The 57,671-nt window shown below is 30.8% G+C and carries 53 protein-coding genes and 1 riboswitch (2 of these 54 only partly in view); of the genes, 36 read left to right on the top strand and 17 right to left on the bottom strand.

The genetic code is table 11. The annotated features are described in order from the left end of the window. From CUEA01_RS22470 to CUEA01_RS22420, 11 genes are all read left to right on the top strand, one after another. Window positions 1-3,234: the 3' portion of a tubulin-like doman-containing protein gene (locus CUEA01_RS22470; RefSeq protein WP_234124434.1), read on the top strand. 183 nt of this gene lie to the left of the window's left edge; the window shows 3,234 of its 3,417 coding nt (coding positions 184-3,417); its start codon lies off the left edge, out of view; its stop codon occupies window positions 3,232-3,234. Window positions 3,235-3,452: 218 nt separating this feature from the next. Then, window positions 3,453-5,774 carry a hypothetical protein gene (locus CUEA01_RS22465; RefSeq protein ID WP_234124432.1) on the top strand — a complete coding sequence of 774 codons (2,322 nt, stop codon included), beginning with the start codon at window positions 3,453-3,455 and terminating at the stop codon, window positions 5,772-5,774. Then, window positions 5,771-7,051, top strand: coding sequence for a vWA domain-containing protein (locus tag CUEA01_RS22460; protein ID WP_234124431.1), 1,281 nt, complete (start codon window positions 5,771-5,773; stop codon window positions 7,049-7,051). Before CUEA01_RS22465 ends, CUEA01_RS22460 begins: the two co-directional genes overlap by 4 nt. Before the next feature lie 232 nt (window positions 7,052-7,283). Further along, entirely contained in the window at window positions 7,284-7,922 is a 639-nt protein-coding gene (locus CUEA01_RS22455; RefSeq protein WP_234124430.1) for a hypothetical protein, read from the top strand. An 11-nt stretch (window positions 7,923-7,933) separates the two neighbouring features. Continuing rightward, window positions 7,934-9,211, top strand: a complete 1,278-nt coding sequence (locus CUEA01_RS22450; protein WP_234124429.1) for a TRAFAC clade GTPase domain-containing protein — start codon at window positions 7,934-7,936, stop codon at window positions 9,209-9,211. Then, window positions 9,208-11,151, top strand: coding sequence for a GAP1-N2 domain-containing protein (locus CUEA01_RS22445; RefSeq protein ID WP_234124428.1), 1,944 nt, complete (start codon window positions 9,208-9,210; stop codon window positions 11,149-11,151). Before CUEA01_RS22450 ends, CUEA01_RS22445 begins: the two co-directional genes overlap by 4 nt. Window positions 11,152-11,232: 81 nt before the next feature. After that, the gene (locus CUEA01_RS25225) at window positions 11,233-11,724 is read left to right on the top strand and encodes a YARHG domain-containing protein (RefSeq protein ID WP_234124427.1); all 492 of its coding nucleotides are present in this window, start codon (window positions 11,233-11,235) and stop codon (window positions 11,722-11,724) included. A gap of 60 nt (window positions 11,725-11,784) precedes the next feature. After that, window positions 11,785-11,890, top strand: a riboswitch (TPP riboswitch). Window positions 11,891-11,975: 85 nt separating this feature from the next. Then, window positions 11,976-12,608 carry an energy-coupled thiamine transporter ThiT gene (gene thiT / locus CUEA01_RS22435; protein WP_234124426.1) on the top strand — a complete coding sequence of 211 codons (633 nt, stop codon included), beginning with the start codon at window positions 11,976-11,978 and terminating at the stop codon, window positions 12,606-12,608. Window positions 12,609-12,909: 301 nt separating this feature from the next. Then, on the top strand, window positions 12,910-13,317 hold the full coding sequence (locus CUEA01_RS22430) for a GNAT family N-acetyltransferase (protein WP_234124425.1): 408 nt from the start codon (window positions 12,910-12,912) through the stop codon (window positions 13,315-13,317). Window positions 13,318-13,724: 407 nt separating this feature from the next. Then, window positions 13,725-14,111, top strand: a complete 387-nt coding sequence (locus CUEA01_RS22425) for a PH domain-containing protein (protein WP_234124424.1) — start codon at window positions 13,725-13,727, stop codon at window positions 14,109-14,111. Window positions 14,112-14,140: 29 nt separating this feature from the next. Continuing rightward, on the top strand, window positions 14,141-14,527 hold the full coding sequence (locus CUEA01_RS22420; RefSeq protein WP_234124423.1) for a DUF1284 domain-containing protein: 387 nt from the start codon (window positions 14,141-14,143) through the stop codon (window positions 14,525-14,527). A 149-nt stretch (window positions 14,528-14,676) separates the two neighbouring features. On the opposite strand, the gene CUEA01_RS22415 is transcribed toward CUEA01_RS22420, so the two are convergent. Next, complete coding sequence (locus CUEA01_RS22415) at window positions 14,677-14,832, bottom strand: endoglucanase (protein WP_234124421.1); 156 nt, start codon at window positions 14,830-14,832, stop codon at window positions 14,677-14,679. A gap of 367 nt (window positions 14,833-15,199) precedes the next feature. Here CUEA01_RS22415 and CUEA01_RS22410 point away from each other — a divergent pair, with 367 nt between their 5' ends. The 10 genes from CUEA01_RS22410 (at window position 15,200) to CUEA01_RS22365 (ending at window position 23,295) form a co-directional block, all read left to right on the top strand. Continuing rightward, window positions 15,200-16,399, top strand: coding sequence for a M20 metallopeptidase family protein (locus tag CUEA01_RS22410; protein ID WP_234124420.1), 1,200 nt, complete (start codon window positions 15,200-15,202; stop codon window positions 16,397-16,399). An 81-nt stretch (window positions 16,400-16,480) separates the two neighbouring features. Continuing rightward, complete coding sequence (locus tag CUEA01_RS22405; RefSeq protein WP_234124418.1) at window positions 16,481-16,978, top strand: MarR family winged helix-turn-helix transcriptional regulator; 498 nt, start codon at window positions 16,481-16,483, stop codon at window positions 16,976-16,978. Between the two features lie 80 nt (window positions 16,979-17,058). Beyond that, entirely contained in the window at window positions 17,059-18,231 is a 1,173-nt protein-coding gene (locus CUEA01_RS22400; RefSeq protein WP_234124417.1) for an ArsA family ATPase, read from the top strand. A 3-nt stretch (window positions 18,232-18,234) separates the two neighbouring features. Then, window positions 18,235-18,435 carry a hypothetical protein gene (locus CUEA01_RS22395; protein WP_234124416.1) on the top strand — a complete coding sequence of 67 codons (201 nt, stop codon included), beginning with the start codon at window positions 18,235-18,237 and terminating at the stop codon, window positions 18,433-18,435. 15 nt (window positions 18,436-18,450) lie between these two features. Further along, the gene (locus CUEA01_RS22390; RefSeq protein ID WP_234124414.1) at window positions 18,451-19,614 is read left to right on the top strand and encodes an ArsA family ATPase; all 1,164 of its coding nucleotides are present in this window, start codon (window positions 18,451-18,453) and stop codon (window positions 19,612-19,614) included. A 112-nt stretch (window positions 19,615-19,726) separates the two neighbouring features. Further along, complete coding sequence (locus tag CUEA01_RS22385) at window positions 19,727-20,350, top strand: TetR/AcrR family transcriptional regulator (protein WP_234124413.1); 624 nt, start codon at window positions 19,727-19,729, stop codon at window positions 20,348-20,350. Window positions 20,351-20,403: 53 nt separating this feature from the next. Further along, the gene (locus CUEA01_RS22380) at window positions 20,404-21,285 is read left to right on the top strand and encodes an ABC transporter ATP-binding protein (RefSeq protein ID WP_234124412.1); all 882 of its coding nucleotides are present in this window, start codon (window positions 20,404-20,406) and stop codon (window positions 21,283-21,285) included. A 5-nt stretch (window positions 21,286-21,290) separates the two neighbouring features. Then, complete coding sequence (locus tag CUEA01_RS22375) at window positions 21,291-22,094, top strand: ABC transporter permease subunit (RefSeq protein WP_234124411.1); 804 nt, start codon at window positions 21,291-21,293, stop codon at window positions 22,092-22,094. Window positions 22,095-22,129: 35 nt separating this feature from the next. Then, window positions 22,130-22,921 (top strand): ABC transporter permease subunit, encoded by a 792-nt coding sequence (locus tag CUEA01_RS22370; RefSeq protein WP_234124410.1) that lies wholly within the window; start codon window positions 22,130-22,132, stop codon window positions 22,919-22,921. 47 nt (window positions 22,922-22,968) lie between these two features. Beyond that, the gene (locus tag CUEA01_RS22365; RefSeq protein WP_234124409.1) at window positions 22,969-23,295 is read left to right on the top strand and encodes a thioredoxin family protein; all 327 of its coding nucleotides are present in this window, start codon (window positions 22,969-22,971) and stop codon (window positions 23,293-23,295) included. 307 nt (window positions 23,296-23,602) lie between these two features. Here the strand turns inward: CUEA01_RS22365 and CUEA01_RS22360 are convergent, their stop codons facing one another. After that, window positions 23,603-24,889: a glycosyltransferase family 2 protein gene (locus CUEA01_RS22360; RefSeq protein ID WP_234124408.1), complete on the bottom strand. Its 1,287-nt coding sequence runs from the start codon at window positions 24,887-24,889 to the stop codon at window positions 23,603-23,605. A gap of 211 nt (window positions 24,890-25,100) precedes the next feature. Between CUEA01_RS22360 and CUEA01_RS22355 the strand changes: the two genes are divergently transcribed. The 6 genes from CUEA01_RS22355 to CUEA01_RS25020 all read left to right on the top strand — a co-directional run bounded on the left by CUEA01_RS22355 (window position 25,101) and on the right by CUEA01_RS25020 (window position 30,236). After that, on the top strand, window positions 25,101-25,376 hold the full coding sequence (locus CUEA01_RS22355; protein WP_234124777.1) for an ArsR/SmtB family transcription factor: 276 nt from the start codon (window positions 25,101-25,103) through the stop codon (window positions 25,374-25,376). A gap of 11 nt (window positions 25,377-25,387) precedes the next feature. Beyond that, a complete protein-coding gene (locus CUEA01_RS22350; protein ID WP_234124407.1) occupies window positions 25,388-27,826 on the top strand; it encodes a DsrE/DsrF/DrsH-like family protein in 2,439 nt (812 codons plus the stop codon). A gap of 194 nt (window positions 27,827-28,020) precedes the next feature. Beyond that, window positions 28,021-28,362: a hypothetical protein gene (locus CUEA01_RS22345; protein ID WP_234124405.1), complete on the top strand. Its 342-nt coding sequence runs from the start codon at window positions 28,021-28,023 to the stop codon at window positions 28,360-28,362. Window positions 28,363-28,593: 231 nt separating this feature from the next. After that, window positions 28,594-28,824, top strand: a complete 231-nt coding sequence (locus CUEA01_RS22340) for a GTP-binding protein (protein WP_234124403.1) — start codon at window positions 28,594-28,596, stop codon at window positions 28,822-28,824. Further along, entirely contained in the window at window positions 28,812-30,059 is a 1,248-nt protein-coding gene (locus tag CUEA01_RS22335) for a translation factor GTPase family protein (protein WP_234124402.1), read from the top strand. Before CUEA01_RS22340 ends, CUEA01_RS22335 begins: the two co-directional genes overlap by 13 nt. Before the next feature lie 45 nt (window positions 30,060-30,104). After that, complete coding sequence (locus CUEA01_RS25020) at window positions 30,105-30,236, top strand: hypothetical protein (RefSeq protein ID WP_268906376.1); 132 nt, start codon at window positions 30,105-30,107, stop codon at window positions 30,234-30,236. Between the two features lie 308 nt (window positions 30,237-30,544). Here the strand turns inward: CUEA01_RS25020 and CUEA01_RS22330 are convergent, their stop codons facing one another. The 6 genes from CUEA01_RS22330 to dapB form a co-directional block, all read right to left on the bottom strand. After that, window positions 30,545-32,098 carry a glycoside hydrolase family 28 protein gene (locus CUEA01_RS22330; protein ID WP_234124400.1) on the bottom strand — a complete coding sequence of 518 codons (1,554 nt, stop codon included), beginning with the start codon at window positions 32,096-32,098 and terminating at the stop codon, window positions 30,545-30,547. 18 nt (window positions 32,099-32,116) lie between these two features. Further along, window positions 32,117-32,758: a lactate utilization protein gene (locus CUEA01_RS22325; protein ID WP_234124398.1), complete on the bottom strand. Its 642-nt coding sequence runs from the start codon at window positions 32,756-32,758 to the stop codon at window positions 32,117-32,119. A gap of 376 nt (window positions 32,759-33,134) precedes the next feature. After that, window positions 33,135-34,676, bottom strand: coding sequence for an MFS transporter (locus CUEA01_RS22320; protein WP_234124396.1), 1,542 nt, complete (start codon window positions 34,674-34,676; stop codon window positions 33,135-33,137). Between the two features lie 21 nt (window positions 34,677-34,697). Further along, window positions 34,698-35,498, bottom strand: coding sequence for a polysaccharide deacetylase family protein (locus CUEA01_RS22315; RefSeq protein WP_234124394.1), 801 nt, complete (start codon window positions 35,496-35,498; stop codon window positions 34,698-34,700). Between the two features lie 120 nt (window positions 35,499-35,618). Continuing rightward, a complete protein-coding gene (locus CUEA01_RS22310; RefSeq protein ID WP_234124392.1) occupies window positions 35,619-36,716 on the bottom strand; it encodes a glycoside hydrolase family 88/105 protein in 1,098 nt (365 codons plus the stop codon). Window positions 36,717-37,442: 726 nt separating this feature from the next. Continuing rightward, the gene (gene dapB, locus CUEA01_RS22305; RefSeq protein ID WP_234124391.1) at window positions 37,443-38,267 is read right to left on the bottom strand and encodes a 4-hydroxy-tetrahydrodipicolinate reductase; all 825 of its coding nucleotides are present in this window, start codon (window positions 38,265-38,267) and stop codon (window positions 37,443-37,445) included. A gap of 432 nt (window positions 38,268-38,699) precedes the next feature. On the opposite strand from dapB, the gene CUEA01_RS22300 reads away from it, so the two are divergent. Continuing rightward, on the top strand, window positions 38,700-39,332 hold the full coding sequence (locus CUEA01_RS22300) for a TrkA C-terminal domain-containing protein (protein WP_234124389.1): 633 nt from the start codon (window positions 38,700-38,702) through the stop codon (window positions 39,330-39,332). 190 nt (window positions 39,333-39,522) lie between these two features. Then, a complete protein-coding gene (locus CUEA01_RS22295; RefSeq protein WP_234124388.1) occupies window positions 39,523-40,857 on the top strand; it encodes a CCA tRNA nucleotidyltransferase in 1,335 nt (444 codons plus the stop codon). A 215-nt stretch (window positions 40,858-41,072) separates the two neighbouring features. Here the strand turns inward: CUEA01_RS22295 and CUEA01_RS22290 are convergent, their stop codons facing one another. The 3 genes from CUEA01_RS22290 to CUEA01_RS22280 form a co-directional block, all read right to left on the bottom strand. Beyond that, window positions 41,073-41,879, bottom strand: a complete 807-nt coding sequence (locus CUEA01_RS22290; RefSeq protein WP_234124386.1) for a YibE/F family protein — start codon at window positions 41,877-41,879, stop codon at window positions 41,073-41,075. Next, the gene (locus tag CUEA01_RS22285) at window positions 41,876-43,018 is read right to left on the bottom strand and encodes a YibE/F family protein (protein ID WP_234124385.1); all 1,143 of its coding nucleotides are present in this window, start codon (window positions 43,016-43,018) and stop codon (window positions 41,876-41,878) included. Before CUEA01_RS22285 ends, CUEA01_RS22290 begins: the two co-directional genes overlap by 4 nt. A 315-nt stretch (window positions 43,019-43,333) precedes the next feature. Continuing rightward, entirely contained in the window at window positions 43,334-45,658 is a 2,325-nt protein-coding gene (locus CUEA01_RS22280; RefSeq protein ID WP_234124383.1) for a bifunctional metallophosphatase/5'-nucleotidase, read from the bottom strand. Window positions 45,659-46,020: 362 nt separating this feature from the next. On the opposite strand from CUEA01_RS22280, the gene CUEA01_RS22275 reads away from it, so the two are divergent. The 5 genes from CUEA01_RS22275 (at window position 46,021) to mmuM (ending at window position 50,349) form a co-directional block, all read left to right on the top strand. Then, complete coding sequence (locus tag CUEA01_RS22275) at window positions 46,021-46,215, top strand: DUF1858 domain-containing protein (RefSeq protein WP_234124381.1); 195 nt, start codon at window positions 46,021-46,023, stop codon at window positions 46,213-46,215. Between the two features lie 14 nt (window positions 46,216-46,229). Then, a complete protein-coding gene (locus tag CUEA01_RS22270) occupies window positions 46,230-46,856 on the top strand; it encodes a hypothetical protein (protein ID WP_234124379.1) in 627 nt (208 codons plus the stop codon). A gap of 4 nt (window positions 46,857-46,860) precedes the next feature. Further along, on the top strand, window positions 46,861-47,415 hold the full coding sequence (locus CUEA01_RS22265; protein WP_234124378.1) for a hemerythrin domain-containing protein: 555 nt from the start codon (window positions 46,861-46,863) through the stop codon (window positions 47,413-47,415). 485 nt (window positions 47,416-47,900) lie between these two features. Further along, entirely contained in the window at window positions 47,901-49,373 is a 1,473-nt protein-coding gene (locus tag CUEA01_RS22260; protein ID WP_234124377.1) for an amino acid permease, read from the top strand. A gap of 28 nt (window positions 49,374-49,401) precedes the next feature. After that, window positions 49,402-50,349, top strand: a complete 948-nt coding sequence (mmuM, locus tag CUEA01_RS22255; RefSeq protein ID WP_235699989.1) for a homocysteine S-methyltransferase — start codon at window positions 49,402-49,404, stop codon at window positions 50,347-50,349. A gap of 61 nt (window positions 50,350-50,410) precedes the next feature. Here the strand turns inward: mmuM and CUEA01_RS22250 are convergent, their stop codons facing one another. The 6 genes from CUEA01_RS22250 to CUEA01_RS22225 form a co-directional block, all read right to left on the bottom strand. Then, window positions 50,411-51,394: a phosphotransferase enzyme family protein gene (locus CUEA01_RS22250; protein WP_234124375.1), complete on the bottom strand. Its 984-nt coding sequence runs from the start codon at window positions 51,392-51,394 to the stop codon at window positions 50,411-50,413. Between the two features lie 77 nt (window positions 51,395-51,471). Next, on the bottom strand, window positions 51,472-52,467 hold the full coding sequence (gene rsgA / locus CUEA01_RS22245) for a ribosome small subunit-dependent GTPase A (protein WP_234124374.1): 996 nt from the start codon (window positions 52,465-52,467) through the stop codon (window positions 51,472-51,474). 1,501 nt (window positions 52,468-53,968) lie between these two features. Beyond that, window positions 53,969-54,604, bottom strand: a complete 636-nt coding sequence (locus CUEA01_RS22240) for a cytidylate kinase-like family protein (RefSeq protein WP_234124372.1) — start codon at window positions 54,602-54,604, stop codon at window positions 53,969-53,971. Between the two features lie 328 nt (window positions 54,605-54,932). Further along, window positions 54,933-55,466: a permease gene (locus CUEA01_RS22235; protein ID WP_234124370.1), complete on the bottom strand. Its 534-nt coding sequence runs from the start codon at window positions 55,464-55,466 to the stop codon at window positions 54,933-54,935. Beyond that, on the bottom strand, window positions 55,463-55,951 hold the full coding sequence (locus CUEA01_RS22230; RefSeq protein ID WP_234124369.1) for a permease: 489 nt from the start codon (window positions 55,949-55,951) through the stop codon (window positions 55,463-55,465). Before CUEA01_RS22230 ends, CUEA01_RS22235 begins: the two co-directional genes overlap by 4 nt. A gap of 10 nt (window positions 55,952-55,961) precedes the next feature. After that, a complete protein-coding gene (locus CUEA01_RS22225; RefSeq protein ID WP_234124367.1) occupies window positions 55,962-56,480 on the bottom strand; it encodes an ECF transporter S component in 519 nt (172 codons plus the stop codon). A 218-nt stretch (window positions 56,481-56,698) separates the two neighbouring features. Between CUEA01_RS22225 and CUEA01_RS22220 the strand changes: the two genes are divergently transcribed. Then, on the top strand, window positions 56,699-57,355 hold the full coding sequence (locus tag CUEA01_RS22220) for a Crp/Fnr family transcriptional regulator (RefSeq protein ID WP_234124365.1): 657 nt from the start codon (window positions 56,699-56,701) through the stop codon (window positions 57,353-57,355). A gap of 175 nt (window positions 57,356-57,530) precedes the next feature. Further along, window positions 57,531-57,671, top strand: the beginning of a protein-coding gene (locus tag CUEA01_RS22215; RefSeq protein WP_234124363.1) for a GGDEF domain-containing protein. 1,029 nt of this gene lie beyond the right edge of the window; only the first 141 of its 1,170 coding nucleotides appear in the window; the start codon lies at window positions 57,531-57,533; the stop codon falls past the right edge of the window.

Here is a 57,671-nt window from a genome sequence, read left to right as displayed (position 1 = left end):
AATCTCCCAGAGGATGAAATAACAAAGGTGAGAAAGGAAAAGCCAAATGGAGTTGAATTTCTTGCTTTTGAAACTAATGCATATGAAAAAAACAAGAATTTTAGAGGAATAGGGCTTGATCCACAAAGCGAATTGGTGCTTTTATCAAATGCTCAAATAGGTTCTATATTAAATGATAGAGAAATTCTTGATGACTGCATAAAAGAATGGCTTTCACCTGAACTTAGTATATCAGATGGTATGCAGGGTGCAAATGGAAATAGGCAAGCTGGCAGACTTCTTTTGTTTACAAAAATAAATGAAGTAGTTGAAAGTATAAGAAAGAAAATATGGAATGTAATGCAGAATACTAATGAAAAGCTTGAAGTATTCATACTTACAGGTATATCAGGTGGTACAGGAAGCGGAAGTTTTATTGATATTGCATATTTAGTAAGAGGACTTATACAAGAAAAGTTTGGAGATCAGGGTATAGATAAGGTAAATGTACTTGGATACTTATTTACTCCAGATGTAAACTTGTCTAAAAATCCAGAAATAAATGCTAGAAGCTATATAATAAAAAATGGATATGCAGCACTTAAAGAAGTGGATTACTTAATGAACATACCTGAAAGAGGAGATAGGTTTGTCCAAAATTATAAGAACTTTAAAGTTGATTCTCCTTCGGCACCTTTTGATGTATGCCATTTAATATCTGCAACAAATAAACAAGGAAAGATACTTGAAAATGGATATGAGTATTCCATGAATGTTACAGCAGAAATTATAACAAACTTCATATCAAATGAGCAGAGAGAATCTGGACAAGAATTTGCTATACAGGATTGGCTAAGCAATGTTCCAACACTAATAAATCAAATGCCAAAGCCTTACAAGGCAAATTACAAATACGTCATAATAGGTGCTTCAGCAGCAGTACTTCCTATTGAAGAGATAACAACATATCTTGGCTGCAGGCTTTTTGAAAAAATGAATAAGATGTTTGAAAAATCACCTACAGAACAGGAAGTTGATCAGTTTATAAAAACTGTTAAGCTTGATATGGACTCTATAGAGGCTAGATTTGAAAAAGAATTGTTTGGAAGAAGACCACTATCAGGCTATGCTAACAGAGAAAAATTTAATTTTGATAACGTGATAAAAAAGCAGTCTATAAGCATAGATGAAGAGCTCTCAGCTTATCTAAGGGATGCCATTGATGAGTATGCTAAGGTAAATTATCAATATCCTGGTGAAATATCAAAAGCCATTAGAGAAAATATAGATAGAATGTTTAAGGATGCAAATAAGGGACCATTTTATGCCTCAAGAATACTCTTCACAGACAGAGGTTTTAATGCTTTGAAAACTGTAGAAGTTATAATTGAATCCCTTGAAGATAAAAGAAGAAGCATGCCTCAGCTAATTTCAGAACTTAAGGATAGGGCAGAAGATAAATTTGGAGAAGCAAGGAAAGCACTTTTATCAAAGGAAACTAAGAAAAATGATTATATTAAGGCAAAAATAGAAGAATATACAGCAAGAGCCGACGAGGAAAAGTATTCTAGGATGATAGATTTTTACAAGAGAGTTGTAGAAATAATAAGTCATGAAAATAACGCAATATATCATGTCTATACTGAAATACTGAATGAGTTAAATAAAATATTTAAAGAAGATGCGGATATACTTGTAAAATCTCGTGAAGAAGATAATCTATCAGGAGGAAAGACTTATTATTGGAATGTAATAGAGGTCCCAGATGTGGTTAAATCCATAGATGAAATAGTTGATAGGCAAGATGCAGACGAAGTTATAAGAAGATTCACATCAACGCTTTTAGAGGAATCACAAAAATGGATTGATGAGCAGCATGTTGATATAACAGGATCAATCTCAAAATTTGTTTCTGATCAATTTGAAAGCATAATTACAAAATCTATGGAAGAATTTATAGTGATGAAATATGGTGAAGATAAATCAATAGAGGATTTTGTTAGAAAAACTATAGCACCTAAACTTGATGATGATGCCATACCTGTATTTCAGCTTAATGATGCTGGTTCAAGCTTTACCTTCCCTTCATGGGACATGGTTTCTGTACCTATGAGAACTCCAAGAATAAAGAAAGGTATAGAGCAATACAAAGTGACATCAACGCATGGAAGTCAAGTTAATGTAAGACAAAGTAAAGTTACAAATAGAATATTCTGGCTTAACACTGAGGTTGGAGTTCCACTTTACTCCTATGCTCCAATAAAACAATATGAACAAGAGTATGAGAAAACTATACTTAAACAAGATGGAATAGGAAGACATTTGGTTCAAAATAGAAACAACAACTGGGCGTATTTGCCATCACCTATACCAGAGGCTTCTTGGGGTGTAACCTATGATAATGAAAGAGTTAGAAAGCATAATGATGAAATAAGAGAACTTTTCTCAAGGGCAATAAAATACGAATGTATAGTTATGACAGATTCACAGCTAAGTTCTAAATATAAATGCGTAATTACAAAACCTTTTGATGTAAATACCATAATTAAAAAATACAACCTTGGACTAGAAGAAGGTGAAACACCTAATATAGGTGAAATAAATAAGTGTTTAATTGAACTTAGAAAGATAATGAAGGAAAAAAGTCTTACTAAAGTAGAATTCTCAGATAACCAAAAGTACTTCATATTTGATAGCAGAGATGAAGCAGCAGCAAAAGAAAGCTTTTTAAGAGCTCCAAGGCTTATAAAATTAGTAAAAGAAGAAGTTTTAAAATACTCTTCAATAGAAGCTGAAATAAACAAATTGCAGGCTTATGTTGCAGAAATAAATAAGAAAACAAAAATAGTAAATGACTTTTTACAAGCACTTTATACAGATACTATATGTAAAAAGGGAATAGTTTATATTTATGACAAGGATGAAAGTGAAAAAACGGACGTACCGCCTTTCTTAAATATAATGAAGCAAAAAGAGTATGCTGAATTTTACATTTTTAATAAGTATAAAGAACTTGAGGATAAAGAAATTAGCGTAATAAATGCTAAATCGGAAAAGAGATTTAATGACCTTTCCATGAAAGATGAGGGGCCGGATATAATTTATAAAAAGGTAAGCGAAATGGTAGCAAGCTACAGTAAATATGTAGAGGAACTTGAATATAGAAAATTTGAGTTTGAAAATGGAGACGAAATTTATAATTTTTATTCAGTTATGCTTGAGAAGGTTAGAGAGCTTAAAAAGACGCTAGAATAAGGCAGAGTACAAAGTACAGAGTACAGAGTACAGTGAATGAGGATTTATCTTCCTTGCGTCAGATAAATCTTTGAACTTATTGGTTCAGCTTTGCTGAAGGGTAAGTAGGTTTGGGCGGTAGCCCATTAAGTTGTAAAGTTTTCTGCGTAAGCTGAAAACTAACATTCATTGTACTTTGTACTCTGTCATCTGTACTCTGAATAAAGGGTGGTTGTTTTATGGAAGAATTATTTGAAAAGTTTACGCATAAGTATTCTAAAGAAATGGATAAGGAAGTACATAAGAATGATGAGCAGAGAAGTGTTAGAAACCCTGTTCTTTTTGTATTCTTAGGAGATAAATCCATAGAAGCCTCTAAAAAAGTTTATTCGCATATAACAAAGGATTTAGATAATGGAGATGGGCTTTTATTTCTTAATATATTTTCTAATAATAAATTTGAAGGAAATAATGTATTTAATTTTAATGTTCCATATGACAAAGAAGATATTAAAAATGTAAGGAAAAGCATATATGATAGGTTTTATTCAGATAATGAACTGCTCATTAATTTAAACAAAGAAATAGTGAAGGTTAAAAATAAAGTATTAGAGCACGGAGAAGAATTTTCAAGTTTTGAAAAAATAAATATAGCTGTTATAACAAGGGCAGATGATGAACTTAATATTTTAGTGCCAGAAATTACACTTCTTATAAAAGTAAAGCTTATGCAGCACTTTTTAATTACAGCTTGTGATTTGTATACTCTTGTAGAGACTAAAACTGGTGATGAAAATGATGAATTTCATAGAGGTGCTTTGGCAGTAAGCTTTTTTAAAGAAATGGAAGCTTTTCAAAGCAGTAAATTTAATTTTGAAAAAGAAATAGAGGTTTTTGATCAAAATAGAAGGTTAACTGTTAAGTGGGATAAGGCGTTATTTGATCTTGTTTATGTCCTAAGTGATGTTAACAAAAAAGGTATAGTTATAAAAAATAGCATGGAAGAAAATTATAATATAATTTCATATATAAGTCTTATAAAAAATAGAAAAATAAATAGTGAAAGCTATTATGATATAAAGAATAAAATTTATGATGATAACATATTTAAAAGAAATATATCTGACGAGAATGGAGAACTTACACTTGCTACAGCAGGACTTGCAGTTATAAAAAGACCTAATAGTGCTGTTTCAATGGCAGTGCTTTCTTGTGTTTATGAAGATATGCTCAATACTTTAAAGGATACCTCAGAAATAAAGGAAGTAGATATACTACTAAAACTTGGATTAGACGAGGGAACAGTTAATGAAAAGGTTGAAAAACTTATTCCAGCAGATAAAAGTGTAGAAGACATGATGGCAATTATGACGGTAAGTTCAAGAATTGAAGCAGATAGAATAACTCTTAAGGAAGTTGAAAAGGCACTATACAATGACATGTGCGAGAAATTTTATAAGATTAATTTTGAAGCCTATTCAAATGCAAAATTGAGTAATATAAATTTTAGAAGCTTGATAGGTGAAAGAGTAGAAAAAATAGCTAAAGATAAGCAAATGGGTATTTATGCAGCATATTTATGTACTAAGGATGATGAAATAATAGATACACTTAATGAAAGAATCAAGGAATATGAAATTGCTATAAAAAAGCTTAAAAGTGAAATTGATGAAGTATATGCAGGTGAAATAGAAAGACCATCTTTTTTTAAGTCAGTGTTTGGAAAAGGTGAAATTATAAAAGCTGCAAAAAATCAAATATTTAATGGAGTATACCTTAGAAAAATAGAAATACTTAAAGCGCAGCTAAATTGTAATTATCTTAAAAGCTGCATAGAAGAACTTTCAAATTTAAATACAAGCTTTACTGAATTTATAAAAGAACTTACTGAAACGAAAGAAAAAATTGATGGATATACTTTAGAACTCATAAAGGAAAATGATAATTACATAGGCCAAAATATAAGGGAATACTATGAAGTTATAGTAAAAGAGAAATTATTAAGGCTTAAAGAAAGGTTTGGCAAAAAAATTTATTTTAATGAGGAGTTTGTTCCCAATATATACGAAAGCATTAAAAGTGGAACTGAAGGGATAGTAGATAAGCTTCAACAAATGTGTTTAAAATATATACTTACAGAAAAAGAGTTTTCAATGACCTTCGAAGATGAATTAAGTGAAAGAACTAATATATCAACTGTGAGTTATAATAGAGAAATATCAACTAAAGAGGAAATATTTAAAAATTTATGTGTTATACTTGAAAATAATTCTATTTTAAAAGCGTTTATAATAGATTATAACGTTATAAAATATGAAGAAAAATATTTCTTTGGTGATTATAGCAGTGATTTTATAAAGTATGTATATAACTTTGATAAGAAATCAAAAAGCTGTGAGATAGGATATATTCATGAGAGAAGAGCAACCGGCATTGAAAAGCTTTCTTTAATGGGAGGTTTTAAAATAAAAGACCTTATATATTATAAAAATTCGCTCAAATATTATGAAGCGGCTTTAAAAGAGGCATATAAGCTTCATGGAGAAGGAGAAGTTTTATGAAGTTAAAAATAAATTGGCTTATGGTTTTAATGAGTGCAGTTGGTGGAACTCTAGCTTTTATAATTGGTGAGGTACTTATGGATTACTTTAAGTACTCAATGCCGCACAGCTTACTTATGGGGATGTATTTTGGTATTCTTTCTCTTTTAGTAGGGCTAATGTGCCTACTTGCAGAAGTGGCTTATCCAAAAATAAATGGGCTAAACTGGAGGCGTGATTATATAAGTTTATCATTTAAGTTTTTAATTCCATGCACATTAATAGTAACTCTTGTAGCAGGAACTTTATTTCAATTTTTGTACGAGTTATCCTTTAAGAAAAGCAGCAAGGTTATAAATGATGTTGTATTACTTATAGATACTTCCGGGAGTATGTCTAAGACGGATCCTAATAATGAAAGGTTTGATGCGGTAAATGATCTCTTAAATAGTATGAACAGTACAAACAGGGTTTCAGTATATACCTTTGATGACCATACAACAAAAATAAAAGTGATGTCCTATGTTGATAACAGTGTTAAAGATGACATAACAAATGAGCTTCAAAAGTATAAAAACCCATCAGGAAATACGAATATGAGAGAAGCACTTGATTCTGCTTATGATGAAATAAACAAATCAGAGGGAAAAGGCAGAAACGCAATGGTAATAATGCTATCAGATGGTGGAGATAATTATGATCTCGATAAGAAGTTTGATAAAACCATGGAGCCTTACAATTATGCTGGAATACCAGTTTACACAATAGGAATGTCAGATGGTGATAATTTTTATATGCTTAAAAAAATAGCACAAGCCTCAGGTGGAGATTATTACAATGTAAAAGATGTTAAAAATATAAAAAATACTTTTGTTAAAATATATAGAGATAGGCAAGGAAGACTTTTAAATGACAAGAGAAATGGAATTTACGGCGATAGCACCTTTTATGGCTGCTTAAGAGTAATCTTTATAACTTTAATATCAATATTAATTTCGGCAGCAGTAAGCTTTGTTCTTGATAACAAGTATCTTCTAAAAGGTTTTATAATAGGTGGAGCTATTGGCGGAATAATTGCAGGCTTGATACTCGAAATTGGTTTTAATACTGTATCATGGCACGGCTCACTTTACAGAGCACTAGCCGATTTGGCAATGGCAGTCGTATTTACTTTATTTGCACGGGAATATTATGACGAAAAAGGCGGCAAAAAGTCCTTTAGTAAAAAAAGAGTTGTAGAGACAAGCAAAAATAGTTTTGATAAAGATGTTAAAGGTTCGAGACACAGCTTTAGGTAAGGCAGAGTACGATGACAGAGTACAAAGTACAGAGTACAGAGTACAATGAAGGAGGATTTATCTTCCTCACGTCAGATAAATCTTAAAACTTATAGGTTCAGCTGCGCTGAACGGGATAATAAGGGTTTGGGCGTTAGCCCATTAAATTATAGATTTTCTGTGTTAACAGAAAATCAACCATCACTGTACTCTGTACTCTGTACTTTGTACTCTGAACAAATGGGGTGGAAATTTGGAAGTAAAAGAATTAACTAAGCAAACAGAAAGAATAACTGATTTAAAAGCTGAAATTTTTGAAAGTACTTTGACGCTTAGGTGGAAGTGGCAGGGCGATTCTGATATTGTGTATATATTTAAAGAAAGAGCTTCTAAAAATATTGAAGATATCGAGATAGATGAAGATTGTGTTAAATTGTATACTAAGGATGAGTATAGAGAATTCAACGGATATGTTGAAAAAATAAGAGATATAAATGAATATAAGTTTATTGTATTTCCAGCAAAAGAGGAAGAAACAGGTACAGTGTTAATAAAGCAACTAGATGGAGATAACCAAATTGCAGTGTGCACGGGAAAGCCAGAAATTATATATGAAATTTTGGAGCACAAAAAATTATTTTCAAAAATAAAAAGAGTACAATTAATTGTATTTGTAGACATGCCAATAAGCAAGGATACACTTTGTTATGTTAAAAAGAAGGGTGCATATCCAGAAAGCGAAAATGATGGTTTAAAGTTTCAGTTTCCAGCTGATTTTCATGTTGGAAAAAATGAAATGCAACCTTTTGAAATAGGTAAGGATGAATATATAAAAGTGTTTTTAAATGATGTAAAAAAGAGTGGAAGTAAATATATTTTGAAGCGAAGGTAAAGGTGATGTAAGTGGCTTTATTTGATAAGATATTTGGAGGTAAGGGCAATAAAACTAAAATATCAAATGCAAACATACGTAAAGGAACTTATGATATAGTATGCCCATTTTGTTTTAAAAAGTTTAAGCCAAGCAATGTTGTTTTTAGGGCGGAACATAGTGAAGAAGGCGATCCAGAATATGAAAAGGCTGTGGATGAGGAATTAAATAGCTATAATAAGAGAATAGGAAAGGCTGCTGTTTCGGAACTTAATCCTATAATAAAACCAGAAAGTCTTCCAAAAGGAAATTTAAAAATGGTTGATGGTATTGTTTTAGAGGTTAAAGATAAGTACGATGTGGCAACAGATAAAAGACTTTGTCCATATTGCCATAATGAACTTCCAATAACTTCAGGCAGAGGACCTACTAATATAATATCTGTAGTGGGTGCGTCTCAAGTTGGAAAGTCTGTCTATATGACCTGTCTTCTTTATGTTTTAGAACATTATGCTGCTGAATCGTTTAATGGAGCACTTATTGCAGGAAATTCGGAGTATAATGAAGAAATAAAAGAAAATCAGCAGATAATATTTGAATACAACAAAATGCTTGAACCAACGCCAAAGGAACATGTAGATCCACTTATAGCGAATTTTAGGTTTAAAGATGATACAAAACCACCAATAACCTTTGTATTTTATGATGTACCTGGTGAAGGAATGACTGATAAATCATATATAGACAAACACGGAGAACATATTAAGAATTCTAGCGGAATAATATTTTTAGTTGATCCTCTTCAAATGAAAACCTTGAGAAAAAAATTAAATATTTTAAATAAAGAAGAACAAGGAGATTTTACCGCAAAATATCAGGAGCCAAAGGACATAATAGTTTACCTTTACGAAAACTTTATAGGAAAAGAAAATGGAGCAGCAACAGATATACCAACAGCAGTCGTTATTACAAAAACAGATATGCTTAGAAATTTAAATGATCAAGAATATTTAAGTCCGAATAGCAATATATTTAAAAACTATAAGCATAATATGTACTTTAATTTAGATGAATTTGAAAATATAAATGGGGAAATGAAAAGATTTCTTGGAAGAGCTGATTCTCCATTTAAGGGTGCCATGGAGGCGTACTTTAGGAATACAGCATATTTTGGGGTGTCATCTCTTGGAAGTAATCCTCAAAATCTTGAAATAAGCAGCAGCAATACAGTTACACCTTTAAGAGTAGAAGAACCATTTTTATGGCTTATGTACAAAATGAAATATATACCTGGAGGCAGTGAAAAATGATAAAACAGCATTATTACACAAGGGAAAAGCGAGGAGTTTACAGTGATAACCCAGGTTATGATACTGTAGCGAAAAGTATGGGGCTTAGTGATGAATTTACAAAAGAAGTTCTTCACAAATATTGTTTTTACGAAATCCCTACTGAACTTTTAAATGAAAATAATTATGATAAATTTCCTAAAGCATATACTGTATTTAATATTCCATCCGGCGAAATGGTTATTGGCAGAACTTCTTTTGTACCGAAGGATTTTGAAGGTAAAAGAAGCACGTTTTTTACGCATAACTATGTACTTGAAAAGAAGGAAAAAGAAGAGTTTATAAAAAACCCTAATAAAATAATATGTGCGGATGGGTTTAAAAATAGTTACAATATTGCAGATGGTGGCATTTTAGAGGATATCCGCAGAATTGAAATGGAAAGCAATGAAATTGGATTTTCAACACTTTCAGATTTACTTGCAGAACTTAAAATTGAGGAAGATACCTTTAAAGAAATAGTAATGGCATGTTTTATTTCAGTGCGTCAAAACAGAAAGATATATATAATACTAGATGTTGATATAGCTATGCTTTCATTTTATGCAAAGGAATTATTAAAATTTATATATAAAGCACTTCCATATGCAGTTAGAGAGAGACTTGGTTTCATAACCTACACTAAAGATTATAAAAGCATAGACTTCATACATATTCAATTTGTATCAAAAGGTGGAATAAAGAGTATTAACACAGAAGTAAATGCTGGCTATTTATTTGACTTTGCAGGACATAGGGTTTTGAAAGAAGGAATTGAAGCTGAGAAGCATAGATATTTAGCTTTTGTAGTAAAAAATATAGATAATGATGAAAAAATTAATGAATTTATAAAAGAGGTTAGCGATTTTTGCATTGATTCTCTTGATATAAATGAATACGATGATTTTTGCAAAATACTTTTAACAAGTGAAGAGGAAGCTGCATTTAAAGATAATAAAGAAAGCAAACTAGAGCTATTTGAAGATATATCAAAAAATGAAAAATTATTAGCAGAATTTATTAGAAAAAATAAACAAAATGAAAAGATAAGTGAAAGTTTAAAAGAATATGCAAGTTATTTAATAGAGAAGTGTGTCGATTTTGAAGGGTATTTTCAAATTGTTGAATTTTGCTTTGTAATTTCGCCTAAATTTATTGAAATTTTGTCAGAAGAATTTAAGGAGAAAGCACTAAAACTCTTTAAGCCCTCGCTTTACGTAGCAGATGAATTCATATTTGTAGATGAAAAAGTTTCAATGCTAGAAGATCATCATAAAAGTGAAGAGCTTAAAAAGTTTTTAGATGGGCTGAGAGAACAACTATTTGATATATTTATAGAAACAGTGCAACCTGAGTTTATGAGCATACCTTCAATAGAAAAAATTAATTTGCTGCCAAGAAATATAGATAGTGAAAATTATGAAATTGTAAGCATACTAAAAAAAGTTGTAAGTATTAAAAATTTTGATGATGCTGCATTAGCAGGTGCGGCTGTAAAAAATTCAGGATATAAAAATAAAATAGAGCATGCAATAACTAAGATATACAAGTTGTCAATAAACAATGAAAATTACTTAAAGATAATATGTGGATTTTTAAATAACACTGGCTGCGATATTAATGCTGTAATAAATTATGTATGGCAAAATGGTGAGACGAAGGAAGCAAGAGAATTTGTAATATGGCTTTGTCGCATGTATGAAAAACTATTTTCAAAAGGGGCAGAACATGACCTTAAAGCAGCGCTTTTTAACTATTTTGAAAACTTAGATATAGATTTTTTTGAGGATACTGAAGTTAGAAATAAACTTATAAAAGAAAGTAAAAAAGGCTTACGTGAATTTATAATAAGGGAAGATAGAAATACAGCAAAGGGAATTAGAAAATTAAAAATGACCTTAAGTAAAATTTTTAACAAATAAAAGGCTATGCTTTAAGATGCCTAAGTGCAAAAATTAACACTTATTTAAAACATAGCCAAATAAAAAAGTGGAGTTGTTATTGTGCCAAGCTTTGAAAAAATTGATGATTATATAAATTACCACAATGAAATAAAAATAAAGAAATCTACTACAAGATTTGTTGGAACAGCTGTAATTTTTGTTATTGTTCTTATAATTTTTGTTCATTTTAAAGTTTTAACAGCTGTAACTGCCAAAAAGGTTTCTAAGGTCAATACAAATTCAGTTAAAACTGCATCAAAGCTTAAAAGTAATCCAGTAAAGAGCAGTACATATATCTTGCAAGATAGCGATAAGTACAAGCTTACCGGCAATCAACTTGAGAAATTAACTGGTTATGAGCTTATGATGGCGAGAAATGAGATATTTGCAAGGCATGGATATGTTTTTAAAAAGGAACCTTTTAAAAGTTATTTTGGAGCAAAAAGTTGGTACTCGCCAAATCCAAGTTTCAAGGGCTATGATTCACAATTAAGCAGTGTAGAAAGATACAATGTTAAGGAAATACTTAAATATGAGAATAAAAAAAGCTAGAGAAAAGTAATGTGGAAAATTAATGAAAAAGAGAGTATAATAAAAGCAGAAATAAATAATTAAAAGTGCTAGGGGTGCCCTTGGGCTGAGAAGTAAGGATTTTCTTTACGAACCCTTCATACCTGATCTGGATAATGCCAGCGTAGGGAAGCAATTATTAAAGAGTTTCTAGAGTTAAATTTGAAACTCTATATATGAAAACAATTGTTTCAGGCAGGTCTTCCTAAGCACTAATTTTAGGAGGTTTTTTTATGTCTTTTTCAAAAAATTTGGGCGAAATATTGAAGCACCCAACATCACTTGCTGCACTTTTAGCGGTTATAATACTTGTAGTAGTAGCTATTAAAGTAAGGAAGGTTAAGCTTAACACTTACATGATTGCACAAATAGGAATAGCACTAGCTTTAGCAACTGTTTTGAAGGTTTTTAAAATTTATCATCTACCTCAAGGCGGGAGCGTAACCTTTGGAAGCATGATTCCAATTCTTTTAATGGCACTTTTTTATGGACCAGAAGTTGGATTTTTAACAGGATTTTTATATGGAATTATAACACTTATAATGGATCCATACATTCTGCACCCTGTTCAAGTATTATTTGATTATCCACTTCCATTTATGGCGCTTGGGCTTGCTGGATATTTTAGAGATAAAAAGATTGTTGCAACAATAGTTGCTGTTTTTGGTCGGTTTGTATGTCACTTTATTTCTGGTGTGGTATTCTTCGGAAGTTATGCGCCAAAAGGTCAATCACCAATGCTATATTCGTTTTTAAGCAATGGTGCGTTTATGGGAGTTGAAGGTGCAATATGTGTTGTAATTATGGCATTGCTTCCAGTAAAACAGCTTTATGCTATAGCAACGAAGAAACACGCCATAAATTAAAGTTTAACTCAGAGTACGGAGTACAGAGTACAACGAAGGATGATTTTTCTACGCCAGCGTAGAAAAATCTAAAAACTTATTTTTTATTGCTTACGCAATCGCGCCATGTATGGTGCTTAGCGAAGCTGACAACATTAAGTTTAAGATTTACCTGAGAAAAGCGAAAGGTAAATCATCCTTCACTGTACTCTGTACTCCGTTATCTGTACTCTGCTTTTCAAATACTAATTTAACAGGATGAGTTTGGTATTAGCAATTTTAATTTTTTAAATTGCTTATCTATAGACAGAGGTGATTTAGTATGATTAGATACATAAATAGTTTAGAAAATATTAATGAAGATAATATGAAAGGATTTTTTGTAGATTGGCCAAATCCGCCATCATTAAAAAAACATATCGAAATATTAAAAGGTAGTTCTTATTTTTGGCTAGCAGTAGATGAGAAAAGTAAAAATGTTGTTGGTTTTATTACTGCTATTTCTGATAAGGTTTTATCTGCATATATACCACTTCTTGAAGTTTTACCAGAATATAAAAACAAGGGAATAGGATCGGAGCTTGTAAGATTAATGATGGAAAGTCTTAAGGATTACTATATGATAGATTTACTCTGTGATGAAGAGCTTACTGAGTTTTATAAAAGATTTGGGATGTTTAAATCACAAGGTATGATTATAAGAAATTATAATAGACAAAATGGAATTTGAAAAGGGAACTGTGAATTGATTTTAGTGTATACATTATAAATAATTTATGCAAATTTTAATAAATTGTTAATATATGTAATAAAGCGTTATATTTGATTTTATATGTGGTAAAATTGAAATAAAATATAATGCGGTAGTCTATACTCAGAATTGCAGAGTACAGATGACAGAGTACAGAGTACAGTGAAGGATGATTTACCTTTCGCGTTGCTTAGGTAAATCTTAAACTTAAGTGTATCAGCTTCGCTGAACACTGTGTATAATGGGATTGCGTAAGCAATAAAAAATAAGTTTTTAGATTTTTCGTAGCGATAGCGGAGAAAAATCATCCTTCGTTGTACTCTGTACTCTGTACTCCGTACTCTGATTTAAATTCCAAGTTGCTTATCAATAGTGGAGGGTTTTATATGTATAGTTTTGAAGAACAAGTTAAAGAAAAACTTCAATTGCAGGAAAAGTTAATTGAAACCTTTAGTGGGCGGATTGAGCCGACCAACATAGTTATGAAGTTACTTCCAGATATGTATGAAATTACTGTTACCAATATGGCAATTAGGGGGGCAATTACAAATAAAAGAATTATTGTGTACAAGCAGGAAATTCAAAAAAATGAGTTTTTATTTGATATGCAACTTGAGGATATTACTACGTATACTTTAAAAAATGAAATTTTGAGTGGAAGTTTGCTTATTAATACGAAGGATAATCAAATAAAGTTCTCTTTTAAAAAAGAATGTTTAGCCGAAATAAAAAATGCACTAAGTAAAGTTGTGTCTAAAGTTAATGGGTATTAGAAGAAATCAACATATAAAGGGGCAAGAGTATGCTTAAGATAAGAGCACATCATTTTTTATGTATGCAGGGTTTTCAAGGATATGGGTACAGCAATGAATTTGTGGACAATATGTCTAAAGTAATAAAGTATATAAAGGAAAATAAAAACGAGAACATAAAATTAATAGATAACTGTGATGATATTTGTAGTGCGTGTACAAATAATAAAAATGGGCAATGTGATGACTTTTATAAAGTTGATGCAATGGATAAAAAGGTTCTGAATAAATTGAGCTTAAAAAGTGGTGAGGCTGTTAAATTAAATGAATTGTTTGCGTTGGTGAATGAAAAGATAAAAGATAAAAAATCGGCACAAGAAATTTGTGGAACCTGTTCATGGCATGAAAAATGTCTTTGGTTTTTAAATATTAAGTAGTTTGTGGTATAAAATGAAAATATAACTTAAATAATTCATAAATAATTATACTTTGAAATAAATTAATCATAAAAAAGGCTATGTTTTATATAAGTGTGAAAATCAGCACCTATTAAAGCATAGCCTAAAAAAAGGCGTTTACGCGCCTCTTATATTAAATATCCATATCTATCGTCACATAAAATCCTCATTTGAGCTACTTCGGGAAAGCTTTGGAATTCTTCGGGAATATCATAAACGTCTGTGTTTTCAGAAAATAAAGCAGATAATATAAATACCAAACATACTAATAAAAATATAGACATACTAAACAACCCCTTTCAATTCTAAAGAAAAATACTTAAAAATTATTCATATTGTTTATCTTTATTATACATAAATGAAGGAAAAAAGTCACTACATTTACAATAATAAATGCAAAAATGCAAAATTTACATATAAATAATGGCTTTTCATATAAAATGTTAACTTAACTCACCAAATATTTAATTAATTTAGATATACTATAATATCTTTGATAAAGTGATAATGCAAACCTTTTCATAAGCAATTAATTTAATGGTTATGTTTTAAATAAGAGCTTATTTTCACACTTATTTAAAACATAGCCAATTTAAAATTGTGGTAAAATGGTAATTAATAAAGAGTATTATATGGATGAGAGGATGAATTATGATTATTGATACAAAATATAATAATGTTTATGATTTTGGAGAAATTGAAAAAATAGTGCCTGAAATAATAGATATAAGAAGACAACTTCATAGTTTCCCAGAACTTAGCCTTAAGGAATTTAAAACTACAGAATTCATTTGTGATTTTTTGAATAAGCTTGGAATTGAGTATAAAAGGCCAATTGATACAGGCGTAGTAGCAGAAATTATAATAGATGAAAAATTACCTACAATTGCACTAAGAGCTGAAATGGATGCACTTCCTATTCAAGAAGAAAATTCTTTTGAGTATGCTTCAAAAAATAATGGAGTAATGCATGCCTGCGGACACGATGCTATTGTTGCTATAGCATTAGGTGTTGCAAGTGTACTCAATAAAAATAAAGAAAAGTTAAAATCAAATGTTAAATTTATATTTGAACCGGCGGAAGAAATAGGAAAAGGTGCAAAAGCACTAATTGAAGCAGGTGCATTAGAAAATCCTAAAGTTAATAAAATCCTTATTTTTCATCTTACAAATTCCGAGCCTCTTGGAATGGAAATACAAAGGGGAGTTTCTACTGCGGAAATTTCTTCTGTAGTTATTAATATAAAAGGTAAATCAGCGCATTGGGCAGAAAGAAATAATGGTATAGACGCTATTTATGCTTCTGCCAAGGTTATTTCAAAAATTCATGAAGTAAATGATTCATATAAAGGTAAAATGCCAATGGTTGTGGGAATAGGAACTATAAATGGAGGTGTTAAAGGTAATATAATTGCAGATAGTGTTCAGCTTAAGGGGTCTTTAAGAACATTTTTAGAGGAAGATAAAAAAGAAATTATTAATAATTTAAAGAAGGAATTTAGTAATATAGAAGGTGAATTAGGTGCATCAATAGAGTTTAATGTGATTCCAAGAATTCCACCTATATACAATGATAAAAAGCTTGTAGAACTTGGTTTGGATGTTGGAAGAAAGTTATTTGGTGATAAAAATGCCGTTGCTTCAAGCACTCCTTTTCTTGCAGGAGATAATGCAGCCTTTTATTTTGAAAAAGTTCCAGGGCTAAGAGTGGTGTTTTTTGCAAGGAGAGAAGGAAAAATTAACTATCCTCTGCATAATTCAAGGTTTAACTTTAATGAAAAAATTATTCCGCTTGCTATGGAAGCTGTAAGCAAAATTATTTTGGAACTTGGAAAAAATTCTAATAAGTGAAAATCTGTGTTGACAATAAAATACTTCGGTGATAGAATTAAAATATACTTCTAGTGAAGAACTAAATGGAGGAATAAAATTATGAAACCTAATCAAGAAATTGATTTTGAAGGGATGATCTTTTCGTATATTGACGAATTTAAATTTTTAATTTTTCCCGATAAATGGAACAGTATATTTTTGGATTATTCTAAAAATGAAATTATGGCACTTTTATTCCTTTATAGATTTAAAACTGCTAATATGACACAAATATCAAAGTACATAAATGCACCGCTAAATACAACTACTGGAGTAGTAAATAGGTTAGAAAAGAAAAAAATAATTGAAAGAATAAGAAGTAAAGAAGATAGAAGAATTGTAGAAATTGTATTAACTCAAAAAGGTAGTGAATTTATAAACGAGGAAAAGAAAAATATACTTAGCATAGTTAAAGCAATTTATGAAAAGCTTACAGAGGATGAAAAGTCTGCTGCAATAAACATATTTAGAAAAGTAACAGAAGTTTTAATGAAAGATATGGCTTCAAAGGATGCGAAAAGCAGTACGAAAAAGATAAAAAAAATAAATATTGAATGATTGCTCAGGAAACTGAGCTAATTTTAGAAAATATACTTCGGTTAAAGAATAATTCTTATAAGGAATGATGGAGGGATAACATGTCTAGAATAATAATTTTTACAGGCAAAGGCGGCGTTGGAAAGACAAGTACAGCAGCAGCTCATGCAGTTAAAGCGTCAAGAAAAGGAATAAAAACCTTAATAGTTAGTACAGATATGGCTCATAACTTAAGCGATATATTTATGCAAGAGATAAAAAAGGAGCCAGAGGAAGTAGAAGAAAATCTTTGGGCACTTGAGGTTGATCCAAATTACGAAATGGAGAGATATTATGGTTCTATTTCAGAAGCCATTAAAAAAATGATTAGCTTTCAAAATAGTAAAGATGAGGAGGCTTTTGAGGATATAGTGGTATTCCCGGGAATGGAGGAATTATTTTCGCTTTTAAAAATTAAGGAAATTTATGATGAAATGGTTTATGATCTTATAATTGTAGATTGCGCACCTACTGGGGAAACACTTTCGCTTTTAAAGCTTCCAGAAATTTTATCTTGGTACATGGAAAAAATGTTTCCTGTAGGTAAGGTGGCTATGAAAGTTCTAAGACCTATTTCAAAGGCTGCCTTTAAACTTGAGCTTCCAAACAATGATGCATTAAATGATATAGAAAAACTTTATGTTAAGCTAAGCGAACTTCAAAATTTACTTAAAAATAGAGAGGTATGCAGTCTTAGACTTGTAACTATTCCTGAAAAAATGGTTGTAGATGAAACAAAAAGAAATTACATGTATTTAAATCTTTATAATTTTAATGTTGATGGTCTTTATATAAATAGAATTTTGCCAAGTGAGGTTGAAAATAGTTTTTTTGATAAATGGAAGGATATTCAGAAGAAATATATTAAAGTTCTGGAGGATACTTTTTCAGAGGTACCTATATATAAAATTAAGTGGTATCCCATTGATGTTAATGGAATTGAGGGTTTGCACAAAATAGTAAAAGATTCACTTACCGATGATAATATTTTTAGGGTTTTAAAAACAACTCAAAGTGAAGTTTTTGAAAGGTTGGAAGATGGATATAGATTAAATATAAAAGTTCCGTTTACAGAAAAACAGGATTTAAATCTTCATGAGGGTGATAATGAACTAATAATTAAAATAGGAAACTTCAAGAGGAATATTCCAATGCCAGAGGTTATGAAAAAATATAGTGTAAGTAAAGCTAAGTTTGAGGACGGAATTTTAAAGATATATTTTGAGGAGATGTAGAAAATGAATAAGGAATTTATAAAAAAGATGATAAAAGCTGAGGCTTTAAGGTATAGCGCAATTAAAGAAATATTACCTGATGAAATAAAAAAAAGAGTTGATAATTTTGAAAAAGAAGCTCTAGATGTTTTAAAGGATATTGCCTTTGAAGCAGTTGAAGAAAAATCAGAGACTAAAGAATGTAAAAAGGTAAATATTAATTAGAGAGGATGGTATAGCATGAGAATTATATTGTATACGGGCAAGGGCGGAGTTGGGAAGACAAGTATATCTGCTGCTACAGCTTCAAAAATTGCAAAGGAAGGAAAGAAAGTTCTTATAATGAGCACAGATCAAGCTCATAGCCTAGGGGATTCCTTCAATAAGAAACTTTCAAATGTGCCTCTTGAAATAGAAGAAAACCTGTATGCTATGGAAATAGATACTGTTTTGGAAAATGAAGCGAAGTGGGGAAATATTAAAGAGTATATACAAAAATTAATATTTTCAAAATCAGGTAGGAGTATAGAAGGTGAGGAGCTCCTTGTATTTCCGGGTTTTGATGAGCTGCTTGCGCTAATTAAAATAAAAGAGATAAGTGATGAAGAAAAATATGATATCTTAATTGTAGATTGTGCTCCGACTGGTGAAACCATGTCCCTTTTAAAGTTTCCAGAACTATTTAAATGGTGGATGGAGAAGATATTCCCAATGAAAAGAAAAATGGCAAAGATTGCAAAACCAGTAGTTGAGAAAACAGTTAAAATTCCAATGCCGGATGATAAAACTTTTGATGAAGTTGATATTCTTTATTCAAAAATTGATGACCTTCACAAGCTTATGCTTGATAAATCTAAAGTTAGCATAAGAATAGTAACTACACCAGAAAAAATAGTTATAAAAGAAGCCAAGAAGAGTTTTTCATATCTTCATTTATTTGATTTTAATGTTGATGCCATAATAGTAAATAAGGTGTTTTCAAAAGCAGGAGCTAGCGGATATTTTGAAAAGTGGTTAGACATTCAAAGTGAAAGTATAAAGGATATATATGAAAGTTTTGGAGCAATTCCTGTTTTTAAAGTTGAACTTATGGATAATGAGGTAAGAGAATATGATAGGCTTCTCTATTTAGGCAATCATATTTATAATGAAGCAAATCCTTGTGATATATTGTTTGAAGATAAAATATTTGAGATAGAAAAAGCTGCTGAGGGTGGCTATGATTTTTCGATAAATATACCCTTTGTTAATAAAAGTGATTTGGATTTATACCAAAAGGGTGATGAGCTCAGCATATCCATAAAAAATGAAAAGAGAAATTTTGTACTTCCTCAGAAATTACATTCAAAAGAGATTCAAGGGGCAAATTATGAAGATGGAAAACTTATTATCCATTTTCAATAAAATAGCTAAACTTATTAAAACATAGCCTAATAAAAAAACAATTGACCGAATCGGTTTATGATGATATATTTAAATAAACCGATTCGGTCAATTGTTTTATGAGGTGATTATTTTGGAGAAATTTTTAAGTTTACCGGTGGAAAAACAAAATACAATTATTGATGCAGCACTTAAGTGCTTTGGTACTAATGGTTATAAAAAAACATCTGTTAGTGAGATTGCGTCCAATGCTGGAATTTCAAAAGCAATGGTATTTCACTACTTTGGCACAAAAAAAGCTTTGTATATTTATTTAATTGAGTTGTCTAGCGACCTTATTATGAATGAAATTTATGAAAAATTTGATAAGACTATTACTGACTTTTTTGATAGAATAATAATTTCAGGTAATATTAAGGTTTCAGTTATGAAGAAACACCCTGCAATATTTTTATTTTTAACTAATGTATATTTCGAAACTGATGAAGAAGTTAAAAAAGATATACAAAATATTTTTGTAAAAGGTGAGGTCTTTAGAAATAAAATTGCTTTTGATGGAACTGATACTTCAAAATTTAAAACTGGCATTGATTCAAAGCTTGTTATGAAAATGCTTGTATGGTTAGCCGAAGGATACACTAGTGAGTTATCAAATAAAATTAATACAGAAGCTGACTTTGATGAGCTTTTTAAGGAATACTATGAATGTGTGAATTTAATTAAAAATAATTTTTATAAAGAAGAATATATAAAATAAATGTCCTGTGCTTTAAAACATAGCCAATAATTAAAATATAGGAGGTTACATCCATGAGCGTTATTGAAATTAAAGATCTTACAAAAAGTTATGGAAAAGCAAGAGGTATAAGTAACGTAAACTTAAGTATAGAGCAAGGGGAGATTTTTGGTTTTATAGGACCTAATGGTGCAGGAAAATCAACAACTATTAGAACACTTTTAGGATTAATTCATCCGACAAGCGGAAGTGCAACTATTTTTGGTAAAAGCTGCATTGAACACCCTGAAGTTAGAAAAGAACTTGGCTACTTGCCATCAGAAGTGTTTTATTATGACAATATGAGGGTTATAGACCTGCTTAAATACTCGGCTAGCTTTTATAAAAAGGATTGTACTAAGAGGATAAACGATCTTGCAGAAGTAATGAATTTGGATTTAAAAAAGAAAATTAACGATCTTTCTTTTGGTAACAAGAAGAAAGTAGGCATTGTTCAGGGATTACTTCATGAACCAAAACTAATTATCTTGGATGAGCCTACAAGCGGTCTTGATCCATTAATGCAGCAAAGATTTTTTGAACTTCTTGGCGAAGAAAATAAAAAAGGTGCTACTATATTCTTTTCTTCACACATCCTTAGTGAAGTACAAAAGATGTGCAGTCGTGTTGCACTTATAAAAGAAGGAAAGATTATAAAACTTGAAAAGATGAGCACGCTTCAGGAAAATAGCTACAAAAAAATCAGTATTGAGGCTAAAGTTCCAATTAGTAAAGATACTTTCAATATTAGAGGTATAAGTGGTTTTAAGTCAAAAGGTAATACTGTAAATTTTATGTTTAAGGGTGACATAAACTCCATTACGAAAAAAATAGCGGAGCTAGAGCTTCGAAATATATCTATTGATGAACCTAATCTTGAAGAAATCTTTATGCATTACTATGTAAAGGAGGAGTGATTACCATGAATATATACCTTCATGAACTTAAGTCACTACGAAAATCAGTTGCTATCTGGGTATGCGCGTTGATTGCATTGGCAGCACTGTTTCTTTCAATTTATCCTAGTATGGCAAGTGATTCAGCTGAATTTAAAAAGCTTCTTAGTAATTATCCACCTTCAATTAGGGCAATGCTTGGTATTAATATTGATTACATTACATCAATTTTGGGGTTTTATTCAATGATTTTTTCGTTCATTGTGCTTTGCGGAGCTATTCAAGCTATGAATATGGGGATTTCAATACTTTCAAAGGAAGCAAGAGAGCGTACAGCTGATTTTCTTCTTGTGAAACCCATTTCACGTTCAACCATAGTAACTGCAAAACTTCTTGCAGCCTTGACTATGCTTATAATTACAAATGTATTATTTTGTGCCGCAGCTACAATTATAGCTAATGCTATTAAAACAGTAGATTACAACATAAAGTTATTTTTAATGATAAATCTTACTTTGTTTTTTATACAGCTCATTTTTCTTGCAATTGGTGTTGCTATTTCAGTATTTTTTAATAAAATTAGGTCAGTTCTTCCAATATCACTTGGTGTGGTTTTTGGATTATACATGGTTGGGGCTTTGATTTCTACTGATAAAAACAATGAGGTAGCTCGTTTAATTTCACCTTTCAAATATTTTGATATAACGTATATCATTAAAAATGCAAGCTATGAAACTAAATATCTTATTACTGGTGCAATTATTGTGATTGCTTCTATAGCTTTAAGTTATATTATTTATACAAAAAAGGATATACATGCTGTGAGCTGATGGGCTCTAAGTTTTAATTATATGGAGGTCTCATTATGAATATTTTTTTAAGAGAATTAAAGGCTAATCGAAAAGCGTTAATAATATGGAGTGTATGCATGTTTTTGTTAGTTATAAGTGGTATGAGTAAGTATACAGTTTATTCTTCAGGAAATGGCAATGAAGTTTTTAATAAGATGCCATATTCACTAAAAGCATTACTTGGAATTGGTTCTTTTGATGTGGCAAAAATGAGTGGATTTTTTGCATTTTTATTTCCTTATCTTGAGATTACAGCTGCTATTCATGCTGCACTTCTTGGAAGTGGTATTATTGCAAAAGAAGAGAGAGATAAAACTACTGAATTTCTTATGGTAAAACCAGTATCTCTAAATACTATAGTAACTTCAAAATTACTTGCTGCTTTTGTAAATGTAGTGGTTTTAAATATAGTTACTTTAATATCTTCTATAATGATGGTTAATGCCTATAATAAGGGAAAAGATATTTCAGGTGAAATAACAATGTTTATTTTGAGCATGTTCATTGTTCAGTTAATATTTTTATCGCTAGGGGCTTTGCTCTCTGCTTTTATGAAAAATTCAAAAGCTTCAGGCTCTATTGTCGCAGGAATACTATTTGGTTCATTTATGATATCAAAAATAACTGATTTTACCGATAAAATAAATGCTATTAATATACTTTCTCCTTTTAAGTATTTTAGCTATCAAGATATTGTAAATGGTAACGGAATAAGTGTTGGAATTAGCATTATTTCGATTGCGTTAATTGTTACTTTTGCTATTTTAACCTACTTTTTTTACATGAGGCGAGATTTTAAGGTATAAGTATACTATTTGAGGAATATAAGTTTTAATTTTAGAGGTGATAAAAATTGGGTAAAATACACTCAAAAGAGGAAATAGAAACTCTAATAAACACAAGCGAAATTTCGCTAATATATTTTAGCAGTGAGAGCTGTGGTATATGCAAGGTAATCAAACCGGAACTAGATAAAGTACTTAAGGCATATCCTAAGATTAAAAGTGTTGATATAGATGTAGAAGGTAATATAAAATTGGCTGCTTCGTATAGTATATTTACCCTTCCGGCGGTTATTATATATGTAGAAGGGAAAGAAACTATAAGGCAAGCAAGATATATAAATATAGAAGAAATAAGGGATACTATCGATAGATACTATAAACTTATCTATGGATAAGCAATTTGAAAAGTTAAAATTTATAATACCAAATTCATACTGTTAAATTACAATTTAACTCAGAGTACGGAGTACAGAGTACAGTGAAGGATGATTTTTCTACGCGAGCGTAGAAAAATCTAAAAACTTATTTTTTTTATTGCTGCGCAATTGTGCCATTTATGGCGCTCAGCGAAGCTGACACCATTTAAGGTTAAGATTTGCCTGAGTAAAACGAAAGGTAAATCATCATTCACTGTACTCTGTACTCCGTCATCTGTACTCTGCTTTTAAAATTGTAATTTACAGTAAATCATGTAAAGTTTTTTTAGCGCGTTTTTTCAAGATCACTAATGTTGACACTTCTACTATGTATTGTATGATCCCATTCTTTATTGTCTTTATCAATAATTGCTTGTATACAAATAGGTAACCAAGTTACTATATAAATAGGCATTATTATATAATATATTAGTACCTTAAAATTAAATTTCTTTTCTCCAATAAGTAAAATAGGTGTATATAAATACATTGTTAAGCCAACAAAACTAGCAAATATAACAAATGCAGTAATGTTCGAGGCGATACCGCCAGTAACAACATTATTATAACTATTCATTATATATTCATACAATCCCAAAATCATCTTGAATACACCTATGACTGTGGTCAATCCAAATAAAATAAATAGCAATGGCTGAATAGTATATATTGCACAATCTATTGCTGTAAGGCTTCTCTCTTTAATTCCAAATTTCATAAGCTTAAAAAAGTATCTGCTGCTTACATCTACAAACCCCTGCATCCATCTTTTCCTTTGTCTCCAGGATTGTACTAAGGTAAGAGGTTTTTCATCATAAACAATAGCATCATAGGCAAAATCAACTTTATAACCATTAGATACTAACTTACAAGTGAATTCCAAATCTTCTGTTAAACAGGTTGCTCCCCAGCCTAATTTTTTTATTAGTTCAGTATCTATACAACAGCCAGTCCCACCAAGCTGACTTGAAATTCCCATATTAATTCTTGCAAGTTGAGCCATTCTATTGTTAGCCCAAAAGGTTATTGAATAACTCCCTGTAATCCAAGTATCCATTGGATTTTTGCTATCTAAATAACCCTGAATTACTTTGGAACCTGAGCAAAGTTTTTTATTCATTTCCTTCAAAAAATTTTTAGAAACAAGATTATCTGCGTCAAAAATACAAACAGCATCATATTTTTTGTCCATGTGAAATATTTTATCAAACATCCACTCTAATGCGTAACCCTTACCCTTTTTCTTGTCATTAAATCTTTCATAAACTAAAGCTCCAGTTTCAGTAGCTATTTTTGCAGTGTTATCAGTGCAATTATCGGCAATTACAAATGTGTCGTATAATTCTTTTGGATAATCTAAATTGTTTAAACTAACTACTATATCCTTAACGACGACCTCTTCATTATGAGCAGCTACTATTAATGCAAATCTTTTTTCTGGTTTTACAGTATTTGAAGTCTTTTTTTTGTAGATTCCAAATAAAGCAATGATAAAATAATATACCGAAAAAACAAAAGCGAAACCTGTTAATATATTTGAAAGAAAAATTATTATATATTCTAGATCCTTCATTATTAGCCTCCTTAAATAAATTTTAAGTAAAGTATGTTAACAAAAATTAATATTGATAGGTATAACAGTTCACTATAATTATATAAATGTTAGCAATAAACGTCAAATATAGTTAGCGATAAATTACTTGAAACTTCAAAATTAAGTTGACTTTTTAATCAATATATCGTAATATATGAATATAGTGATTAGAAAGAAAGTAGGAATGAAGATGAATAAGGATGTTTCTGAATATAACGAGGCAGCAGAACTTTTAAAGACGCTTGCCCATCCAATGAGATTATGCATAGTAAAGGGCTTGCTTGAAAAGGGCGAATGCAACGTAACTTATATGACAAATTGTTTGGAGTGTCCTCAGTCTACAATATCACAGCACTTACAGAAGCTTAGAAGTGCAAAGATTATTGAAGGAAGAAGAAACGGACTTGAAATATATTATAGTGTTTGCAATGACAAGGTTGCAGAAATAGTAAAAATATTATTTTGAGGTGATGAAAAATGAAAAAAGTAATTATAGTTGGAGGAGTTGCAGGAGGAGCTTCAGCCGCTGCAAGACTCAGAAGATTAGATGAAAATATAGAAATAATAATGTTTGAAAGAGATCAGTATATATCCTTTGCCAATTGTGGTCTTCCATATCACATTGGAGAAAATATTAAAGAAAGAGAAAAGTTAATTGTTCAAACGCCAGAGAGCATGAAAAATAGATTTAATATAGATGTTAGAATAAATAGCGAAGTAACAGGTTTAGATACACAAAACAAAAAGGTGAGGGTTAATAGTAAAGAAAAAGGAACTTATGAAGAAAGCTATGACTATATAATTTTATCACCGGGAGCAAAGGCAATTAAGCCAAATATAGAAGGAATAAACAGCAGTAGAATAATGACACTTAGAAATATTCCTGATATGGATAAAATAAAGAATACTGTAGATGGCAAAAATGTAAAAAGTGCTGTAGTTATTGGCGGAGGCTTTGTTGGAGTTGAAACAGCAGAAAACCTAAAAGAAAGAGGAATAAATGTAGTTTTAGTTGAAGCTGCTCCTCACATTTTAGCACCTTTTGATACAGATATGTCAATAATGGCAGAAAAAGAATTAGAGGACAACGGAGTTAATTTAGTTTTAAATGATGGAGTAAAAGGTTTTAAGGAGCAGGGAGAGCAGATTGAAATTACATTAAATAGTGGCACTAAAATTAACGCAGAACTTGTTGTACTTGCAATAGGAGTAACTCCAGATACAGCATTTTTAAAAGATAGTGGAATTGAGTTTGGACCAAGAGGTCATATAATAACAAACGATAAAATGGAAACAAACATAAAAGATGTATTTGCAGTTGGGGATGCTGTAGAGGTTGTTGATTTTATTAATAAGGGAAAAACAGCAATAGCACTTGCAGGACCTGCAAATAAACAGGGCAGAATTGCAGCAGATAATGTTTGCGGTTTAAATACCTCCTTTAAAGGAACTCAAGGGACTTCAGTAATCAAAGTTTTTAATTTAACAGCAGCTAGCACAGGTAATAATGAAAGAACTTTAGATAGATTAAATATTGCACATAAAGTTATATTTGTTCACCCAGTTTCACATGCTTCCTACTATCCAGGAGCACTTCCTCTATCAATAAAACTTATATTTAATGACAGTGGGAAAATATTAGGGGCACAGGCTGTTGGATATGATGGTGTTGAAAAAAGAATTGATGTTATTGCTTCAGTTATAAGATTAGGCGGAACAGTTTATGACCTAGCAGAACTTGAACTTTCCTATGCACCACCGTATTCATCCGCAAAGGACCCTGTAAATATGGCAGGGTTTGCAGCAGAAAATGTGCTTACGGGAAAAGCAGAGGTTATTACACCAATGGAGTTTTTAAATTACAATAAGGAAAATTCTATTGTGGTGGATGTACGTTCAGATATTGAGTATAGCAATGGACACGTGGATGGAGCTTTAAACCTTCCAGTGGATGATATGAGAAATAGGATGCAGGAACTTGATAAAAATAAAGAAATAATAGTATATTGCCAGGTTGGACTTAGAGGTTATGTTGCTCAAAGGATATTAATGCAAAATGGCTTCAAGGTGAAGAATGTAACAGGAGGCTATAAATCTTTATCTGCATTGAGCTTTAAGCCAAGGGGAGTAGATAATATGGCGAATAACAATCAAACTATAGAAGAGGTTGCAGTGGAGAAAAAGGACAATTTTGACAAAAGCTTTGATGCATGTGGATTATGTTGCCCAGGACCACTTATGCAGGTAAAAGCATGCTTAGATGATATGAAAAAAGGACAGATCTTAAAAGTTACAGCATCAGATCCGGGTTTTTATGAAGATATAAAAGCTTGGTGTAAAAGAACTAATAATGAACTTTTAGATTTGAAAAAAGAAGGAAGTACTATAATTGCATATATAAAAAAAGGCGGAGAGGAAGAAAATAAGCCTGTGCAGGTAGCTGCTAAAGATAACAAAACTATGGTAGTTTTCAGCGGTGATTTGGATAAGGCAATAGCTTCTTTTATAATAGCAAATGGTGCAGCTTCTATGGGAAAAAAAGTTACAATGTTCTTCACCTTCTGGGGATTAAATATTCTTAGAAAAGAAGAAAAAGTAAATGTTAAAAAAGGCTTTATGGATAAAATGTTTGGAATGATGATGCCAAGAGGAAGCAAAAAATTAAAACTTTCAAAAATGAATATGCTTGGAATGGGTCCTCAAATGATAAGAAAAGTGATGAAAGATAAAAATGTTACTTCACTTGAAGATTTAATAAAAGCAGCCACTCAAAGTGGTATAGAAATAGTGGCTTGCCAGATGTCTATGGATGTAATGGGCATAAAGAAGGAAGAATTAATTGATGGCGTTAAAATTGGTGGAGTTGGATATTACCTGGGTGAAGCAGAAGATTCTAACGTAAATCTATTTATTTAGAAAATAATTATTCAAGAAAAGTATCAATCAAAAGGTTGATACTTTTTTTAGAATAACATAAATGCAATTGCAACTGTTAGGCAGCTATTCTACTTGCAAGGTAGCAATGCACTAAAAAACATTAGTTTTACTTATTTTACATATATAAACTTATAAGCAAAGTATTCGATAATTTAGTGAAAGGAAGTGTTTTTATGCATATTAATTCACTAAGTAACAATATAATGCTAGGCTTACAAAATAGACATAGGAGAAATGAAGCGGTAGCTAAAATGAAATCTAAAAATGACACACTTGAAAATGAAAAGGCATCTAAAGTACAAGCTAAAGATGATTCTACATCTGAAAATATATATCAATTGACGCCTACTGGTGATGTAATTGTCGTAAGTGGGAAATTTGAGTATGCTACTGATGATGAACTAAAAAACTCTAGAAATGGAGTGCTACTGAACATAGATGACAAAAATATAAAGTATGCAACTACTAGTGATGGTAAATATGAGACTGCACATCTAATAAATTCGTATGCTTAAGATTAATTTGACATAAAATAAGCATTTGCATATAGAGTTCATTAGTTGAATCGGTTTAGACAATGATAAGATAGCACCATTGGTTATGGTGTTTTTATTATAGGAGTATGTGAAAATATAGGTATTCTTTTTTACGAGCCGCTCAAAGGCTTTTGTGCGGTATAGTAAAACCTATAGAATACCTTTCTTCACATTCTCATATGCAATAAAATTTATACTGCAGGAGTTATCTTGCAGTATTTTTTTGCCTTCAGATGTTGCATCTGGTTCAGGGATGAGGCATTTTTAGAAATAATTAATAGTGGATTTCCACCTTGCTGCGAACTTGTTATTTTTAAAGTTGCTAAATTTGGAAGGATGATATTTTTGAATAAAATTAATATAGGAATAGTTGCACATGTTGATGCAGGCAAGACAACTGTTATTGAAAACCTCATTCTAATTCAGCTATGGAGGACATAATAGAAAACTTGTGTGATATAGATGAAAAGTTACTTGAGGACTATGTGAACGGAGAAAGCATTAAGAGGAGAAACCTTGAAAGAAAAATAGAACTTAAGTCAAGGAGGGCAAAGGTTTATCCGGTACTGCTGGGGTCAGCTTTAAAAGGGATTGGCATAACAAATTTAATGAATGCAATAATTAAATATCTTCCATATTCAATGGGGGATGAAGCAAAGCCATTGTCAGGAGTTGTTTTTAAAATAGATAATTCCAATGTGAAAAATAAAAAAGTTTATGTAAGACTATTTAATGGAAAAATAAATTTGAGAGATACCATTACGATTTATCATAAAAACAATATTGAAAAAGTGAAAGGAATAAATGATTTAGTTGATGGAAAAAGTGTAGAGGCTGGAAGTGTGGTTGCGGGGGATATAGGTGTGTTGTATGGGTTAAAAAATGTTAGAATTGGGGATATTTTAGGCGATGGACATAAAAAAATTAGAAATATAAATTTAGCACAGCCTGTATTAAAATCTCAGATTACACCGATTTCTCAGGAAGATAATATAAGCTTGTACGAGGCTTTGACTTTACTTTCGGAAGAAGATCCACTTTTGCAGCTTGAAGTTGGTGAATTTAATGAAGAAATTTATATTAACTTTTTTGGAGAAGTTCAAATGGAAATAATTAAGACGATTCTTGAAGTTAATTATGGAATAAAAGTCAAAATAGCTGATGCTTCAATTATATATAAAGAAACACCTGCAAAAGAGGGAGTGGCGATAACAAGAATTTGGGAAAAGGGCAGCTTCTTTGCAGCAGGAGTTGGTTTGAAGGTAGAACCCATAGAGCGTGGAAAAGGTGTAGTTTATGTGTCAGAAATAACAACAGGGTATTTGCCAAGGACTTTTCAAAATGCTATTGAAGAAGCCGTGTACGATACATTAAAGCAGGGACTTTTGGGCTGGGAGGTTACAGATATAAAAATAACCCTTAATTACGGAGTTTTTGATAGTGTGATGAGTACTCCAGCGGATTTTAGAAATTTAACGCCAATGGTGCTTATGAATGCAATCAATAATGCAAAGACGGAACTTTTGGAGCCGATGTATGAATTTCAACTTAAAATTAATAAAAATGTGTGTGGAAAGGCAGTTTCAGATTTGAATAAGCTTAGAGCTGATTTTCAAAATCCAGTATTAAGCGGAGAAGATATTATAATTCAAGGTTTAGTACCTGTAAATACCTAACAAAAATATAATCTAGAAGTTTCTTCATACACAGAAGGAAAAGGAATGTTTGTAACTAAATTTCATGGATTTAGAAAGATACCTTTAAAATTAGGTAAAACTAGAGAAAAGTATAGAATAGATCCCTTAAATAAAAAATTGTATATGATGTATAAACTTAATACTATAAGAAAGTAAGGAAAAGGGTACGACGCACGAAATTATTTAATACACAAATCTTAAAGATTGCGAATTAAATCAATTCACAATTCACGATGCACAATTCACAATGAAGGTGGATTTTCTGTAGCAAAGCTACAGAAAATCTTATAACTTATTTTTTTATTGCTTACGCAATAGCACCATTTATGGTGCTAAGCGAAGCTTATAATTTAAGATTTGCCTGACAAAAGGAAGGCAAATCAACCTTCATTGTGCATTGTGAACTGTGAATTGTGAATTGATTAAATTACTTCGCAATAATTTTAAGTTACGTATTACCCATTTTAATTTGCATAATCATCAACATTTAATGTAGTTATTTTATCAGTTAAAGCTTTTTCAATAGTTACATTTTTAAGAAGTAGATGATTTATATTGTTAAAATACATTCCATGTCTCTTCATTGGTTCTAGAAAACTCATCATATCAGCATAGCCTTCTTCGGCGTTTTCATCGAATTCAACGGATACATTTTTCATTTCAACTCTCTCAATTTTTTGTTCCGGAAGACCGTACATGAAGGTTGCACAAACTTTAGCATCTGTGCAGGTAACATTTTCTATATATATTTCTCCAATATAAGGGGTTCTGTCATCTACGGGTAGTTTTTCTTTATCCCATACATATTTCGTTTTACCATCTGCATCGCAGTAATAAAATGAATTTATAGCAAAAGGAGTTAAGACCTTGTCCATTTTTATATTTTTTACATGAATGTTATCTATAATTCCCTTTGAACCACGTCCTCTTCTTGTCTTTATTCTAAGGCCTCTATCGGTGGAATCAAATATACATTTTTCTATAAAAATAGATTTAATTCCAGAGGACATTTCACTTCCAAGAACTACCGCACCATGTCCAAATTTCATATTGCAGTTTCTAATTGATATATTTTCTGAAGGAACAGGATTTTTTTTGCTTATATCTATTTTGCCTGATTTTATTGCTATGCAGTCATCTCCAACAGAAAAAGTATTTCCGAGTATAAGAACATCCTTTGAAGATTCTGGGTCTAATGCATCTGTATTTGGAGCATCAAAAGGGTTTTGTATGTCGAGTTTTATAAATTTTAATTCTTCACACATTAAAGGATGGATTGTCCAAGAAGGAGAATTTTTTATAGTTATTCCTTCCATAAGTATATTTTTGCAGGAGTTTAAAAATATAGTTCTTGGTCTCCAGGCTATTCTTTTTTCCTTTGCTTTAAACCACCAAGTGTCATAATCAGCGTTACCGTCTATAGTACCGCTGCCTATAATATTCACGTTGTGGACAGCAATTCCTGTAATTAAGCTTGCAAAGCAGTCAGCTTCATTTCCTTCCCAAGATCCAAGATAAAAATCTTTTTCAGTACCAGTGATTGTACCTTTAAGTATAGGATAATTTTCTCTTTCCTTTAATCCAAGTAGAGTTGCTCCTTTTTTTAATTCAATAGTTATATCACTTTTTAGAAATAAAGGTCCTGTAAGATAGGTTCCTTCAGGTATTATAACTCTTCCATTGGTAGGACAGCATTGAATTGCAGCTTGTAAAAATGCAGTTACTACAGTTTTACCATCACCCACAGCTCCAAAATCTAATACATTTATTGAAGCAACTTCAAAATGTGTTTTTATATTTAAAATAGGGCTTTTATCTTTAGTTAAAGTATCTTCAATAAAAACATTATAATTTGTATTGGGTTTTAAATCGGTTATTGTAAAGACATTTTCATCAGTTGTAAAAATTTTTTCACCATTTAAGTATAAATCAGCTTTATTTTTTAAATAGAAACACTCACAATTTTTTATTTCAAATGAAGCAGATGTAGATGTTGATGCAACTAAATTTAAATTCATAATTATTCACTCCTCATTTTAGTAGCCAAGTTCATCGGCTATTATGATGATCTTGATTCTTCCTTCAAATTTTATTCCATTGTGGATGATTGTTGTAAAGTTACATATTCTTTTTTTACAATCACAATCAACACAAAAACCTGTTTCAACACATGGAGTTTCGTGATGTATTCTCTTAGAGTTCATAGGAGCTATTTCTCTTATTCGCTTAAAGGCAGCATCTATGTTTTCTACAATCTTGTTTACTCCTGCTACTATTATTACATTTTTAGGTCCGAAAATCATTGGGGCAACTCTGTTACCAGTGCAATCAGTATTAACTAGTTCGCCATTTTCAGTAATTGCATTAGTTCCTGTAATTAAATAATCTGCAGTTAAAGCTTGTCTGTGAATTTCAACTATATCGGGATTAAAGGGCAAATCTTGATATCTATCAAAAAATTTATAGTTTCCATTTCTTAAAATATCAACGAGTCCCATTTCACCAAGAGTAGTTGAACCTCCCATAGCTACACTTGAACCTTCATCAATCATAGAAAGAAGAAGTTTCTTAGCATCCTCTAAAGTTTCTACGTAGGAGGCTTTAAAGTGTCTTTTATTTAACGTTTCAACTATTTTTTTTGCTTTGCATATATTCTTCCATTTTTTTATTTCGTCCATTAAAACTCACCTCTAATTTGTTAGTTTTGGAACTGTGGCACAAAAATATTTTTGACAAAAATTTAAATATTGCGAATTAAATCAATTCACAATTCACGATGCACAATTCACAATGAAGGATGATTTTATGTAGCAAAGCTACATAAAATCTTAAAACTTATTTTTTTATTGCTTTCGCAATAGCACCATTTATGGTGCTAAGCGAAGCTTATAATATTTAAGTTTAAGATTTACCTGACGTAAGGAAGGCAAATCATCCTTCATTGTGCATTGTGAACTGTGAATTGTGAATTGATTAAATTAATTCGCAATAATTTTAAGTTATTCATTAAATGAGCTTATTGCGACAAATCCTTTAATTAAGGTTTATATATTCTTATAACGTAGTAGAACTTGTGTTAGCAACTTTATTAGTATAGGCTACATTATTATGTCCAAAACATTGTTCGTATTTCCAGCCTGTTAATGCTTCAACAGCTGCTTTTGCTTCTGGAGTTACATCAGACATTGAACCTCCAGTTTTAATTCTTTCTACTTCATCAACTAAGGCTTTGTGAGTTTCTTTTGTAAGTTTAAATCTTGAAGCTGCAATCCAAGCGATTAAAAGTAATACTATTGGAAATACAATTGTAACTACAGAAATACCAGTTATTGCACTAGTAGGTTGTTTTGGAAAATGCTTAGCTTTTGCACTTGTACTTATGAAACCAAATACAGATAACCCAATTCCAAGTACAAAGGATTCTATTGAAGTAGCAAGCTTACCGAATAAGCCGTTAATTCCATTGTAAATACCTTCTCTTCTTTTTAAAGTAATGGCTTCATCTATATCTGCAATGAAACCCATTTGGTAAGTTGGAACATAATCAACAGCTGCTTTACCTATGATGTTAACGATAGAGAAAACTGTAAATAAAATTAAAGTCATAGAATTGTGCCCTGTAAATGCGAGGTATACGTAGCCTAAAAGTGTAGCAAAGATTATTACAGTACCTATTTTATAAGTTTTTGGGCCACCAATTTTATAGGCTATTATTATATATACAAAAACGGCTACAAGAGAAAGTCCAGAAGAAATACTATTTACGGCAGATACGTTAACTGTATTTAAACTTAAAACATATACTGCAAAGAAAGTAAGAACTCCACCTGCAAGTTGCTTGTAAACACTACCTAAGAACCACATAGTACTGTGAAGTCTAAAAGCTCTGTTTCTCATGCAGGAAACTAAATCTACTCCAAGCTTTTTAAATACTTCTAAAAGAGAAGTTGCAGAATCTTCGTAGACCGCTGTCTTAGGATCTCTTTCATATACATTAAATATGAAGAATAATAAAGCTACTGTGTTTATGATACCCCAAACAAGGCCTATATACCAAAAGGATGTAGCAGAAGTTTTGCCATAATGACCAAAAATATAAGCAGTTAGTAAACCAGATATAAAACCTGCTAAAGTACCACAGTATTGTTTACCACCAATAAGTTTTGCTTTTTCAGCAGCATTTTGAGTCATTTCAGCTGGAAGGGTTGTTCCAGGTACGAAAATAAGAGTATAAGATATTTCATATATCATATTAACAACAAAATAATAAATAAATGATTTACCTGATATCCATAGGCAAGGGAATATAATAGCTATTCCAACTATTCCAATTGCGATAATTGGCTTTCTTCTTCCAAATCGCCTACCAAATTTTGTTTGACCTAAGCCATCACTTATAAAACCTAATACTGGATTTCCGATGGCATCTATAAGTCGGGCAATTCCGAATATAGATCCTGCCTTTATTGGATTAATTCCACAAACTGTAGTATAAAAGAATAATAGCCAAGCGGACATTAAACCTTGGGCTCCGCTGCCTAGAAAGTTTATACTTGAATAACCAAGTATATTTCTTAATTTAATTTTTTCTTTCATAATTTATACCCCCAATTTAATTTAAAACAATTTTATTTGAGTTCCGCCTTTTATTTCTATTGGTTTACCATCAACGGTAAGCCAAGCTGATTTGGCAGATGGATTATAAACGAAATCACCTTTTGCAGAAAACTTTAAGTTGTCTAGTAAGTTTTTGTAATCTACTATTTCAATATTTGTTGCATACCAAATATCATCTTTATTGGATACGTAATCACAGAAGCTTTCTATGAGTTCCCAATTATTATCTCTTTCAAATTCATAACTGTGACCCCAAACATACATAAGATATAAATATTGTTTTTTATGCAATGAAACAAACTCTTTGGCATGTTCCATTAAATTATGATTATGATGACAAGTTGCTTCCCAAGCTAGAAAATCTTTGGGAAAGTCAAAGGAATCGGTGTTCCCAACAATTCGTGAATATTCTATGCCTAAATGCTTAAGAAGTTCTATTATTGACTCGTTATAGGAACCATTGGGATAAGAAAGGCCCCTTACGGTATATCCAACAATTTCCTCTAGGTTTTCCCTGTCTTCGAGAATTTGTTTTACTATTTGTCCATCTGGACATCTTGCTAGTGTTGGATGAGTTAGTGTATGGGAAGAAACTTCATGTCCAACATAAAGATTTCTAACTTCATCTTTGTTTAAGCGATTTTCTGTACCAATAAGCCCTGAATTTATGTGAAAAGTACCCCTAATGCCGTATTTATTAAAGATATTTACTAATTTTTTATCAGGTAATTTTCCATCATCATAACTCATAGTTAAGACTTTAAATTTTCCATTGGGAAAACATTTAAAAATGCTTTTCACCAAAAATCACCTCGATTTACAATTAAATTGTAGTTATTTGAGTTTTATAACTTAAATTTACATCTAAACGTTTAGAATGTAAAATTATATAGATATACTACTTAAAAATCAATTATCACTCTACTCTGATTTAAATTGTAATTCGTATTCAGCTGAAGCAAGTAAGAACGGTCCAAGTCCTTTTGGTTCATTGCTTACTATTGGTTCACTTATATAATAGGTAAAGCTTCCATCTCTTTGGTCTTTTCCTCCTAAACCAGCAACAGAGCAAATCTTATTTAAGTTTATAAGTCCAGTTTTAGTCTCTAAGATAAATTCATCTATAAGACCAATATAAGCTTGTTTTGCAGTTTCTTTTAATATTTCAGGTAAATAGCCTTTTCTTGTACCTTTAAGTAATGCATATACTATCATTGATGAACCTGAAGCTTCCAAATAGTTTCCTTTTCTTGTAGGTTCGTCTAAAACTTGATACCATACGTGGCTTTCTTTATCTTGAACTTTAAGTAAAGCTTGTATACAATTATTGAATATATCAATAAGCTTTGGTCTATCTTTATGGTCGTCAGGTAAAACTTCAAGGGTATCAGCTAAGGCCATTACATACCACCCCATTGATCTTCCCCAGAAGTGAGGTGATAGACCAGTTTTTTTATCAGCCCAAATTTGCTTTTTAGCTTCATCAAAAGCGTGATATAAGAGACCCGTTTTTTCATCTTTTAAATTTTTTTCACACATTATAAATTGGGTAGTTACATCATCAAAATCTGATTTTGGTCCAAATTCTTTTATATATTTAGCATAAAAAGTTGCTCCCATGTATAATCCATCAAGCCATATTTGATGAGGGTACATTTTTTTGTGCCAAAAAACGTTTTCTTCTGTCCTAGGATGAGTATTAAGTTGCTCTCTTAATATATCTAGGGCTTTTTTATATTTTTCATTTCCAGTTTCTTTATAGAGTGTTATCAATACTTTCCCATTATTTAAATGATCTAGATTATATTCATCTAGGTGATATCCATCTATGGTTCCATCGTCACATATAAAATGATCCATAGTTTTTATTATGAAGTCTAGATATTTTTTATCTTTTGTATTTTTGTATACTTCTGCTATGCCGTCTAAAGTAAGTCCATACTCATAACCCCAATGATCTGTTAAGTTTATGTTTTTGGCGATTATTGAATCTGCCATCCATTTTGAATATGATTTCATGTAAAACACCTCTTTATTAATACAGTTAAGTCCGTAAATGTTTACAAAGACCTGTTAACGTGAACAATTATTTGAATGATGAATGTAAATAAAACTAGTTGATTATAAGTATATATTTGCGTACACTTGTGAATATCCTCTATTGAATATAATATGAAACATTATAAGTATAATATAACTAAATTTTATAAACAAATACGTTAACGTTAACACAAGTTTATCGTATCATCATAAATTGATGTTGTCAATATGGTAAATAAAAAATTATTGGGTAAATATTTTTTATAAGATAGGGATGGTTGACAATAGTCTTAGCCGCTAGATATAAAAAACAAGGGCTAGAGCACCATTTCAACTAACGTGAAATATATACATAAAAGGCATTAGAATATATTGCTTGAATGTGAGAAAGTGGCAATTATATGATGATTTGAATTAGAGTTAACGTTAACAATATAATAAAATACTGATAGAAAGAATACTTTATGGAAGGTTATGTACTAGATTTTTTAATAAATTTTTTCTTGATGTTAAAATAGGCAAGTTATTAAATTTTTGAATGGCTTGCCTATTTTATGTTATTAAAGTTTATCTATACTTCTAATTTTCCATGATAAATTTGGCGGTTTTAATTTTCAGGTTCTAAATGGCTTGTTTGCAAAAAAATGGGCTAAGTTGTTATAAAAACGATATGAAAAATTGATTGATGCTAAATTAACATTTTTATTAAGAGTTGATGGCCAGATTACCATCTATTGTATCAATATATTCGTGTAATATTTCTTTTAAGTTAAGCACATTGTTCATTTCATAATAGCCTGATTTATTATAAATATAATTTATTGCCTTAATAGCACCTAGTGAAAAAGCTTGTCTAGAAAATGATTCGTGGCTTATCTCTATTTGATCATACTCACCAATTATAAGAACTTTATGTTTTCCGATTATGCCACCGGCACGTATTGCATTTATGGGAATAGTTTTGTCATATGTTCCCGAGACTTCAAGTCCATGTTCTATTTCATCTGATAGTTTTAATGCAGTACCAGATGGAGAGTCTTTCTTATTTTTATAATGCATCTCAACAATTTCAAAATCATAATTGTTTAATACAGTTGCGGCTATATTACTTAGAAGCATTACTACGTTTACACCTAAAGTAATGTTTGGTGCATAGACTATACCATTTTTAAATTCGTAGGATAAATTTTGAATTTTTTTAATTTCTTCTTTAGTAAATCCTGTGGTGCCTATTACAATATTTACTTTCATTCTTGATAAAATAGGGATATTTTTCATCGTTGCCGATGCCGAAGAGAAGTCTACTACAACGTCGGGCTTAGTTTTAAAAATAATAGATTCCATTTCGTCAGAAGAAGCTATTTTTATATTTGTTTCTGAAGTCCCAAGGAATTTGCCTAAATCCATTCCTTTTTTAATACTTCCAGGGCTGCAGATTGCTGCTACAATTTGCATATTATCTGATTTTAAGATATTTTGTGCAACGTATATTCCTGTTTTGCCCAAGCCTATTATGCCTACTTTAATCAAATTAATTACCTCCTTTATATTTACGAGCTTGTAGGATAAAGAACTCGTTTTTAGTATTACATTACTTATTTTTGTAAAGTGACAACTTAATTATATCACAGAGGTTGTTTGTTGTCATTAATATTTAAGTAAAGACATATTTTGTTAACAATTTTCATTATTACATAAGGTAAATGCTGAATTAGGGTTTACATAGTTAAAGTTATAATTTATACTAATTATTGTTTAGGTAATAAAGATAAACAACTTGAAACTTCAAAATTAATTTGTATCAAAATGCCATCTTCTGGGCATTATGATGTAAATTGATTTTGGTAGTTGAACTGGTTTATCTATAGGTAAGCAATTTATCAAGCAGAGTACAGAGTAAGTTAAATGTATTGGAAGGAGGCTTTACTTCAATATATACTATAAATTGGAGTAAAATTTTAAATGCCATCAAAGTATGAGCCGAAATCTGTCTATCAAAAGATAGCAATTGATATAGCAAATAGAATATTAAGTGGTGATTTTTCTGTAGGTGATAAAATTCTAGGAAGGTCATCTCTTTCAAGCCAGTACAATGTTTCACCTGAAACGATAAGAAGGGCAGTTACTCTTTTGAGTGAAATGGATGTAGTGGAAGTTATAAGGGGCAGCGGAATTATAGTTAAATCAGTAGACAATTGTTTTAAGTTTATGAATAAATTTAAAGACATAGGGTTTATCAATTCTTCTAAAGATGAAATTTTAGAGCTTTTAGACAAAAGAAATGCAATAGAAAAAAAGGTTGAGGAGAAAATTAGTGAACTTATAGATTATTCAGATAGATTTGTAAATACTAACCCATTTATGCCCTTTGAATTTAAAATATATAAAGGGCTTAACATCATCGGAAAGACCGTGTCTGAAAGTAATTTTTGGCAAAATACAAATGCCACTATAGTAGGAATAAGAAGAGAAGGTAAATTAATAATTTCTCCTGGACCTTGTTATGTATTTAAAGAAGGAGATGTTTTTTTTGCAATAGGTGAAGAAAATGCCTATTCTAAAATTAAAAGATTTATTTATGGAGAAAATAAGTAATTTATAAAAGCATAATGAAATTTCAGTGAAATTTGAGCCATATTGGAGAAATCTAATATGGTTTTTATTCATGAAGCTTAACTTATACATGTTTTAAAAGGGCATCTTCAGGTAATTATGATACATGTATAAGTTAATAGCTGAGTTGGTAACCCTATAAAATAAAAGCGTTATGAAGTAGGTGAATTAAATGATTAAGGTGCCAAAATGGGCGGATTATATTATAAATAAATTACAAGAAAAAAACTTTGAGGCTTATGCTGTTGGTGGATGTGTGCGGGATAGCTTACTTTCAAAGGAACCGAATGATTGGGATATAACAACTTCAGCAAAACCGGAGGATACAATGAAAATATTTGAGGCTTTAGGACATAAGGTGATTCCAACTGGTATAAAGCATGGTACTGTGACGGTTATTGCAGAGAAAATACCATATGAAATAACAACCTTTAGAGTAGATGGAGACTATTCAGATGGAAGACATCCGGATAAGGTTGAGTTTACAGATGATTTAAGGGAGGATTTATCTAGAAGAGATTTTACAATAAACGCAATGGCGTATAATTTAAAGAATGGTCTAGTGGATTACTTTAAAGGAAAACAGGATTTAGATAATAAAATAATTAGATGTGTTGGAAATGCAAATGAAAGATTTAATGAAGATGCACTAAGAATGCTTCGGGCAGTAAGATTTTCAGCACAGCTAGGTTTTAAACTTCAAGAGGAAACAGGTGCAGCAATAAAGAAAAATCATGCACTTATAAAAAATGTATCTAAGGAAAGAATTCAAATTGAAATAAATAAAATTTTGTTATCAGATAACCCTGATTATATAGCTAAATTAAATGAATATAAATTGTTAGAAGATGTAATGCCAGAATATTCAGTTTGTTTTGATTGCAGACAAAATAATCCGTATCACATTTACAATGTTGGAGTGCACATACAAAATTCCATAAAGTATATAGAACAAAATTTAGCGTTGAGGCTTACTATGCTTTTTCATGACATTGGAAAGCCTTTATGCAAAACTACTGATGAAAAAGGTATAGATCATTTTTATGCACATGCAGCAAAATCTTCTGATATGGCAGAAGAAATATTGAGAAATTTGAAATATGATAATGATACCATAAGGAAGGTTATAACTTTAGTTAAATTCCACGATGCAGAGCTAAATAGTGCAAAGCAAATACGAAAAGTTCTAAGCAAAATAGGAGAAGAAAATTTTATAGATCTTCTTAAGGTAAAAGAAGCTGATATAAGTGCACAAAATCCTAAAAAGCATGAAGATAGATATGAAAAAATGGCTCTTATTAAAGATACTTTTAGCAAAATAATTGAAGAAAAGGACTGCTTTAAGCTAAAGGATTTAAAGGTGAATGGAAGGGATTTAATGGAGCTTGGCATGAGAAATGGCAAATTAGTTGGGAGTACACTTAATAAATTGCTTGAAATTGTAATTGAGAAACCTGAACTCAATGATAGGGAAAAGTTATTGAGTTATGTTAGGAAAAACTTATAGAGCAGAGTACAAAGTACAGAGTACAATGAAGGTGGATTTACCTTCCTCTTGTCAGGCAAATCTTAGAACTTATATAACGTCATATTCACTGAACACTAATTGTGGTGAGATTGCGTGAGCATTAAGTTTTAAGATTTTTCGTAGCGCTAGCGGGGAAAAATCATCCTTCATTGTACTTTGTACTCTGTACTTTGTACTTTGACTGTAGTCTCACTCTACTCTTTACTTTGTTTTTTGTTTTCTGCCTTTGCTCCTAATATATTTATTTTGGGCAGCTTAAGAAACAAAAATTCCGACATAATAAAAGCAGTAACAGGTATGATTAAAATAATACCAACACCTCCGCATAAGCTTTGAAATACCTCTGAACAAAATACCTTACTATTTAGTATATCAGCAAAGGAAGAATGAATCTCAGTGAAGTATATTATAAGCGTCATAAAACTTCCTATATATGCGAAAAGCAAGGTGTTAGTCATGGTACCTAAAATGTCTCTTCCAATGTTAAGCCCAGATTTTATAAGGCTTTTTTTTGTTACAGAGCTGTTTTGCTTAGACAGTTCATACATAGAAGAAGAAATAGAAATAGACACATCTATAACGGCACTAATAAGTCCAAGCAGAATCTGGCTTGTAACTACCTTTGAAAAATCAACGTTAATATAAAAGGAAAGATAGGCTATAGATTCAATTTCCTCACTGGAAAACCCTTGGATTTTAGCATTGCTCCCCATTTTATAGGTTATAAGTGCTGTGAAGAAAACAACAAGCATTACAGCTATAAGTGAAGATACAGTTTTAACATTGATGCCATTAATATAAAACAAAGTTATAATGCTTATTAATATACACCCTATAATGGTTACTTTAATTGGATCAATGCCCGCAGCTATAAGTATAAGCAGGATAAACATTATTAAAAAATTAAAAATCAACGTTAAAAAGGATCTAAAACCTCTTTTACCGCCAATTATTATCATTAAAATTAAAAGAAGTATTAAAAGAATAAAAGGTACATTCATGATTTCATAAATCCTCCAATCTTTTTATTTTTAAGAAAGAATATGGAAGTAAATATGCAAACAGGGATGCTGATTACTATTCCAATACTGCCAATTAGTGCTCTTGTAATTTCAAGAGAAATATTTAAGGTTACAATATTTGATAGTGAAAAATTATTTGCCATAAGCACTATTATTACAGGTATGCTTCCACTTATGTATGCAAAGGATAAGGTGTTTGCCATTGTTCCCATGATATCCTTACCTATTTCCATGCCTGAGTTAATAAGAGATTTTGTTTCAATAGATGGATTTTGTAAAAAAATTTCACCTATAGAAGAGGAAATTGAAACAGCTATATCCATTATTGCACCAAGCGTACCTATAAGTATCTCCATGTAAAAAATAGGTTTAGGCGGATGATTTAAAAAGTTTAGTTCCTCAAAGTGAATTCCATTTGCTGAGTTTGTAAGTATTACTATCATGGCTATAAGCATAGTTATGGACGTTCCTAAGAGAGTTCCTATTATGGCTGAAGCTGCCTTTTTATTTATTCCACATACTATGATAAGCGATAAGACTATGAAAAGCACACTGGCAATTATACAAGCAACTACCAAGTTAACACCAGCCATAAAAAGTTCGATGGCTATAGAAAAAATTGCAATATTAAGTAATACACTGCTTAGAGATTTTAAACCCTTTAAACGACCTATGATTAAAATTAAGAGTATAAATATCGCTACTATATATATTAGGTATTTATCACGCTTTAAATCTAATATACTTGCTGAGGATATTTTATTTTTAGAATTTAATTTTATAGAAATAAAAACCTCGTTACCTTTAGTTAGCTTAAAATCTCTAGCCTGTGAATATGAGGTTGTATTTTCAAGGGATATTTTTTGACCTTTAAAGGTACCATTCATTATTACAGCAGTAATTTTTTGTTTTGTAAGTGGTTCTGTTAAAACATTTGTGCTGCTAGATTTAACATTAGTGTTAGATACAGATAATACTTTAGCTATTGTTCTCTTATAAAGCCCTTCGTTTCTATCTCCAAAATAAAAAAGCAGTAAGAAAAAGATTAATAATAGCAATATGTAGATTGAAAATTTATTGCTTTTGATTTTCTTTAATAAATTTAAATTAGTTTTCATATAAGTTAAACCTCCTTTCAATTACTATAACACATTAATATTAATAAATTATTAATATTACAATAGCCAAATATATCAAAGAGTATAAAGTTAATAAATTGCATCTATACTTAATTAACAACCTAAAAGTATTGCAAAACAATTAAAACAATTCACAATTCACAGTTCACAATGCACAATGAAGGATGATTTGCCTTCCTTTCGTCAGGTAAATCATCCTTCATTGTGAATTGTGCATTGATTTAATGCTCAATATTTAAGATTTAACTACTAAATAAAATTCAATGTAGTAACATTTTTATCCTTAATAAAGTATTAAGCACACTTTTTATTTCTACGTCTTACTTCACTAGCAACAAATAGCATAATTCCTAAAAGAACTACTAATGCTCCTAAATCAATAAGCAAGTTAGCATCCATAAATGAACCAGTTTTAGGTAATTTTGAACCTGAAACTGACTGTGTAGTTGATCCAGTAGTTTTAGTTGAAGTAGGTGTTGTTGTAGTTGTAGTATTTGAAGCAGGATTAGTTGCTGCTTCTGCGGCAGTAAGCTTAGTGTAATTTGTTACTAAACTTTTTTGTGCAGGAGTTAATAGATTGTAGGCTGACCTTGCAGTGGCAATAGCAGTTTTATCTGCTGGTGATACTTTGTTTGAAATTTTATTAATTATATCTGTAACTTTTTCTGCTGCGTAAGAATTTGCTGTTTGTAAATTAACTGTAACTGGAGTTGCTGTACCAGAACCGATTAAATCACTTATATAAGCATCAGCAGCTGCACCAGAAGTTAAGATATTTACAGTATGTGAACCAGAAGGAATATTGCTTATTTTTAATACTCCTTTGGAATCTGTAGTTCCAGATAAAACATTGCTTTTGTCAATAGAATAAAGAACCGTAGCATTTGCTAAATTTTTTGAATCACTTCCAACCAAAGTTAAAGTTGCTGTGTATGGTTTGTAAACATAATTTGATACAACCTTTGATCTTCCTTGAACCATTGGGTAAGAGAAAGTTCCATTTCCCTTTTGTGTTAAGTTAGTTATATATTTAGCAACTATTCCATCTAAAGATGCGCCTTCTCCTATGTTCTTTAAGCTTCCAAGCATAGTATAGCCATCTCCACCACTTACTTCATAGTCGTTTGAAGCTAATACTATTTTAGTAGTAGTATCATTTTTATCAAGCAATTGCTTGTCCGAACCATCAGCATTTAAAAGATATATCTTGTTAACACGATTAAGTGAAGGTTTTGTAGGGTCATATTCAAATCTAATACCAGCTACTTGTGGGAAACGGCCATCAGCACCAGTAAGCACGCCAGTAGTTTGGTCTTGAGATACAACGTGACAAACACCATTTTCAATTACTTGATATAAAATAGCAGGTGTTACTTCTTTAAGTGATAGTATGTTTCCAAAAGGCAATATAGTTGAAATTTGACCTTGTGTAATATCACCTTCAGGTATGGAATCACGTACGCCACCGCCATTTTCTAGAGATACAATTGGAAGATTTTGAAATTCTGTGCCTTGAACTTGTGAATTAGCACTATCTTTCATAGCATCAGCAACTAAATCACCTAGGTTTGTTTCACCTATTCTTGCAACAGATTGGTCATTTACAGTTCCAGCCCAAAGTGCAGTTGAAGTATGTCCTATTTTTGTTGCAAAAAGTTTTTGTTGTTTTGCATTTATTTGAGCAGCTAAAGTAGAAACAGTACTGTCTGGAGTGTATTTAGTAGCATCTGCAGCAGATATCATGTTTTCAGAAGCTGTAACTTTACCATCAGAAGCTACTTTAATATCTAGTCTTCCTAGATTAGCACTATAGCAAACAGTTTGAACTATAAGAGTGTTATTAACTACAGTATTTTCTAAGGTATGACTATGGCCGTCGATTATAGCAGTAATTCCATCTACATTTTTAGCAACATCAGAACTTATAGGATTGCTTGAAGGATCGTCCCCAATATGAGCTATAGCAATTATTACAGAAGCACCTTCTGATTTAAGCTTTGCAACTTCTGTTTTTGCTGTGGCAATAGGGTCTTGAAAAGTAATACCTATTATATTTGCTGGATTAGTCTTATAAGAAGTTTCTTGTGTTGTTATTCCAAAGAAACCAACCTTTAAACCATTAACTGTTTTTATAAAGTCACATCCATTATTTCCATTTACGCCATCTAAGAAAGGTTTGCCATTTTTAATTGTATTGGCTGAAACGACAGGGAAGTTTGCAAGCTTTGCATTAGATAAGGTATTATCTTGTCCATAATCAAATTCATGGTTTCCAAGTACCATACCGTCATATCCTGCTGCATTCATTAGATTTATTACATCTGCACCCTTAGTAAGAGTTGCAAAAGGAAGTCCTTGAGTTGCATCACCTGCATCAATAAGAAGTGAATTTGGTACACTCTTTTTTATTGCAGAAACGTAATCAGAACCAATTTGAGTAAGAACATTGTTTTTGTAAGCATCTAACACACGGCTATGCATATCGTTTGTGTGGAAGATTGTGATATTTACTGGTGCACTTGAAGTAGCAGTAGCATCAGCATGAACAGGAGTTTGAATTCCTAAAAGGCTTACAATCATCATTATTGATACTATGTAAGCTGTAAACTTTTTTTTCATTATTTTTCCCCCTTATATATGAATAAAATATGAATATTATAGAATGACATTAACATTTTACTACATAAACTATATTTATACAATTAATTTGATATAAATAATGTTAAAAAAAATTAACTTTATTAATTAAAGTTTAAATTTATTTTCGTAACCCAGGATACCGAATTAAAAAAAAGTTAATTATATAATAATAGCATAAATTCAGTAAAACATATCCAAAAATTAAAACATAAATTTAAGAATATAGATATACCAGTTCAACTACCAAAATCAATTTGCATCATAATGCTTTGAAGATGGCATTTTGATACAAATTAATTTTGAAGTTTTACATGGTATATCTTTAATGGAGGAAAATATATATGAAAATTTTAAAAGAAATGACAATTGGCGAGGTTGTTAGAAATTATCCAGATAGTGTAGAAGTTTTATTTAGTTTTGGAATGGGCTGCGTAGGATGTCCATCAGCACAAGCGGAAACAATAGAAGAGGCATGTATGGTTCATGGAATAAATGTTGAAGAACTTGTTAAAGCTTTAAACAATTCGGTGAAATAGAAGGAGGAAAGTAAATGAGCGCATTTTTAGGAAAAATTCATTATTGGTTGTACAATAAAATTCAATTACATGAAGAGTTAATAGAAAATATAGCTGAGTTAGCTGAAAAAAACGGTTATGACAGTGTTAGGCTTATAAATGAAAGCTATTCTAAATATGGTTTCCCTATAAAAGGCTCTCTTGAAGATAATATAGAACACAGTAATATCCATGGGTGGCTTCAAGAAAGAATAACAAGTGTAGAAAGCAGATTAGCGTATGTTGTAACCGAATTATTAAATAATGGTGTTATTAATAAAGAAGACATTAAAGATATATTTTATAAAAATGGAGTAAACTCCATGAAAGAACTTGGGATAAGTGAAGGCACAGCAGAGGAATTTTTCAATTTAATTTTTGATCATATGTTAGAGGGAATGCCATGTGACAGGGTGAATGAAGTTACTGAAAATGAACAAAATAAGATTGTATGGAAAACAACAAGGGATTTACACAAAGCTTATTGGGATGAAGTGCATGGAGAGGTTAATAATTTTGATTATTTTGTAGCTGCATGGATAGATGGTTTTCTAAGTGAAAGTGGTTCTGGATATAAATACTATAGAGAAGAAGATGGCAACAATATAATAAGAAAGGGTTGATTTTATGGATGGAATTGTTTTAATGATAGATGAACATAAAAATATAAAAAGAATGCTTGTGGTTATTAGAAAAGCTTGCCTAGATATTATAAAGGAAAAGGAAGCTGATTATAAGGATTTTGAGATGATGATTGATTTTGTAAGAAATTATGCAGATAAGCATCATCATGGAAAGGAAGAAAAATTCTTGTTTAATAGAATGATAGATGAAATTGGCGGACCAGCTGAAAAATTAGTCAAGTATGGAATGCTTGTAGAGCACGATTTTGGAAGACTGTACATGAGTGAGCTTGAGGAGGCACTTAGCAAAGCCAAAGCTGGTGATGAAGAGGCAAAACTTGATATAATAGCTAATGCTATAGGTTATACAAATTTATTAAATAGGCATATAGATAAAGAAGATAATGTTGTATACACTTTCGCTAAGAGAGAACTTAGTAAAGAAACTTTAGATGAAGTAAATGCTGAGTGTGATGAGTTTGAAAAAGAAACGAATAGAGCAGGTGTACAGGATAAATATATTAAAATGTTAGAGGCACTTGAGGAAAAATATAAATAAGAGGATAGTACGCTAAAATTAAAAAATGCGAACTAAATCAATTCACAATTCACGATGCACAATTCACAATGAAGGGTGATTTTCTTCCGCTTTGTTACAGAAAATCTTAAATTTAATTTTTTTATTGCTTTCGCAATAGCACCATTTATGGTGCTAAGCGAAGCTTATAATATTTAAGTTTTAGATTTATCTGACGTAAGGAAGGTAAATCATCCTTCATTGTGCATTGTGAACTGTGAATTGTGAATTGATTAAATTAGTTCGCAATAATTGTGAATGTGGAAGAGTTAAAAAAAGGGAGTTTATAGATATCTTCCTGTAGAGCATAAACTTCTTTTTATGTTTGAAATAGATAAAATAGATACAAAACTTTGTGCAGAAGAGGAATTTGTAATATATCTTGCGGCAGTTGGAAAAAAGTTATGATATAATGTAATAAAAATTATATCATAACTGAAAACAAGTTATATGCAAGGGGTGTTAAAATGAATTCACAGGCAAAAGAAAAAAATACGCTTAAAAGAGGATTAACAGCAAGGCATATGAATATGATTGCTATAGGTGGTTCTATAGGAACAGGGCTTTTCTTTGCAAGTGGAAGTGCGGTAAGCACAGCAGGACCAGGTGGTGCCATCTTGGCATATTTAATAATGGGAATTATAGTTTATTTTTTAATGACATCGCTTGGAGAAATGTCAACAAAGTTACCAATTTCAGGTTCCTTTGAAACCTACGCTAGCAGATTTGTTGATCCGGCATTAGGCTTTACTTTAGGTTGGAACTATTGGTTTTGCTGGGCGATATGTGTTGCAGCTGAACTTGTAGCGGGTTCAATTATAGTTAAGTTTTGGTTTCCGCATACTAATACTACTTTGTGGAGTGTGCTGTTTTTAGTTGTCATTTTTATTCTAAATATGCTATCGGCTAAAGCTTATGGTGAAAGTGAATACTGGTTTGCAAGTATTAAGGTAGTTACAGTAATAATATTTCTTATAGTAGGAGTGCTGATGATATTTGGTATTTTTAATAATGCTTCGCCTGGTTTTAGCAATTGGGTATTGTCAGATGGTCACGGAAAGAAAGCACCTTTTGTTGGTGGAGCAGCGGCCCTCATAAATGTTTTCTTAGTTGCTGGTTTTTCTTTTTCAGGAACTGAAATTGTTGGACTTGCAGCTGGAGAATCAGAAAATCCAGAAGAAAATGTTCCTAAGGCAATAAAGATTGTATTTTTTAGAATTTTACTATTTTATATAGGAGCAATTTTAGTAATTGGTTTCTTAGTTCCTTTTACAGATAAAAACTTACTTAAAAATGGTGCAGATAGTATTGCATATAGTCCCTTTACCATGGTATTTCAAAAGTGTGGACTAGCAGCTGCAGCAAGTTTGATGAACGCAGTCATATTAACCTCTGTGCTTTCTTGTGGAAATTCTGGATTATATGTAGCATCACGTATGCTATATTCACTATCAAAGGAAGGAAAAGCACCTAAATTTTTGTGTAAGGTTAATAAAAGGGGAATTCCTACTAACGCAGTTTATGCTACAACATTAGTTGCCTGTATTGCATTTTTTGCATCTTTAATTGGAGATGGTAAGATATATTACATATTATATAATGCTTCTGGAATAACAGCTTTTTTTGCATGGCTTGGTATAGGAATTTGCCATTATAGGTTTAGAAAAGCTTATGTAGCACAAGGAAAAGATCTTAAGGATTTGAAATTTAAAGCTAAGTTTTATCCATTTGGACCTATTATAGCTGTGGTTATGTGTATAATTGTTATATTTGGGGCAAATATATGGGTATTTCAGGCAGATACTTTTAGTTGGTTTGATTTTATAACTAACTATGTATGTATTCCTATATTTATACTCTTATATTTTGGATATAAATTTGCAAAGAAAACAAAGATTGTTCCCCTGCAGGAATGCAATTTTGAATACAAAGAAGATTAAATATACTTAGGTGAAGGGAGAAAATTTTATGGAATTTATAAATCCAATAGAGAAGATTTTAAAAAAACATAAGGTTATTATATTAGATGGAGCCTTGGCAACAGAGTTAGAAAACAGGGGATATGATATAAATGATTCTCTTTGGTCTGCAAAGATATTAGCAGAAAAACCAGAAGTAATTAAGCAGGTTCATTACGACTATTTTAAAGCGGGTGCGGATGTAGCTATTACTTCAAGCTATCAAGCAACCATAGAAGGCTTTGTGAAAAAAGGCTTCAGCAGCTCAGAAGCTAAAGATTTAATTAAAAGGTCAGTAGAGCTTGCAGTGGCAGCAAGAAATGAATTCTTTGAGGAATTAGAGAATAAAGAGGATAGACCATATCCTTTAGTTGCAGCTTCTGTAGGACCTTACGGAGCTTATCTTGCAGATGGTTCGGAGTATAGAGGAGATTATAAAATATCCGAGGATGAGCTGATGGAGTTTCATAGAGAAAGAATGAAAATATTAATAGAGGCAGGAGCTGATATACTTGCCTGTGAGACAATACCTAATCTTACTGAAGCAAAAGCTATAGCTAAGCTGCTTTCTGAATTTCAAGGTACATATGCTTGGATTAGTTTTAGCTGCAAAAATGGCTTGGAAATAAGTGATGGTACGTTAATCTCTCAGTGTGCAGAGGAATTGAAGGCTTATCCTAATGTGGCGGCAATTGGTATCAATTGTACAGCACCTAAGTATGTTTCAGAACTTATTACAGAGATAAAAAATGTCACAGATAAGCCAATTGTGGTGTATCCAAACTCTGGAGAAGAATATGATGCACAGCACAAGGAGTGGAATGGACATTCAGATGTTCAGTGCTATGGAAGTAGTGCTAAGCTTTGGTATAAATGTGGAGCTTCACTAATTGGGGGCTGCTGCAGAACCACGCCAGAGCATATTAAAGAAATAGCAAAATGGGCAAGAGAATTATAGGGGATATGGCAAAGTACAAAGTACAGAGTAATTTATACTTTGTACTTTGAAAAAAGGTTTCCTAAAGTGGCATTGTAAATCCAGCTTTTTTATCATTTAAAGCTTTCTCTAGTTTAGCTCTAAAACTTACCAACCAATCAGGTTCATTGTCCCACTTTTCTTTTGAGGAGCGAAGAACTCTAACATAGCCATATAAATTACTATATCTTCTGAAAATAGGTAGTAATTTAAGCATTTCATCTGAAATATCATACTCCAAGCGGTAACCATTAATAAATTCAGTGGTTAAAGCTTCTATTTGATCCTCTGAGATTTCTTCTTTTAAACTGTCTAAGGATTGTTCAATATCTAATGCATACCAGTTATACATGGAATCATCGAAATCTATTGCTGTAAAGGTTTTTGAAGCTTCATCGTAAAAGACGTTGTCAAGCTCAAAATCGTAGTGAACAAGTCCAAAGTTATCTTTTGTGGCAGGTAACTTTGAAAAGTAATCTCTAAGTATGGATAATTCGTTTTTTGCATCAGTTTCATTTGGAAAAGTTGTTAATATATTTTCCATCCAATCCATTTCTTCTTTCCAAGTATTACGCTTGTTATTTATTGGAGTAAATTCACTGCTTAGCTTGTGCAACTTGCCTAGAGCTTTACCAAAGCCAAAGACTATAGCCTTTGTTAAAGGCATTCTATCAAGTGACATACCTGATGCTTTTTTAAATGCAACAGCATAATATTTTCCCCAAGGCGTATTTGCAACTTCAAGTTCATTGCCAGCTTTAGATAGTATAGTTTCTACTGATGAATAACCATTGCTTTTTAAATAATTCAAAAATTCAAGTTCAGCAAGTATGTTTTCTTTGTCTTTTTCTTCGTCAGGTGCAAATCTAAGGAAAAAAATATTTCCATTATTTTTACACCAATAAACTGCATTTGACGAAGTTCTATAATATTTTAAAAGATCAGGATCATCGCAATCATACTCCCAATTTTTAAGTATCATCTCAGCTAAATCTTTATTATGAAATAAGTATTTTAATTTTAACATTAAATTTAACCTCTTTTCTTAAATTTATTTGTTCTGTTCTTGTAATAGGATTTTTTATTATCTTTTAGAGTTTCAAGTTACCTTAGTTGTTTTTTGTAACTATTAAATCTTTCAATGCTTAAGGTTCCACATTCAATAGCCTTTTTTATTGCACATCCAGGTTCTTTATCATGCTTACAGTTACTATACTTACATTGGCTTATTAATGAAGTAATATCTTCAAAACTTTGTGAAAGGACATCCTCATCAGCCCATAACTGCAGTTCTTTAGTACCTGGAGTATCAATAACTACGCACCCAGAACTATGCTGTAGAAGCTGGCTGCTTGAGGTAGTGTGTCTTCCTTTACCATTGGAACTACTTATAGCACTTGTTTTTTGTACTTCATTGTGAAAAAGATAATTAATAATAGTGGATTTGCCTACTCCAGAAGAACCAATGAATACAACTGTTGTACCACAATTTAAAAATTTATAAAGCGCATCCATATTAATATTATTTAATACACTTATGGGGTAAACTTCTATGTTTGCAGCAATAGAATGTATTTGGTCTACATAATCAGATACATTATTGCAAAGGTCGCACTTATTTAAGAGTATTACAGGCTTTGCGGTGCTGCTCAGAACTAATGTAATATATCTTTCAATTCTGCCTATATTAAAATTATTATCAAGACCGCATACAATAAAAGCAATATCTATATTTGAACCTATAATTTGTTCTTCTATATTTCCACCAACAATAATATTATTTTTAATTTTTCTTCCACCTGATATAGCAAGCTTACGTGCAAAGTAATTTTTTCTTGGTAATAGAGCATATGCAATAGCCTCAGTATCATTAATTGTTTTAATTGCAACCCAATCACCAACTGTAGGATAATCCTTTTTTACATCTGAATTGTACATAAATTTTCCGCTTAGTTTACAGTTTAAATCACCATTTTCCGAGCGTACAATATAGTTACCTTTTTGCTGATTTACTACTCTTGCTGCAACAAATCCCTTGCCTTGGTAGATTTTGAAATTATCTTCAAAATATGCGTTCCAGCCTAACTTTTCTAAACTCATAAAGTCTCCTTTTCTATGATATATAATTTTAAAGCTTAAAAATTTGTATGATTTTAAAATAAGTTATATGAGTTATAAGAGCATGTGAAAAATATAGGTATTCTTTTTTATGAGCCGTTCATAAGGCTTTATGTGCGGTATAGTAAAACATATAGAATACCTTTTTTCACATCCTCTTATAGATAAATTAGCATTAGGCTAAAAGTATTTGAGTAAAAAAGTATAAAAAAATACCACAGTAAGACTAACCTACTGTGGTAAAGATAAACTGCTTAAAAAATCGAAATTTCAAATATAAAGGTTATCCTTACAAATTACAATTTAACATAGAGTACGGAGTACGGAGTACAGAGTACAACGAAGGATGATTTTTCTCCGTTAGCACTGCGAAAAATCTGAAAACTTATTTTTTTATTGCTGCGCAATTGAGTCATACATGGTGCTCAGCGAAGCTGACAACATTAAGTTTAAGATTTACATGAGAGAAGCGAAAGGTAAATCATCCTTCACTGTACTCTGTACTCTGCTCTAAAAATTGTAATTTAACAGGATATATTTTGAATTTGCAATTTCGCTGTTTCAAGTTTCATATCTACGTGTCTAATTTAGGCAATAAAAAAACACGCTAACCAGTACCGTGCATTTAATACAAACCGTTAGGAAAACCATTGAAATATTAATTTATACAAAAACAACAACACCTTTAAAATTAGCGTTTTTGAAAATGAATAAATTGAGTTTCATATTAATTTCCCTTTATTAAAAACGAAAGGTTAAATCGAAATCGTTCAAAAGGCACAACAAATAAAGAGTATACTAATTACTCCTAGAGCAACTATTGAAATTTATGTGTATTATAATACCTAAAAAAATAGAATTTAATACAAATAAAATTTTAATTCTCAAGTAGCCTATCTTTAAAAATACCTTTGAACCTATATGCAATTATTTAAAAATCACCTCATAAAACTTTTGCACAATAACACTCCTTTCGCCTAAAATTTATTATTAAGCTTTGAATGTAGAATATCATATATTTGGTAAAAAAGCAATAGTATGCATTATTTATTTAATGTACCTAGTTTTGTAAAATTTCAATTTGTAGTATATTTATAGATGTACAACTTGTAATAATTTTGTATCTATGACGAAGTGGAGGAATTATAATGAATTGTGAAATGAAAGATGTTGATTTAGGGGATAGCATAAAGCTTATTTATAAAGAACCAAATATTCCACTACTAGATTATATGCTAATAAGGGTAATCCGGCTATAGATATTTATGAGCATATGGGTTTTATTAAAAATAAGACTTTAAATGATTTTATACTGAAAACGTATGGATAATTGAACCATTTCAGCTGGAGATGATATGCTAACTTCTATATAGACAAGTGAAATAATAAAAAACTTGTCACTTAGGAGTAGCATATTTTTATGGCATTTAAACACAAATATTTCTATGCAGAATTAGTGAGACAGACCCTTAACTTGTACAAATTATTTTATATCATATCCAAATCTTTCTTTCAAATACTCCATAATAATATCTATACTTTTTTCAAGGCCAAGCTTTCCAGTATCAATAGACAGATTGTATCCACAAGCATTATACATATCTTCACCAGTAAGTGCTTTGAAATATTTTAATCTTTCTTTATCTGTTTTTGATATTAATTGTAAAGTTTCCTTTTCAGAAAGTTTAAGTTCTTCTTGAATTCGTTTTTTACGAAACTCAATATCAGCATTTAAGAATATACTTACATGTCTTGGATGATTTTGGAGAATATAAGATCCTCCTCTTCCTATTATTACAGCTGACTTTTCATTGGCAACTTTTGTAATAAAATTTGATTCTGCTTTATGTGCTTTTTTATCTGATATAACTTGTACATCGGGAACGCATTCAAGGCCTCCAATTGCAAAGGATGACACTAATGATTTCCATAGGGAACTTTGTTTTTCATCACTATCTTCTAGATTTTCAACATAAGTTCCTAAATCTTGAGCTGCCTCTTTAACAATCTCACGATCCAAATATAAAAAGCTTAACTTTTCAGCAAGCTTACCACCTAAATATCTTCCGCCACTGCCAAATTGACGATTAATTGTTATTACAATATTTGATTTATTCATTTGTACACAACCTTTCTTAAGACATATAATTATTATCCCTACAATTCGTTTTGAAGCATTTATAAGCTAAGTTTAGGGATTATAACCTTTTATTTAATATAAAGGTTAAATGTAATTTATTTAGCTATATTTAACATTATATTTATCTAATAAGCTTTTGTCAATTTGAATAATGTACAATCCTAAGCAGTGGCGCTTTACATAATAGTTCAAAAGTTATGTTATATAAGCCAACAAATAAAATTGTTGGCTTATGCTTGCATATGGGTTTTATTAAAAATAAGACTTTAAAAGATATGTATAGCAGCATGTAAAAAATATAAGTATTTTAGAGTAATTGGCTATTAGCGTAAAGTTCTTTCTTATCGCTGTATGTCAATGTTTTTTCGATTAAAAAAGCAATAATTATAACTATAAAAATATTTGTAACAAGCATTGTTAAGGTAAATTTCCATCCCATAGATAAAGCTTCAAAAAGCAACAGTGGAATTCTAATACTAGCGCTTGAACATATAAAAATTAGCACATTTGAAATTTTGCTGTTTTTTTTGAGTAAAACACCTGCTACCGGTAGTAGAGCGTATAGAGGAACAGCAGTAATTACTCCGAGTAAAAACGAAATTAGAATACCCATCAAACCAGATTTTTTACCTATAATTTTTATCATTGTATCTTTTGATATCCATTCATCAAGTAATCCAATACATATAAAAATTGGAGTTAACATAAATAAAAAGTCAATAAAATTATTGCTAGTGAAAATTAAAGAGCTTTTGCCTATTTTAGGGGAAAATAATATTGCAAAAAGATTTATTACTATAGCTAATATAAGAAATTTATTTTTTAAAAGAAATTTTTTCATGATAATACCACTCCCATAATTAAAGCAATTACGAATGCAGATATATAAAATAGCGTATTACGAAGAATTGCTATCTTTTTACCCAAATACTTACTTTCAAGAGGCAATGTAACAATTCCAACTGAAGTAAGTGTACATATAAAAACTGTTATTTGAATTATTCCAGCACCATTTTCTAATAGCCTTGAAGCAATTGGAAATGCAATTAAAACAGGAACTAAAGAGATAGAACCAAGGAGCGAAGCTAAAAGCATTCCAAAAATGCCAGACTTTGTTCCAATAATGTTTTGGATTGTTTGAGCATCTACAAAAGCAAGTAAAAGTCCCATAAGTAATAGTATAGCAAGAAATTGTGGGAATACATTAAAAAGCATTTTCAATGCTCTTTTTAAGGATAAGATTGTTTTCGCTTTGCTTTTTATAAAAGATAAAGTTAATAAAAAAACTGTAATAATATAAAAGAAAATCGTAAATAAATTATTCATTCCACTTTCCTCATAGAGATAAACTTAAATGATTTTTAAGTCTGTTTAATACAATTGTTGCTATAATACCACCTATTATAGCAGTAATAAATTGAGGCCAACCAAATAGATATAATAACATTTTTGCCTTTTTAGGAGCAAATTTCATAAGTGAAATCATAATATTAATTGATAAATAGAGTAGGGAAGTTTTGATAATTGCTGGTACTACTATATTTATAATTTTTCTTTTTTTAAGCAGGGAAAATGATAAAATCAATGAAAAGTTACAGAGTGATATTAATGGAATAAATACTATTGGTACAGGTGAACCTGTTAAAAGCGCAATAAAAGGTGTGAGGATACCTATAATTGAACCACCTAATATTCCAGTTACTGAAGCTGAAATAATAAGACACATGTTCACTAAAGAACCAGTTATGAAATTACTAAATGCTCCTAATGGTATAATTTTGCTTAATACTTGAAATACAATAGTAAGTGCCATTAAAAGTCCTATAGTTGTTATAAATTTAATTTGTTTATTCATGTTTACCTCCTTAATGGGGCTGTAGCACAAAGTCATTTTAAATATTACGAATTGAATAATTAGTGCAACAATCCCATTGTATATTTGATTTAGAACAATTAACAAATAAGCAAGTGAAAGATTGTGTAATATTGGATATTACAAGGCTTGTCTTGCTACCACGAATTTATTGTATTACAATTTAGTTAGGAGGTATGTTGCATAGGCAACGTAATAAAATGATGATAGATTATATAAAAGTTTTAGAACAAACAAGTCTTTTTTACGGAATTAATGGCAAAGAAATCGAAAAAATAATTAAATATATGCACGCTAGATTTGTCAAATACAAAAAGGATGAGATGGTTATAGGTGAAGGCAGTGTAGTAAATGATATTGGTATTTTATTGTCAGGTTCAGGGCGATCTATTAAGCGAGAAGAATCAGGTAAAGTATCGATTATAACTATTTTAAAGCCCGGAAGTTTTATTGGAATTTTATTAGCTGCTAGTAAAAATCGTAAGAGTCCAGTATCCGTGGAGGCCCAAGAGCAACTTTGCGTACTTTTTATTCCTATTAAAAATTTTATTGCTGATAAGGCTTGCCCTAAACATAGTATTCTGCTGTGCAATTTAATTGATGCTGTAGCAGAAAAAGCTATGATTTTACATGATAGAAATGATTGCTTGATAAAATCAACTGTAAGGGAAAAAGTACTGGCATATTTAAAAAGAGTGGCAAAAGAGAAGGAGAGCAATACTTTCAATATACCACTTGATAGAAATGGTATGGCAGAATACATTAATGTGGAACGCAGTGCTCTTTCAAGAGAACTTTCTAGAATGAAAAAAGAAGGAGTAATTGATTATTATAAAAATAGTTTTAAGCTTCTATGAATTTTTAAGTAATAATAAATAACAAGTATAGATATACCAGTTCAACTATTGAAATTTATGTGCACAATAATGCCCAGAAGACGGCATTTTGGTAAAAATAAATTTGAAGTTTCACAGTGGTTTATCTTTATATCTTTAGGTACTCCAAAAATTTAATTGATAAGGGGAAAATTAGATGCTTAATAAATTCTTTGGAATTAATACTGATCAAGATAATTTAGGAATAACTCTAGAACATATTAATGAGGTTGATAATGAAATAAGGAAAATAAATTATAGGCGTTTTTTTATATTTAGTATAGTAACTAGTATTATT

The sequence above is a fragment of the Clostridium hydrogenum genome (assembly GCF_021432385.1).
Taxonomy (GTDB): Bacteria; Bacillota; Clostridia; order Clostridiales; family Clostridiaceae; genus Clostridium_S; species Clostridium_S hydrogenum.
This window is presented reverse-complemented; position numbering and strand designations above follow the sequence as displayed.

Bases quoted from the DNA above. Each gene is read 5' to 3' on its own strand.
- CUEA01_RS22220 (WP_234124365.1), top strand. From the start codon at position 56,699: ATGATGATAGATTATATAAAAGTTTTAGAACAAACAAGTCTTTTTTAC.
- CUEA01_RS22465 (WP_234124432.1), top strand. From the start codon at position 3,453: ATGGAAGAATTATTTGAAAAGTTTACGCATAAGTATTCTAAAGAAATG.
- CUEA01_RS22235 (WP_234124370.1), bottom strand. From the start codon at position 55,466: ATGAAAAAATTTCTTTTAAAAAATAAATTTCTTATATTAGCTATAGTA.
- CUEA01_RS22335 (WP_234124402.1), top strand. From the start codon at position 28,812: ATGGAGGACATAATAGAAAACTTGTGTGATATAGATGAAAAGTTACTT.
- CUEA01_RS22345 (WP_234124405.1), top strand. From the start codon at position 28,021: ATGCATATTAATTCACTAAGTAACAATATAATGCTAGGCTTACAAAAT.
- CUEA01_RS22425 (WP_234124424.1), top strand. From the start codon at position 13,725: ATGTATAGTTTTGAAGAACAAGTTAAAGAAAAACTTCAATTGCAGGAA.
- CUEA01_RS22460 (WP_234124431.1), top strand. From the start codon at position 5,771: ATGAAGTTAAAAATAAATTGGCTTATGGTTTTAATGAGTGCAGTTGGT.
- CUEA01_RS22265 (WP_234124378.1), top strand. From the start codon at position 46,861: ATGGATGGAATTGTTTTAATGATAGATGAACATAAAAATATAAAAAGA.
- CUEA01_RS22320 (WP_234124396.1), bottom strand. From the start codon at position 34,676: ATGAAAGAAAAAATTAAATTAAGAAATATACTTGGTTATTCAAGTATA.
- CUEA01_RS22430 (WP_234124425.1), top strand. From the start codon at position 12,910: ATGATTAGATACATAAATAGTTTAGAAAATATTAATGAAGATAATATG.
- CUEA01_RS22310 (WP_234124392.1), bottom strand. From the start codon at position 36,716: ATGAAATCATATTCAAAATGGATGGCAGATTCAATAATCGCCAAAAAC.
- CUEA01_RS22395 (WP_234124416.1), top strand. From the start codon at position 18,235: ATGAATAAGGAATTTATAAAAAAGATGATAAAAGCTGAGGCTTTAAGG.
- CUEA01_RS22355 (WP_234124777.1), top strand. From the start codon at position 25,101: ATGAATAAGGATGTTTCTGAATATAACGAGGCAGCAGAACTTTTAAAG.
- thiT (WP_234124426.1), top strand. From the start codon at position 11,976: ATGTCTTTTTCAAAAAATTTGGGCGAAATATTGAAGCACCCAACATCA.
- CUEA01_RS22405 (WP_234124418.1), top strand. From the start codon at position 16,481: ATGAAACCTAATCAAGAAATTGATTTTGAAGGGATGATCTTTTCGTAT.
- CUEA01_RS22410 (WP_234124420.1), top strand. From the start codon at position 15,200: ATGATTATTGATACAAAATATAATAATGTTTATGATTTTGGAGAAATT.
- CUEA01_RS22420 (WP_234124423.1), top strand. From the start codon at position 14,141: ATGCTTAAGATAAGAGCACATCATTTTTTATGTATGCAGGGTTTTCAA.
- CUEA01_RS22300 (WP_234124389.1), top strand. From the start codon at position 38,700: ATGCCATCAAAGTATGAGCCGAAATCTGTCTATCAAAAGATAGCAATT.
- CUEA01_RS22260 (WP_234124377.1), top strand. From the start codon at position 47,901: ATGAATTCACAGGCAAAAGAAAAAAATACGCTTAAAAGAGGATTAACA.
- CUEA01_RS22375 (WP_234124411.1), top strand. From the start codon at position 21,291: ATGAATATATACCTTCATGAACTTAAGTCACTACGAAAATCAGTTGCT.
- mmuM (WP_235699989.1), top strand. From the start codon at position 49,402: ATGGAATTTATAAATCCAATAGAGAAGATTTTAAAAAAACATAAGGTT.
- CUEA01_RS22240 (WP_234124372.1), bottom strand. From the start codon at position 54,604: ATGAATAAATCAAATATTGTAATAACAATTAATCGTCAATTTGGCAGT.
- CUEA01_RS22275 (WP_234124381.1), top strand. From the start codon at position 46,021: ATGAAAATTTTAAAAGAAATGACAATTGGCGAGGTTGTTAGAAATTAT.
- CUEA01_RS22415 (WP_234124421.1), bottom strand. From the start codon at position 14,832: ATGTCTATATTTTTATTAGTATGTTTGGTATTTATATTATCTGCTTTA.
- CUEA01_RS22280 (WP_234124383.1), bottom strand. From the start codon at position 45,658: ATGAAAAAAAAGTTTACAGCTTACATAGTATCAATAATGATGATTGTA.
- CUEA01_RS22325 (WP_234124398.1), bottom strand. From the start codon at position 32,758: ATGGACGAAATAAAAAAATGGAAGAATATATGCAAAGCAAAAAAAATA.
- CUEA01_RS22390 (WP_234124414.1), top strand. From the start codon at position 18,451: ATGAGAATTATATTGTATACGGGCAAGGGCGGAGTTGGGAAGACAAGT.
- CUEA01_RS22285 (WP_234124385.1), bottom strand. From the start codon at position 43,018: ATGAAAACTAATTTAAATTTATTAAAGAAAATCAAAAGCAATAAATTT.
- CUEA01_RS22290 (WP_234124386.1), bottom strand. From the start codon at position 41,879: ATGAATGTACCTTTTATTCTTTTAATACTTCTTTTAATTTTAATGATA.
- CUEA01_RS22225 (WP_234124367.1), bottom strand. From the start codon at position 56,480: ATGAATAAACAAATTAAATTTATAACAACTATAGGACTTTTAATGGCA.
- CUEA01_RS22250 (WP_234124375.1), bottom strand. From the start codon at position 51,394: ATGTTAAAATTAAAATACTTATTTCATAATAAAGATTTAGCTGAGATG.
- CUEA01_RS22350 (WP_234124407.1), top strand. From the start codon at position 25,388: ATGAAAAAAGTAATTATAGTTGGAGGAGTTGCAGGAGGAGCTTCAGCC.
- CUEA01_RS22380 (WP_234124412.1), top strand. From the start codon at position 20,404: ATGAGCGTTATTGAAATTAAAGATCTTACAAAAAGTTATGGAAAAGCA.
- CUEA01_RS22295 (WP_234124388.1), top strand. From the start codon at position 39,523: ATGATTAAGGTGCCAAAATGGGCGGATTATATTATAAATAAATTACAA.
- rsgA (WP_234124374.1), bottom strand. From the start codon at position 52,467: ATGAGTTTAGAAAAGTTAGGCTGGAACGCATATTTTGAAGATAATTTC.
- CUEA01_RS22370 (WP_234124410.1), top strand. From the start codon at position 22,130: ATGAATATTTTTTTAAGAGAATTAAAGGCTAATCGAAAAGCGTTAATA.
- CUEA01_RS22360 (WP_234124408.1), bottom strand. From the start codon at position 24,889: ATGAAGGATCTAGAATATATAATAATTTTTCTTTCAAATATATTAACA.
- CUEA01_RS22445 (WP_234124428.1), top strand. From the start codon at position 9,208: ATGATAAAACAGCATTATTACACAAGGGAAAAGCGAGGAGTTTACAGT.
- CUEA01_RS22330 (WP_234124400.1), bottom strand. From the start codon at position 32,098: ATGAATTTAAATTTAGTTGCATCAACATCTACATCTGCTTCATTTGAA.
- CUEA01_RS25020 (WP_268906376.1), top strand. From the start codon at position 30,105: ATGTTTGTAACTAAATTTCATGGATTTAGAAAGATACCTTTAAAATTA.
- CUEA01_RS22230 (WP_234124369.1), bottom strand. From the start codon at position 55,951: ATGAATAATTTATTTACGATTTTCTTTTATATTATTACAGTTTTTTTA.
- CUEA01_RS22270 (WP_234124379.1), top strand. From the start codon at position 46,230: ATGAGCGCATTTTTAGGAAAAATTCATTATTGGTTGTACAATAAAATT.
- CUEA01_RS22400 (WP_234124417.1), top strand. From the start codon at position 17,059: ATGTCTAGAATAATAATTTTTACAGGCAAAGGCGGCGTTGGAAAGACA.